45 protein-coding genes and 2 riboswitches (2 of these 47 cut by a window edge) are annotated in these 57,671 nt (G+C 60.7%); of the genes, 28 read left to right on the top strand and 17 right to left on the bottom strand.

The genetic code is table 11. From position 1 onward, the window contains the following. Positions 1-632 carry the 3' portion of a DMT family transporter gene (locus PMI36_RS28795; RefSeq protein ID WP_008066988.1) on the top strand. 262 nt of this gene lie to the left of the window's left edge, so only the last 632 of its 894 coding nucleotides appear in the window; its start codon lies off the left edge, out of view; its stop codon occupies positions 630-632. 7 nt (positions 633-639) lie between these two features. Here the strand turns inward: PMI36_RS28795 and PMI36_RS28800 are convergent, their stop codons facing one another. Continuing rightward, positions 640-2,265: an NADP-dependent glyceraldehyde-3-phosphate dehydrogenase gene (locus tag PMI36_RS28800; RefSeq protein ID WP_008066987.1), complete on the bottom strand. Its 1,626-nt coding sequence runs from the start codon at positions 2,263-2,265 to the stop codon at positions 640-642. A gap of 209 nt (positions 2,266-2,474) precedes the next feature. Between PMI36_RS28800 and PMI36_RS28805 the strand changes: the two genes are divergently transcribed. The 14 genes from PMI36_RS28805 (at position 2,475) to PMI36_RS28870 (ending at position 19,252) form a co-directional block, all read left to right on the top strand. Next, positions 2,475-3,362 (top strand): Dyp-type peroxidase, encoded by an 888-nt coding sequence (locus PMI36_RS28805; RefSeq protein WP_008066986.1) that lies wholly within the window; start codon positions 2,475-2,477, stop codon positions 3,360-3,362. A gap of 187 nt (positions 3,363-3,549) precedes the next feature. After that, a complete protein-coding gene (locus PMI36_RS28810) occupies positions 3,550-4,302 on the top strand; it encodes a GntR family transcriptional regulator (protein ID WP_008066985.1) in 753 nt (250 codons plus the stop codon). Positions 4,303-4,313: 11 nt separating this feature from the next. Beyond that, on the top strand, positions 4,314-6,044 hold the full coding sequence (locus PMI36_RS28815; RefSeq protein ID WP_032830047.1) for a fumarate reductase/succinate dehydrogenase flavoprotein subunit: 1,731 nt from the start codon (positions 4,314-4,316) through the stop codon (positions 6,042-6,044). Positions 6,045-6,069: 25 nt separating this feature from the next. Further along, the gene (locus PMI36_RS28820; protein ID WP_003180418.1) at positions 6,070-6,315 is read left to right on the top strand and encodes a 4Fe-4S dicluster domain-containing protein; all 246 of its coding nucleotides are present in this window, start codon (positions 6,070-6,072) and stop codon (positions 6,313-6,315) included. A gap of 266 nt (positions 6,316-6,581) precedes the next feature. Then, positions 6,582-7,985 (top strand): ABC transporter substrate-binding protein, encoded by a 1,404-nt coding sequence (locus PMI36_RS28825; protein ID WP_008066983.1) that lies wholly within the window; start codon positions 6,582-6,584, stop codon positions 7,983-7,985. A 270-nt stretch (positions 7,986-8,255) separates the two neighbouring features. Then, complete coding sequence (locus tag PMI36_RS28830) at positions 8,256-9,038, top strand: ABC transporter permease (RefSeq protein WP_008066976.1); 783 nt, start codon at positions 8,256-8,258, stop codon at positions 9,036-9,038. Then, positions 9,038-9,886 carry an ABC transporter ATP-binding protein gene (locus tag PMI36_RS28835; RefSeq protein ID WP_008066974.1) on the top strand — a complete coding sequence of 283 codons (849 nt, stop codon included), beginning with the start codon at positions 9,038-9,040 and terminating at the stop codon, positions 9,884-9,886. Before PMI36_RS28830 ends, PMI36_RS28835 begins: the two co-directional genes overlap by 1 nt. Then, positions 9,883-10,845 carry a HEAT repeat domain-containing protein gene (locus tag PMI36_RS28840; protein WP_008066970.1) on the top strand — a complete coding sequence of 321 codons (963 nt, stop codon included), beginning with the start codon at positions 9,883-9,885 and terminating at the stop codon, positions 10,843-10,845. The genes PMI36_RS28835 and PMI36_RS28840 overlap by 4 nt, the downstream gene beginning before the upstream one ends. Further along, positions 10,842-11,117, top strand: coding sequence for a DUF971 domain-containing protein (locus PMI36_RS28845; protein ID WP_008066969.1), 276 nt, complete (start codon positions 10,842-10,844; stop codon positions 11,115-11,117). The genes PMI36_RS28840 and PMI36_RS28845 overlap by 4 nt, the downstream gene beginning before the upstream one ends. Before the next feature lie 160 nt (positions 11,118-11,277). Continuing rightward, the gene (lexA, locus tag PMI36_RS28850; protein WP_008066968.1) at positions 11,278-11,895 is read left to right on the top strand and encodes a transcriptional repressor LexA; all 618 of its coding nucleotides are present in this window, start codon (positions 11,278-11,280) and stop codon (positions 11,893-11,895) included. After that, positions 11,895-12,512: a translesion DNA synthesis-associated protein ImuA gene (imuA, locus tag PMI36_RS28855; RefSeq protein WP_008006531.1), complete on the top strand. Its 618-nt coding sequence runs from the start codon at positions 11,895-11,897 to the stop codon at positions 12,510-12,512. Before lexA ends, imuA begins: the two co-directional genes overlap by 1 nt. A 7-nt stretch (positions 12,513-12,519) precedes the next feature. Continuing rightward, positions 12,520-13,935 carry a Y-family DNA polymerase gene (locus PMI36_RS28860; RefSeq protein WP_008066965.1) on the top strand — a complete coding sequence of 472 codons (1,416 nt, stop codon included), beginning with the start codon at positions 12,520-12,522 and terminating at the stop codon, positions 13,933-13,935. Next, a complete protein-coding gene (locus PMI36_RS28865) occupies positions 13,911-17,009 on the top strand; it encodes an error-prone DNA polymerase (protein WP_202949512.1) in 3,099 nt (1,032 codons plus the stop codon). The genes PMI36_RS28860 and PMI36_RS28865 overlap by 25 nt, the downstream gene beginning before the upstream one ends. 131 nt (positions 17,010-17,140) lie before the next feature. Next, a complete protein-coding gene (locus PMI36_RS28870; RefSeq protein WP_032830038.1) occupies positions 17,141-19,252 on the top strand; it encodes a hybrid sensor histidine kinase/response regulator in 2,112 nt (703 codons plus the stop codon). A gap of 157 nt (positions 19,253-19,409) precedes the next feature. Here PMI36_RS28870 and PMI36_RS28875 read toward each other — a convergent pair whose 3' ends face one another. Then, the gene (locus PMI36_RS28875) at positions 19,410-19,931 is read right to left on the bottom strand and encodes a DUF4142 domain-containing protein (protein ID WP_008066959.1); all 522 of its coding nucleotides are present in this window, start codon (positions 19,929-19,931) and stop codon (positions 19,410-19,412) included. A 218-nt stretch (positions 19,932-20,149) separates the two neighbouring features. Between PMI36_RS28875 and PMI36_RS28880 the strand changes: the two genes are divergently transcribed. Continuing rightward, the gene (locus tag PMI36_RS28880; RefSeq protein WP_008066957.1) at positions 20,150-20,392 is read left to right on the top strand and encodes a YdcH family protein; all 243 of its coding nucleotides are present in this window, start codon (positions 20,150-20,152) and stop codon (positions 20,390-20,392) included. Between the two features lie 108 nt (positions 20,393-20,500). Then, on the top strand, positions 20,501-20,761 hold the full coding sequence (locus PMI36_RS30135; RefSeq protein ID WP_008066955.1) for a hypothetical protein: 261 nt from the start codon (positions 20,501-20,503) through the stop codon (positions 20,759-20,761). Between the two features lie 150 nt (positions 20,762-20,911). On the opposite strand, the gene PMI36_RS28885 is transcribed toward PMI36_RS30135, so the two are convergent. From PMI36_RS28885 to PMI36_RS28910, 6 genes are all read right to left on the bottom strand, one after another. After that, positions 20,912-22,000: an SMP-30/gluconolactonase/LRE family protein gene (locus tag PMI36_RS28885; RefSeq protein WP_008066954.1), complete on the bottom strand. Its 1,089-nt coding sequence runs from the start codon at positions 21,998-22,000 to the stop codon at positions 20,912-20,914. After that, on the bottom strand, positions 21,997-23,139 hold the full coding sequence (locus tag PMI36_RS28890) for an SRPBCC family protein (RefSeq protein WP_008066952.1): 1,143 nt from the start codon (positions 23,137-23,139) through the stop codon (positions 21,997-21,999). Before PMI36_RS28890 ends, PMI36_RS28885 begins: the two co-directional genes overlap by 4 nt. A gap of 110 nt (positions 23,140-23,249) precedes the next feature. Further along, the gene (locus tag PMI36_RS28895; protein ID WP_008066951.1) at positions 23,250-24,113 is read right to left on the bottom strand and encodes a LysR family transcriptional regulator; all 864 of its coding nucleotides are present in this window, start codon (positions 24,111-24,113) and stop codon (positions 23,250-23,252) included. A 175-nt stretch (positions 24,114-24,288) separates the two neighbouring features. Continuing rightward, positions 24,289-26,136: an amidohydrolase gene (locus tag PMI36_RS28900; RefSeq protein WP_032830046.1), complete on the bottom strand. Its 1,848-nt coding sequence runs from the start codon at positions 26,134-26,136 to the stop codon at positions 24,289-24,291. A gap of 304 nt (positions 26,137-26,440) precedes the next feature. Continuing rightward, positions 26,441-26,755 (bottom strand): SCP2 sterol-binding domain-containing protein, encoded by a 315-nt coding sequence (locus PMI36_RS28905; RefSeq protein WP_007898209.1) that lies wholly within the window; start codon positions 26,753-26,755, stop codon positions 26,441-26,443. Positions 26,756-26,819: 64 nt separating this feature from the next. Then, positions 26,820-27,530 carry a histidine phosphatase family protein gene (locus PMI36_RS28910; RefSeq protein ID WP_008066947.1) on the bottom strand — a complete coding sequence of 237 codons (711 nt, stop codon included), beginning with the start codon at positions 27,528-27,530 and terminating at the stop codon, positions 26,820-26,822. Positions 27,531-27,732: 202 nt separating this feature from the next. Between PMI36_RS28910 and sohB the strand changes: the two genes are divergently transcribed. Together sohB and PMI36_RS28920 are read left to right on the top strand one after the other, a co-directional pair. Next, positions 27,733-28,755: a protease SohB gene (sohB, locus tag PMI36_RS28915; RefSeq protein WP_008066945.1), complete on the top strand. Its 1,023-nt coding sequence runs from the start codon at positions 27,733-27,735 to the stop codon at positions 28,753-28,755. A 191-nt stretch (positions 28,756-28,946) separates the two neighbouring features. After that, positions 28,947-32,888, top strand: a complete 3,942-nt coding sequence (locus PMI36_RS28920; RefSeq protein ID WP_008066944.1) for a dermonecrotic toxin domain-containing protein — start codon at positions 28,947-28,949, stop codon at positions 32,886-32,888. A gap of 44 nt (positions 32,889-32,932) precedes the next feature. Here PMI36_RS28920 and PMI36_RS28925 read toward each other — a convergent pair whose 3' ends face one another. Both PMI36_RS28925 and PMI36_RS28930 read right to left on the bottom strand, forming a co-directional pair. Continuing rightward, positions 32,933-33,427 (bottom strand): DUF934 domain-containing protein, encoded by a 495-nt coding sequence (locus PMI36_RS28925; protein WP_008066942.1) that lies wholly within the window; start codon positions 33,425-33,427, stop codon positions 32,933-32,935. Then, positions 33,411-35,069 carry a nitrite/sulfite reductase gene (locus tag PMI36_RS28930; protein ID WP_008066940.1) on the bottom strand — a complete coding sequence of 553 codons (1,659 nt, stop codon included), beginning with the start codon at positions 35,067-35,069 and terminating at the stop codon, positions 33,411-33,413. Before PMI36_RS28930 ends, PMI36_RS28925 begins: the two co-directional genes overlap by 17 nt. Before the next feature lie 521 nt (positions 35,070-35,590). Between PMI36_RS28930 and PMI36_RS28935 the strand changes: the two genes are divergently transcribed. Further along, entirely contained in the window at positions 35,591-36,676 is a 1,086-nt protein-coding gene (locus PMI36_RS28935) for an ABC transporter substrate-binding protein (RefSeq protein WP_008066938.1), read from the top strand. Between the two features lie 6 nt (positions 36,677-36,682). On the opposite strand, the gene PMI36_RS28940 is transcribed toward PMI36_RS28935, so the two are convergent. Both PMI36_RS28940 and metH read right to left on the bottom strand, forming a co-directional pair. Continuing rightward, the gene (locus PMI36_RS28940; RefSeq protein ID WP_008066935.1) at positions 36,683-36,904 is read right to left on the bottom strand and encodes a DUF2970 domain-containing protein; all 222 of its coding nucleotides are present in this window, start codon (positions 36,902-36,904) and stop codon (positions 36,683-36,685) included. Positions 36,905-37,102: 198 nt separating this feature from the next. Continuing rightward, on the bottom strand, positions 37,103-40,813 hold the full coding sequence (gene metH, locus PMI36_RS28945; protein ID WP_008066933.1) for a methionine synthase: 3,711 nt from the start codon (positions 40,811-40,813) through the stop codon (positions 37,103-37,105). 155 nt (positions 40,814-40,968) lie between these two features. Between metH and PMI36_RS28950 the strand changes: the two genes are divergently transcribed. Together PMI36_RS28950 and nfuA are read left to right on the top strand one after the other, a co-directional pair. Further along, entirely contained in the window at positions 40,969-43,254 is a 2,286-nt protein-coding gene (locus tag PMI36_RS28950; protein ID WP_008066931.1) for a fatty acid cis/trans isomerase, read from the top strand. A 213-nt stretch (positions 43,255-43,467) separates the two neighbouring features. Beyond that, positions 43,468-44,052, top strand: coding sequence for a Fe-S biogenesis protein NfuA (gene nfuA, locus PMI36_RS28955; RefSeq protein WP_007941757.1), 585 nt, complete (start codon positions 43,468-43,470; stop codon positions 44,050-44,052). Between the two features lie 174 nt (positions 44,053-44,226). Here nfuA and cobM read toward each other — a convergent pair whose 3' ends face one another. The 4 genes from cobM to PMI36_RS28975 form a co-directional block, all read right to left on the bottom strand. Further along, positions 44,227-44,973, bottom strand: a complete 747-nt coding sequence (gene cobM, locus PMI36_RS28960) for a precorrin-4 C(11)-methyltransferase (protein ID WP_008066929.1) — start codon at positions 44,971-44,973, stop codon at positions 44,227-44,229. Between the two features lie 82 nt (positions 44,974-45,055). Continuing rightward, on the bottom strand, positions 45,056-45,469 hold the full coding sequence (locus PMI36_RS28965; protein ID WP_007898224.1) for a cobalamin biosynthesis protein: 414 nt from the start codon (positions 45,467-45,469) through the stop codon (positions 45,056-45,058). Next, positions 45,466-46,173: a CbtA family protein gene (locus tag PMI36_RS28970; RefSeq protein WP_008066927.1), complete on the bottom strand. Its 708-nt coding sequence runs from the start codon at positions 46,171-46,173 to the stop codon at positions 45,466-45,468. The genes PMI36_RS28965 and PMI36_RS28970 overlap by 4 nt, the downstream gene beginning before the upstream one ends. Positions 46,174-46,184: 11 nt before the next feature. Then, entirely contained in the window at positions 46,185-46,391 is a 207-nt protein-coding gene (locus PMI36_RS28975; RefSeq protein ID WP_008066925.1) for a CbtB domain-containing protein, read from the bottom strand. Positions 46,392-46,512: 121 nt separating this feature from the next. Then, a riboswitch (cobalamin riboswitch) is annotated at positions 46,513-46,740 on the bottom strand. Positions 46,741-46,928: 188 nt separating this feature from the next. Then, positions 46,929-47,142: riboswitch (cobalamin riboswitch) on the top strand. 101 nt (positions 47,143-47,243) lie between these two features. Here PMI36_RS28975 and cobW point away from each other — a divergent pair. The 5 genes from cobW (at position 47,244) to PMI36_RS29000 (ending at position 55,837) form a co-directional block, all read left to right on the top strand. Further along, positions 47,244-48,305: a cobalamin biosynthesis protein CobW gene (gene cobW / locus PMI36_RS28980; protein ID WP_007898232.1), complete on the top strand. Its 1,062-nt coding sequence runs from the start codon at positions 47,244-47,246 to the stop codon at positions 48,303-48,305. A 3-nt stretch (positions 48,306-48,308) separates the two neighbouring features. Then, on the top strand, positions 48,309-52,175 hold the full coding sequence (gene cobN / locus PMI36_RS28985; protein ID WP_008066923.1) for a cobaltochelatase subunit CobN: 3,867 nt from the start codon (positions 48,309-48,311) through the stop codon (positions 52,173-52,175). 161 nt (positions 52,176-52,336) lie between these two features. Next, entirely contained in the window at positions 52,337-53,341 is a 1,005-nt protein-coding gene (locus tag PMI36_RS28990) for an ATP-binding protein (protein WP_008066921.1), read from the top strand. 119 nt (positions 53,342-53,460) lie between these two features. Then, on the top strand, positions 53,461-54,006 hold the full coding sequence (locus tag PMI36_RS28995) for a vWA domain-containing protein (RefSeq protein ID WP_032830036.1): 546 nt from the start codon (positions 53,461-53,463) through the stop codon (positions 54,004-54,006). Between the two features lie 184 nt (positions 54,007-54,190). Then, positions 54,191-55,837 carry a phospholipase D-like domain-containing protein gene (locus tag PMI36_RS29000; protein WP_008066917.1) on the top strand — a complete coding sequence of 549 codons (1,647 nt, stop codon included), beginning with the start codon at positions 54,191-54,193 and terminating at the stop codon, positions 55,835-55,837. 141 nt (positions 55,838-55,978) lie between these two features. Here PMI36_RS29000 and PMI36_RS29005 read toward each other — a convergent pair whose 3' ends face one another. Next, positions 55,979-57,202, bottom strand: coding sequence for an NADH:flavin oxidoreductase/NADH oxidase family protein (locus PMI36_RS29005; protein WP_008066916.1), 1,224 nt, complete (start codon positions 57,200-57,202; stop codon positions 55,979-55,981). Between the two features lie 77 nt (positions 57,203-57,279). On the opposite strand from PMI36_RS29005, the gene PMI36_RS29010 reads away from it, so the two are divergent. Further along, on the top strand, positions 57,280-57,671 hold the 5' portion of the coding sequence (locus tag PMI36_RS29010) for a MerR family transcriptional regulator (protein ID WP_008066914.1). It continues 13 nt past the right edge of the window; only the first 392 of its 405 coding nucleotides appear in the window; its start codon is at positions 57,280-57,282; its stop codon lies beyond the right edge, outside the window.

Genomic DNA, 57,671 nt, shown 5'->3' with positions numbered 1-57,671 from the left:
CCTACTCCCGCGCCTCGATTGCCATTGGCACGGCGGTTTATAACGTTCAACCATTCATGCTGGTGGGGCTGGCCGCGTTGTTCCTGGGGGAGAAGATCACCCTGCAAAAACTGTTCTGGCTGGGCATTTCGTTTCTCGGAATGCTGGCGATTGTCAGCGCACATGGCGGGCAGGGCGAGGGTGGCAACGATTACCTGATGGGGATTGCTCTGGCGCTGGGGGCGGCCTTTCTGTACGCGATTGCCGCGTTGATCATCAAGCGCCTGACCGGTACGCCACCGCATCTGATCGCGTTGATCCAGGTTTGCACTGGCGTGCTGTTGCTCGCGCCCTTCGCGCATTTCTCTGCGATACCGCAAACGCCCGATGCCTGGGCCAGTCTGGTGACCCTGGGCATCGTGCATACCGGTTTGATGTATGTGCTGCTTTACGGCGCGATTCAAAAACTGCCGACAGCGCTGACCGGCGCGTTGTCGTTCATCTATCCGATTGCGGCGATTTTCGTTGACTGGTTCGCCTTCGGCCATCGGCTGGAGCCGCTGCAATGGATCGGTGTCGCCGCGATTCTGTTGGCCGCCGCCGGGATGCAACAGGGTTGGAGCCTGAAGCTTCGGCGGGTGGCGGCGCAGTGAACAGGCCTCAGAAAATGTAGTCAGTGGTCAGGAAGCTCGAGTTGCGTCCGCTGATGATCTCGCTGAGAAGCTCTTTGCTGCTCTCCTGGAACTTGGTCGCCACCAGGGTCCGAATCGAAAACACCCGCAGCGCATCGTGCACCGACAACGTGCCTTCGGCGGAGTTCTTGCGGCCGTTGAACGGATAGGTGTCCGGACCGCGTTGGCACTGGGCGTTGAGGTTGATCCGGCCGACCTGGTTGGCGAACGTGTCCACCAGCCTGCCGACCGCCACCGGGTTGGTGCCGAAGATGCTCAGTTGCTGGCCGAAGTCGGATTCCAGGACGTAATCGATCACGGTGTCCAGATGACGGTAAGGCACGATCGGCACGACCGGGCCGAACTGTTCTTCCTGGTAGACGCGCATCTGCGGTGTCACCGGGTACAACACGGCCGGGTAGAAGAACGATGCGCGGGCTTCACCGCCGTTGGGGTTGACCACGGCTGCGCCTTTGCTGACCGCGTCCGCCACCAGGGTGTGCAGATAATCGACCTTGCCTGATTCCGGCAAAGGCGTCAGGGCCACGCCGCTGTCCCACGGCATGCCGGGTTTGAGGCTGGCGAGTTTGGCGTTGAATTTCTCGATGAACGCCTCGACCACGTCTTCGTGGACGAAGAGGATTTTCAGCGCAGTGCAACGTTGGCCGTTGAACGACAGGGAACCGGTGACGGCTTCGTTCACGGCATTGTCCAGATCGACCTCAGGCAGAACGATGCCAGGGTTCTTCGCATCCAGGCCCAGCGCCGCGCGCAAGCGGTGAGGCCTTGGGTGGAGTTTTTTCAGGTCGCTGGCGGCCTTGTTGGTGCCGATGAACGCAAAGATATCGATCTTGCCGCTGGCCATCAGCGCACTGACGGTCTCGCGGCCGCTGCCGTAGATAACGTTGATGACACCGGCCGGGAAGCTGTCGCGAAAGGCTTCCAGCAACGGGCGAATCAACAGCACCCCAAGCTTGGCCGGTTTGAACACCACGGTGTTGCCCATGATCAGCGCGGGAATCAGCGTGGTGAAGGTTTCGTTCAGCGGGTAATTGTAAGGCCCCATGCACAACGCCACGCCCAACGGCACGCGGCGGATCTGGCCGAGAGTGTCCTGCTCCAGTTCGAAGCGGCTGGACCGGCGGTCGAGTTCCTTAAGGGCATTGATGGTGTCGACGATGTAATCGCAGGTGCGGTCGAACTCTTTTTCCGAGTCCTTGAGGTTTTTACCGATCTCCCACATCAGCAACTTGACCACCGCCTCGCGCTGTTCGCGCATGCGAGCCAGGAAGGTTTCGACGTGCTGGATGCGCTCGGCCACGCGCATGGTCGGCCACAAGCCCTGGCCGCGGTCGTAGGCGCGCACGGCGGCGTCGAGCGCGGTCAGTGCAGTATCGGCATCAAGCAGCGGCGTGCTGCCGAGGATCACCTGTTCATCACCATTCGCACCGCTCAGGTACACCGGGCTGCGGACTTGAGCGAGGGGCCCGGACCAGGTTTTCAGTTCGCCATCGACCAGATACTCGCGCTGCTCGGTCGGGCCGTTGAGGCGGTACTTTTCCGGGACGTTGTCGGCAGTGGGAAACAGGTTGCCAAGGATTTGTGCTGTGGTCATATCGCTACCCCGTCTGGATTGGGTGATGCACTGATGAATCGTTTTAGCAGACCTCGGACTCGCTTGTCATGGCTCATCTTATGATTTTTTTGCTCGGCGTTATGGATCGCGAATCTGTCGGCAGCTGCTACGGGTCGATCTTTTGCCCTGAAAACACACAAGTAACGATCCCCCGGTTAAACTTCACGCTCTTTCTCAAAGGAGTTCATATGAGTTATTACCAGCCGGGCATTCTCGCCACCCCTGTTCCGCCTCAAGCTCGTCATATGTTCTTCGCCCTTGAATCCGCCGAGGCATTGCCGGCTGCGCTGGATAACCTGATGCGCCTGGTGGACGGAAAGTCGGCGGTCGTTGGTTTCGGTGAATCCCTGGTCAAGGCGCTGCACGCGCAGATCGATGGGCTGCGCGCTTTTCCTGCGCTGGTCGGTGTCGGTGTCGACAACCCCTCGACCCAACACGCGCTCTGGTGCTGGCTGCACGGTGTTGACCGTGGCGAACTGCTCAATCGCAGCAACGCGATCGAAGCCGCTCTGGCACCGGCCCTGCGTCTGGTGCAGATGAACGAAACCTTCCGCCACATGACCGGGCACGACTTGACCGGTTACGAAGACGGCACCGAAAACCCTCACGATGAAGCCGCTGTGGCCGCTGCATTGTTGAGCGACGGCGCGGACGGTCTGGTCGGTGGCAGCTTCGCCGCGATCCAGCAGTGGCAGCATGATTTGAAAGGCTTCCACGCGATGCCGCCCCATGAGAAAGACAACATCATGGGCCGTCGCTTGAGCGACAACGAAGAACTCGATGACGCGCCGATCTCTGCCCACGTCAAGCGCACCGCCCAGGAAAGCTTCACACCCGAAGCCTTCGTGGTCCGTCGCTCGATGCCTTGGATCGAAGGCGATCGCGCCGGCCTGATGTTCCTGGCCTTCGGTTTTTCCCTCGACGCGTTCGAATCCCAGTTGCGGCGCATGAGCGGTCTGGAAGACGGCATCACCGACGGTCTGTATCGCATCAGCCGACCGATCACCGGCGGCTACTACTGGTGCCCACCGCTCAAGGACGGTCGCCTTGACCTGCGCGCATTGCGCATCGGCTGAACAGCGCAGAAAGCAAGATCGCAGGCTTCGACAGCTCCTACAGGGGATCGTATACACCTGAGCTGCCGAAGGCTGCGATCTTTCGCTATTGGCAGGCGAATCTAACCTTATGCCCAAACAATATTTCTCAACCCTCGCACGGCCTCTCTAAGATCACGTCATAACTCGTTATAACAAGTGATCTTCCATGACCGATAACGTTCTTCCCCTGAGCAGCATCCCGCTGCACACCCAACTGCGCGATGTGCTGCGCGCCCGGATTCTAGACGGCGAATACCCGCAAGACAGCCAGATGCCCTCCGAAAGCGAGCTCGGCACGTTGTTCAAAGTCAGTCGCATCACCGTGCGCCAGGCCCTCGGCGATCTGCAAAAAGAAGGGCTGATCTTCAAGATTCACGGCAAGGGCACGTTCGTGGCCAAACCGAAAACCTTCCAGAACGTCAGCACCCTGCAAGGCTTGGCCGAGTCCATGACGGGTCGCGGTTACGAGGTGATCAACCGCCTGCACAGCTTCAAATACATTGCCGCCGATAAGCTCGTCGCCGAACGTTTACAGGTGACTGAAGGCGAGACCGTGGCGCAGATCAAACGCGTGCGGCTGATCAATCGCGAGCCGATCTCGCTGGAAATTACGTATCTGCCCAAAGCCATCGGCGAGCGGCTGGAGAAGGCCGACCTGGTGACGCGCGACATTTTCCTGATTCTGGAAAACGATTGCGGCCTGGCACTCGGGCACGCCGATCTGGCCATCGACGCAGTGCTGGCCGACAGCGACCTGACCCAGGCGCTGAACGTCGAACCCGGCTCGCCGATCATGCGCATCGAGCGTCTGACCCATAGCGCCGATGGCCAGCCCCTGGACTTTGAACACCTTTACTACCGCGGCGACGCGTTCCAGTACCGCTTGCGGATCGACCGGCAAAAAGGGGATCAGGTATGAGTCGCAGCTCCATGATTAGAAAGACGCTCGAACAGGAATACGACATCGTCGTGATCGGCGGCGGCACTGCCGGGCCGATGGCGGCGATCAAGGCCAAGGAGCGCAATCGCGATCTGCGCGTGCTATTGATCGACAAAGCCAACGTCAAACGCAGCGGCGCGATCAGCATGGGCATGGACGGATTGAACAACGCGATCATTCCCGGCCACTCGACACCGGAGCAGTACACCAAGGAAATCACCATCGCCAACGACGGCATCGTCAATCAGGCGGCGGTGTATGCCTACGCGACCCACAGTTTCGAAACGATCGAGCAACTGGACCGCTGGGGCGTGAAATTCGAGAAGGACGAGACCGGCGATTACGCGGTCAAGAAAGTCCACCATATGGGCGCCTACGTGCTGCCGATGCCGGAAGGGCATGACATCAAAAAAGTCCTGTACCGCCAGTTGAAACGGGCGCGGGTGAGCATCACCAATCGGCTGGTCTGCACCCGGTTGCTGACGGACGAAGAGGGCGCGGTCAACGGTGTGATGGGCTTCGATTGCCGCACGGCCGACTTCCATGTGATCAAGGCCAAAGCGGTGATTTTATGCTGCGGCGCCGCCGGACGTCTGGGGTTGCCGTCCTCGGGTTATCTGATGGGCACTTACGAAAACCCCACCAATGCCGGCGACGGTTACGCCATGGCTTATCACGCCGGGGCCGAGCTGGCGAATCTGGAATGCTTTCAGATCAACCCGCTGATCAAGGATTACAACGGCCCGGCCTGCGCCTACGTCACCGGCCCGCTGGGGGGCTACACGGCCAACAACAAGGGCGAACGCTTCATCGAGTGCGACTACTGGAGCGGGCAGATGATGTGGGAGTTCCACCAGGAACTCGAAAGCGGCAATGGCCCGGTGTTCCTCAAGCTCGATCACCTGGCCGAGGAAACTATCCAGAACATCGAGGAGATTTTGCACAGCAACGAACGTCCGAGTCGCGGCCAGTTTCACGCCAATCGCGGCACCGATTACCGCACGCAGATGGTCGAGATGCACATCTCCGAAATCGGCTTTTGCAGTGGCCATTCGGCGTCCGGCGTGTGGGTCAACGAGAAGGCCGAGACATCGGTGAAGGGTTTGTACTCGGCGGGTGACATGGCGGCGGTGCCACATAACTACATGCTCGGCGCGTTCACCTATGGCTGGTTTGCCGGCACCAACGCGGCGGACTTTGTTGCCGAGCGCGAGTTTTCGGCGCTGGATGCGGATCAGATCGAAACAGAAAAGGTTCGGGTTTACGCACCGCTGGAGCGCGAACACGGGCTGCCGCCGGCTCAAGTCGAGTACAAGCTGCGGCGTTTTGTGAACGACTACCTGCAACCGCCGAAAGTGACCAGGAAGATGCAAATCGGCCTGCAACGCTTCAGCGATATCCAGCGTGATCTGGATCAGATCAAGGCCCACAACGCCCACGAACTGATGCGCGCCATGGAAGTCAGCATGATCCGCGACTGCGCCGAAATGGCCGCCCGCGCTTCGCTGTTTCGCGCCGAAAGTCGCTGGGGGCTTTACCACTATCGGGTTGACCACCCGCAACGCAACGACAATGAATGGTTCTGTCATTGTCACCTGAAGAAGGGCGATGACGGCGCGATGACCAGTTTCAAGAAAGCCGTCGAGCCTTACATCATCCCGCTGGACGCCGAAGAAATGCAGGCCTACGACCGGCTGCGGGTCGGTGCCTTTGCTGCCTGAGCATCACCCAAGAGAGAAACCGCCAATGGCCTATCAACCCCAGGAAATCTTCTTCCGCTCCAACGCCCCCGTCACGGTCGACGAGGACAAATGCATCGCCCACAAAGGCTGCACCGTGTGTGTCGATGTCTGCCCGATGGACCTGCTGGCGATCAACCCGGCCACGCAAAAGGCCTACATGGCGTTCGACGAATGCTGGTACTGCATGCCGTGTGAGAAGGACTGCCCGACGGGCGCAGTGAAAGTTGAGATCCCGTATCTGCTGCGCTGAGTGTGGGCAGAGCTGGCACCTCCATTGATTGATCGGACGCCATCGCGGGCAAGCCCGGCCCCCACAGGTTTCTTTGGTGTCTGCAAGATTCTGGATTCAGTACAAATCACTGTGGGAGCGGGCTTGCTCGCGAAGAGGCCAGCCCAGACAACCAAAAAGCCATCCGGTAACCCCCGGACGCTCGATTCAAAACACCCCTCGTTTCCCACCACGCCCTGATCGTGGCGGAGACGAACATCCTATAAATGATTCGAGGGGATACACCTATGTTGCGTGCAGCATTTGCCGGTCTGGTACTGGCTTCATTCACCTTCTCGGCTCAAGCGGAAACCATCCGCATCGCCATCGGCACCCAGGACACCACCATCAACTGCGCCGCTGGCGGCCTGCTGATCCGCGAGCTTGGCCTGCTGGACAAATACCTGCCCCACGACGGCCCCTACAAGGACGCCCAATACGAGGTGCAGTGGAAGAACTTCACCAGCGGCGCGCCGCTGACCAATGAGATGGTCGCCGGCAAACTCGACTTCGGCGCCATGGCCGATTTCCCCGGCTCGTTCAATGGCGTGGCGTTCGAAACGGCGGGCAAGCACAGCCTGTTCATCAGCGTGCTGTCGGGCAGTATCAAGGGCAGCGGCAACGGCATCGTCGTGCCGAGCGCTTCGGGTGTGCAGTCGTTGGCCGAACTCAAAGGCAAGACCATTTCCGTGCCGTTCGCATCCACCGCCCATGGCATGTTGTTGCGCGCCGTCGCGGCTCAAGGCTGGGACCCGCTCAAGGATGTGAATATCATCGCCCAGGCGCCGGAAGTCGCCGGTTCCGCGTTGCAGGCCGGCAAGATCGAAGCTCACGCCGATTTTGTGCCGTTCGCCGAACTGTTCACCAGCCGCGGTTTCGCTCGCAAGATTTATGACGGTTCCCAGGCCAATACACCGACCTTCCACGGTGCCTTGGTCGATAAGAGCTATGCGAAAAAGTACCCGGAGATCGTCGTCGCCTATCTGCGCGCGAGCATTGAGGCCAATCAATTGCTGGCGGCGGAACCGGAGAAATACAGCGAGCTGATCGCCAAGGTCACCGGCGTCGATGCCGAGGTCAACTACCTGTTCCACGGCCCGCTGGGCGTACAAACCCGGGACCTGAGCTGGAAGCCGGAATACCGTCAGGCGGTGGGCACAGCCATCGATACCCTCAAATTGTTGAAGAAGGCTGATCGTGGGCTCGATCTGAATACCTTCATCGACGACCAATACATCCGCGCCGCGTTCAAGGCCTCGAAACTGGACTACACCGCGCAACTGGCCAACTACGCACAAACACCTCTGAAGGCGGTGGATGCGCTGGACGGCAAGGCCATTACCGATTTCAGCCACGTGGCGGAAATCTGGGTGCGTGGCGAGCCGAAAGTCCGCCAATACGCTTCGGCGGAATCGGCTTTCACCGCGTTAGCCAGCCTGAAGCAGGAAGGCAAAAACATCCGCGCGGTGTATGCCCAGGCCAGTGACAGCGGGATCAAACTGCTGGCGGATCAGGCGTGGTTTGCCAGCGATGCGAAAGGGCGCCTCAGCGCATTCCTGCTCAAAGGCCAGGCCCAACAATTCGCCACGGCCCAGGGCGGCAAAGTCTTCGACTTCACCGACGCCACTACCCAGGCCGTTGCCGTTCGCTAACCCCCAAACAACTCGGTCAACTGTGGGAGCGGGCTTGCTCGCGAAAGCGGTGGTTCAGTCGACATCGATATTGAATGTTGAACCGCCTTCGCGAGCAAGCCCGCTCCCACAGGGATAGAAGTCGTACGCAAATACTGAGTTCACCACCGATCAACTGTGGGAGCGGGCTTGCTCGCGAAAGCGGTGGGTCGGTCGACATCGATGTTGAATGTTGAATCGCCTTCGCGAGCAAGCCCGCTCCCACAGGGTTTTCGGTTGAGAGGAAGATGTATGTCCCGATCTATAACGCGCTGGATTCCAAGATCAGCCTCATTGCTGCTCTGCCTGCTGTTCTGGCAACTCGCCGCGAGTGGCCACTGGAACCTTGGCCTGGTGACCTTCGCCAACGTCCCGACACCCGTGGCGGTCATTCAAGCCGCCCTCGGTCTAGGCGACTCCGGCAAGCTCGCCCAGCACCTGAGCAGCAGCCTCGGCCGGGTCTTCGCCGGTTACCTCACGGCGCTGATCATCGGCATCGCTTTGGGCCTGGCCATCGGTCGTTCGAAATGGGCCGAAGATTTATTGCTGCCACCTCTGGAAGTCCTGCGCCCGATCCCGGCCGTGGCCTGGATTCCCCTGGCGATCCTGATGTTCCCGTCGTCGGAACTGTCCATGGTTTTCATCACCTTCACCGGCGCGTTGTTCCCGATTCTGCTCAACACCGTGCATGGCGTCGAAGGCGTCGACCCGCGATTGATAGCCTCGGCGAAAAGCCTGGGGGCAGGGCGTCGGGCGATTCTGCTGGAGGTGATTCTGCCGGGCGCCGCGCCGAGCATCATCACCGGCCTCGCCATCGGCATGGGCACCTCGTGGTTCTGCCTGGTGACCGCAGAAATGATCTCCGGCCAGTACGGCATCGGCTACTACACCTGGGAGTCCTACACCATCCAGAACTACGCCGACATCGTGGTCGGCATGTTGCTGATCGGCGTGCTCGGGATGGGCAGCAGTTTGCTGATCAAACGCTTGGGCGGGCTGTTCACGCCCTGGCACCGACCACGAGGAAAAGCTTGATGAGCGTGATGCAAACTCCTGAAGGGCGGATCGACATCCGCCAATTGTCCATCGTCCTCGGTGAAGGCCAGCAGGCGTTCGAAGCCGTGCAAGGCCTCGACTGCCAGATTAAACCAGGGCAATTCGTATGCATTCTCGGGCCGTCCGGTTGCGGCAAATCGACCTTGCTTGGCGCGCTGGCCGGACACCTGCAGCCGCGCAGCGGTACGCTGAGTGTCGACGGTGCGCAGGTCTCGGGGCCATCGCCGCAGCGTGGCATGGTGTTCCAGCACCACACGCTATTCCCTTGGCGCACCGTGCGCGACAACGTGGCTTTCGGCCTGAAAATGCGCGGCATTGGCAAAACCGAACGCCATACAGCGGCTGATGAAATACTGGCCCTGGTGGGCCTCGAAGGCTTTGCCGAGCGTTGGCCGAATCAGCTCTCCGGCGGCATGCAGCAACGGGTGGAAATCGCCCGGGTGCTGATCAATCGTCCGCGCCTGTTGCTGATGGACGAACCCTTCGGCGCCCTCGATGCGCTGACCCGGTTGAACATGCAGGAACTGCTGCTGGACATCTGGACGCGAATTCGCACCACCGTGGTGTTCGTCACCCATGACATCGACGAAGCGCTGTTCCTCGCCGATCGCCTGCTGGTCATGAGTTCGCGTCCGGGCAGAATTATCGAAGACCTGCGCCTGGACTTCCCCCGGCCACGCACCACCGAGCTGGTGACCAGCCATGAATTTTCCCGCTTGAAGCGTCATTGCCTCGAGTTGCTGCGTCACGAAGACGGTCGGCAGTTACCGCGCCTGAACCCTCTAGGACTTCCCCCTGAAAACCCACTGCCGCGATTTGCCCTATGACCTCTCTATTCGATGTAACCGATAACGACGACATCCTTGCCTTGCAGCCGCGCCTGACCGATGACGACCCAGGCGTGCGCCGCATCGCTTTGATCGAGCTGGCTGACCTCGAAGAGCCAGATGGCTTGCTGTGGCTGGTCAATCGACTGGCTGAAGACCCCACCGAAGAAGTGCGCGCCGAAGCGGCGCGATTGCTGGAAGCCTGGGAGGATGAACCGGTGGTCGAAGCGCTATGCCAGGCGCTGACCGACCCATCGCTGGCGGTACAGTCTGCCGCCGCGCAAAGCCTCAGCCTGCTTAAGAGTGAAGCAGCGGGGCGGGTGATTTTGCCGTGGACCGGGCATGCCGACATCAGCGTACGCATCGCGGCTTTCAGGGCCTTGCGCGAGTTGCGTTTCCCCCAGGCGGCTTGCGCGGCATTGTCCGCGTTGGACGATAGGGACGCCAATGTCCGGCGTGAAGCAGTCGGTGTACTCGGCTGGCTCAAGCAGCTCGATGCTTTGCCTGCTTTGGCCCGACTCGCCAGCCACGACCCTGACACCGAAGTCCGCCGCGCCGCCACCGGCGCCCTTGGCCTGGCGTCCGACGCGCAAGTGCTGCCGGCGTTGCGTCAGGCGTTGCAGGACCAAGCCTGGCAAGTGCGCGAAGAAGCCGCCACCACATTGGGCAAGGTCGGACACGTCGACGCTGGTTCTGCCTTGGTCGAAGCCTTGAGCGATGATTACTGGCAAGTCCGCCTGCGCGCCACTCGCAGCCTTGGCCGTTTGCGTTACGCTCCGGCCCTCGAAGTGTTGATCGAAACCCTCGGCCATCGCATCAGCAATTTGCGCAAGGAAGCTGCCCTGGCCCTCGGCGAATTGAACGATAAAGGCGCCATTGCCGCATTGCAGGCGGCGCAAGATGACGGCGACCCGGAAGTGCGCAAAGCCGTGCGCATTGCGTTGAGTCAATTGCAATGAACCCGGTGGCGATTGGTAATTCCCAGGGTAAACAACAGCTGCGATTGAATTGGCCGGATGGGCGCGAGCAACGGTTCGATCACGCCGAGCTACGCCGCCAATGTCCCTGCTCGCAGTGCCGGGCGTTTCGACTGCAAGGTCTGACGGTGAAAGTGGATGAGCGCATCCGCGTGATCGAACTCAACGCCCAGGGCTACGGCCTGCAACTGATCTTCAGCGACGGTCACGAACGCGGCATCTACCCATGGCCCTACCTCTCAGGACTCACCTGAAACCTGTAGGAGCTGACGAGTGAAACGAGGCTGCGATCTTTTGATGTTGTTTTTAAAGAGCAAGATCAAAAGATCGCAGCCTCGTTTCACTCGACAGCTCCTACACAGCTCCTACACAGCTTCTACAAGTCCTTGCTAGGAAAAGCCCAAAAGAGTACAAATGTACTCCATGACGACTTTAACTCCCCGCCGTACCGCCATCCTGACCTTTATCCGCGATCGAATCGCCGAACATGGTCAGCCCCCGAGCCTCGCTGAAATCAGCGAGGCCTTTGGCTTCGCCTCCCGTAGCGTGGCGCGCAAGCACGTGCTGGCGCTGACCGAGGCCGGTTTTATCGAGGTCAATGCGCATCAGGCGCGAGGTATCCGGCTGCTGAATCAACCGCCGCGGCCCGAGCTGCTGGACGTTCCGGTACTCGGTCGAGTGGCGGCCGGTGCGCCGATCGGTGCCGATGCCGAGGTCCACAGCCGTTTGCTGCTTGATCCGTCGATCTTCTCGCGGGTGCCCGATTACATGCTGCGGGTGCAGGGCGATTCGATGATCGAGGACGGCATTCTCGACGGCGATCTGGTGGGCGTGCGGCGCAATCCCGAAGCGCTCAACGGCCAGATCGTCGTGGCGCGGCTCGACGGCGAAGTCACCATCAAGCGTTTCGAGCGGGTCGGCGATTCTGTTCGCCTGTTACCGCGCAATCCGGCTTACAAGCCGATCATTGTTCGAGCCGATCAGGATCTGGCCATCGAAGGCGTGTTCTGCGGTCTGGTGAGGCAAGGGTAATGGGCGCCGTCGTTGCGTTGGATACGCTGTTCAATGGCGGCCAGGTCTGGAAGGGCCGGCCTGCGCCACCGGCCGTCAGCCCGCAACCCACGGGGCATGCGGCGCTGGACGCGGCATTGCCCACTGGCGGCTGGCCGGAAGCGGCACTGACTGAAATCCTGCTGGCCGGGCAGGGCGTGGGTGAGTTGCAACTGGTGTGGCCGGCGCTGGCGCGGCTGTCGGCGGCAGGTGAGCGCATTGTGCTGGTGGCGCCGCCTTACGTGCCGTATCCCCAGGCCTGGCAGAACGCCGGGGTCGATCTGCGGCAACTGTCGATCATCCAGGCCAGCGAGCGCGATGCGCTGTGGGCGGCGGAACAATGCCTGCGTTCGGGCAGTTGCGGGGCGGTGTTGTGCTGGCCGCACAAAGCCGACGATCGAGCGTTGCGACGTTTGCAGGTGGCGGCGGAAACCGGTCAGACCCTGGCGTTCGCCTACCGCTCGCTCAGTGAGGCCATCAACCCGTCGCCGGCGGCCCTGCGCATCGCCATCGACGCCAAACCTGCGCAATTGCGAGTGCTCAAGTGCCGGGGTGGGCTGGCCCGTTCGGCGCCGATTGCCTTTGCCGTCGGGCATTGAGGTTGCCATGCGCTGGGTTTGCATTCTCTTCCCGCAATTGGCGCTGGACGCGGTACTGCGTCAGCGCCCCGACCCCGACGAACCGCTGGCGCTGCTGACCGGCCCGGCCCAGCGCCGGGTGCTGCAAGCGGTCAACGGTTCGGCGCGGGCGCTGGGCTTGCGTCCCGGCCAGTCGATGACCGCCGCTCAGGCCTTGAGCAAAGGGTTTGTCACCGCCGAATACGACGCCGCCGAGATCGAGCACTGGCAGCAATTCCTGGCCGCCTGGGCCTATCGGTTCAGTTCCCAGGTCAGCGTGCATTACCCGCGCGCCGTGGTGTTTGAAATCGAATCCAGCCTGGGCTTGTTCGGGCCTTGGCCGCAGTTCGAGGCGCGGTTGCGGGCGGAACTTGGCGAACTGGGGTTTCGTCACCGGATTGTCGCCGCGCCCAACCCGGTGGCGGCGCGGGTGCTGGCCAACGTTTATGACGGTCTGGTGGTGCCGGACAATGACGCTTTGCAGCATCATCTCGGGCAGTTGCCCGTCGACCGGATCGCCCTGGAGCCAAGCGTTGCCACGGCACTGTCGCGCATGGGGCTGCGAACGTTGAGTCAAGTGCAGGCGCTGCCACGACATAGCCTGGCCCGGCGTTTCGAGGCCCAGGTGCTCAAGCATCTGGACACCCTGTTCGGCTTACGGCACCTGGCGCTGGCGTTTTACCTGCCGCCGGACCGTTTCGATGTACGCATCGAGCTCAATTTCGATGTGCAATCCCATCAGGCATTGCTGTTTCCATTGCGCAGGCTGACCGGCGATCTGGCGGCGTTCCTCTGTGGGCGGGACAGCGGTGTGCAGCGTTTCGACCTGCATCTGGAGCACGCCGGGTTGCCAGACACGCTGATCAAGGTCGGCCTGCTCAGTGCCGAGCGCGATCCGGCGATGCTGTTCGAACTGGCCCGGGGGAGGCTGGAGCAGGTTCAGGTCGAGGCGCCGGTGCGCGGTTTTCGTCTGCGCGCCGAAGACTTGCCGGCCTTTGTGCCCCAGTACCAGGAACTGTTCGATGATCGTCCGCAGCAATCCTTGCCCTGGGAGCAACTGCGCGAACGCTTGCGCGCACGGCTGGGGGATGACGCGGTGCAAGGCTTGCGGTTCCAGGCCGATCACCGGCCGGAATGCGCGTGGCAGACCAGTGTCGACAGCCAGACCTGTGAAGTATTGCCTGCCGTGCAACGTCCGGGCTGGTTGCTGACGGAGCCGCAGGCCGTACACGAAGGTTCGACGCGCATCCTCATGGGGCCGGAACGTATCGAGTCGGGCTGGTGGGACGGCGACGACGTGCGCCGCGATTATTACCTGATCGAAACCCGTTCCGGCCAGCAGGGGTGGGCCTATCGGGCGGTGGGTGAAGACGGTCCGTTGTGGCTGCAAGGCTGGTTCGCATGAGTGTCGATTATGCCGAGCTGCACTGCCTGTCGAACTTCAGTTTCCAGCGCGGTGCTTCCAGTGCGCTCGAGCTTTTTCAACGGGCGAAAAAGCAGGGCTATCGAGCGTTGGCGATCACCGACGAATGCACCCTGGCGGGCATCGTCCGCGCCTGGCAGGCGGCCAAGGCCGTGGAATTGCCGCTGATCATCGGCAGTGAAATACGCATCGAAGATGGCCCGAAACTGGTGCTGCTGGTGGAAAGCCTCGAGGGTTACCAAACCCTGTGCCGCCTGATTACCCGCGCCAGACGCCGTACGCAGAAAGGCCAGTATCAGGTGCTGCGGGAGGATTTCGGCGAGCCGTTGCCGGGGCTGTTGGCGTTGTGGGTGCCGGACGCCGTCGATGACGTTGAGCAGGGTCACTGGCTGAAGCAGACCTTCGCCGAGCGCCTGTGGCTGAGCGTTCAGTTACATCGCGGGCAGGACGACATCCGGCGACTGGCGGCGCTGCTGACCCTGGCGCGGGAACTGCGGATCCCGGCGGTGGCCAGCGGCGATGTGCACATGCACGCCCGTGGCCGTCGCGCCTTGCAGGACACCATGACCGCGATTCGTCATCACTTGCCGGTGGCCGAGGCCGGGTTGCGTCTGCACCCTAACGGCGAACGGCATTTGCGCAGCCTCGACGCCTTGCGCGATCTCTACCCGCAGGCACTGCTCGACGAAACGCTGAGCATCGCCCGGCGCTGCACCTTCGACCTCGGTCAGTTGCGTTATCAATATCCCCGGGAGCTGGTGCCTGAGGGGCGCACGGCCACGTCCTGGCTGCGGGAGTTGGCCGAAAAGGGTGTTCGGTGGCGCTGGGAAAAAGGCCCTAAAGCCGAGGTGTTGGCGCAGATCGACAAGGAACTGCAGCTGATTGCCGAGTTGGGGTACGAAAGTTATTTCCTGACGGTTCACGACATTGTGAATTTCGCCCGCAAGCAACACATTCTGTGTCAGGGGCGCGGTTCTGCCGCCAACTCGGCGGTGTGCTACGTGCTGGGGATCACGGAGATCGACCCGGAGCGGAGCACGTTGCTGTTCGAGCGTTTTCTCTCCAAAGAGCGCAATGAACCGCCGGACATCGACGTCGATTTCGAGCACGAGCGGCGTGAAGAAGTCCTGCAATACGTGTTCCAGCGTTATGGCCGCGCCCGTGCGGCGCTGACGGCGGTGGTCAGCACTTACCATGGTGCCGGCGCAGTCCGCGACGTGGCCAAGGCACTGGGTTTGCCGCCCGATCAGGTCAACGCCCTGGCCGACTGCTGCGGCCACTGGAGTGATCAGGCGCCTCCCGTCGAGCGCCTGCGTGAAGGTGGTTTCGATCCCGACAGCCCGGTGTTGCGCCGGGTGCTGAGCCTGACGGGGCAGTTGATCGGTTTCCCCCGGCACCTGTCCCAGCACCCTGGCGGTTTCGTGATTTCCGAGCAGCCCCTGGACAGCCTGGTGCCGGTGGAAAACGCCGCCATGGCCGAGCGCACCATCATCCAGTGGGACAAGGACGATCTGGATGCGGTCGGGCTGCTCAAGGTCGATATCCTCGCGCTGGGCATGCTCAGTGCGATTCGTCGTTGTTTCGACCTGCTGCGTCGGTACCGTGGCCGCGACCTGAGTCTGGCGACGGTGCCGGCCGAAGATCCGCAAACCTACGAGATGATTGGCCACGCGGACACCATCGGGGTGTTCCAGATCGAATCCCGGGCACAGATGTCGATGTTGCCGAGGCTCAAGCCCAAGAATTTCTACGATCTGGTGATCGAGGTGGCGATCGTTCGTCCGGGGCCGATTCAGGGCGGGATGGTGCATCCCTATCTGCGGCGGCGTAAGGGCGAAGAAGAGGTGATCTACCCGTCGAAAGAACTTGAAACAGTGCTGAAACGTACGTTGGGCGTGCCGCTGTTCCAGGAACAGGTGATGCAGATCGCGATTGTCGCCGCCGACTACAGCCCCGGCGAGGCCGATCAATTGCGCCGCTCCATGGCCGCCTGGAAACGCCACGGCGGACTGGAACCGCACAAGGAGCGTTTGGCGGACGGAATGAAGAAAAACGGCTACACGGCGGAGTTCGCCGCGCAGATCTTCGAGCAGATCAAAGGCTTTGGTAATTACGGCTTTCCCGAATCCCACGCCGCCAGTTTCGCCTTGCTGACCTATGCCAGTTGCTGGTTGAAATGCCACGAGCCGGCAGCCTTCGCCTGTGCGCTGATCAACAGCTGGCCCATGGGTTTCTACAGCCCGGACCAGATTCTTCAGGACGCCCGCCGGCATCATTTGCAGATTCGCCCGGTGGAAGTGCGGGCCAGTGACTGGGATTGCAGCCTGGAACCGATCATCGGCGCGCAGCCGGCCATTCGCATGGGATTGCGGATGATCAAAGGCTTTCGCGAGGACGATGCCAGGCGCATTGAAGTTGCACGGTCGAAAGGGGCGTTTGCCGACATCGCCGACCTTGGCGAACGGGCGCGACTCGATGCCCGTGCCCAGGAGCAACTGGCCGATGCCGGTGCATTGCGCGGGCTGGCCGGTGACCGGCATCGGGCGCGCTGGGAAGTGGCGGGGGTGCAGAAGCAGCTCGGCTTGTTTGCCGGTTTGCCGAGCCAGGAAGAGCCGACGGTGTCTCTGCCCAAACCCACCGTGGGCGAGGACCTGCAAGCCGATTACAACAGTGTCGGCACCACCCTCGGCCCGCATCCGCTGGCATTGCTACGGGGTGAATTGAAAGCCCGGCGTTGCCGCAGTTCGAAAGAACTTATGGATGTCGAGCACGGCCGACCGGTCAGCGTCGCCGGGTTGGTGACCGGTCGGCAACGCCCGGGCACCGCCAGCGGCGTGACCTTCGTGACGCTTGAAGACGAGTTCGGCAACGTCAACGTGGTGGTCTGGCGCGACCTGGCCGAACGGCAACGGCAGGTACTGGTCGGCTCGCAATTGCTCAAGGTCGATGGACGCTGGGAAAAGGAAGGCGAGGTGCGGCATCTGATTGCCGGGCGCTTGAGCGACCTGAGTTCATTGCTCGACGGTATCCATGTGCGCAGCCGGGATTTCCGCTGAACCGGCGACATTCAGCTATACCTCAATGAAACCATTGGCGTCGGCGGTGCTCGAAACAAACGGGCACGCACCGTCTCCTCACGCCGTTGCACTGCCTGAAAACATGTCATCCACAGGACATAGGCCAGTCGATGCAGTTTCTTGACAATAGCCACGGATGTACCGGCTGGAGCGGCGAAATGGCCGGACGCATTCGCGCGTTCGACTGGAGCCTGACCGAGCTCGGGAGCATCGATACCTGGCCCGGGAGCCTGTGCAGCGCGGTGCAATTATTGCTCGCCTCACCCCTGCCGATGGTGATGCTGTGGGGCCGGCCCGGTTACATGATCTATAACGATGCCTACTCGAGATTTGCCGGTGGGCGCCATCCTTACCTGCTGGGTTCCCCGGTGGAGTTGGGCTGGCCAGAGGTCGCCGAATTCAATCGGCATGTGGTGGACACCTGTCTTGCGGGCGGCACCTTGTCCTATCACAACAAAGCTTTGGTGCTGTTGCGTGATGGCGTACCCGAAGACGTCTGGATGGATCTTTACTACAGCCCCGTCGCCGATGATGACGGGCACCCCGCCGGGGTCATGGCAATGGTGGTCGACACCACTGATCATGTGATTTCCGAGCGCCGCCGCCAGGAAGCCGAAAGCGCTTATCGCGCCGACAACGAAAGAGTTCGCCTGGCTCTTAATGCCGGGGCTTTGCTCGGCTCGTTCGTCTGGGACATCAAGGCTAATGTGCTGTCTGCCGACGAACGCTTCGCCCGCACGTTTTCCTATCCGCCCGATCAGGACCTGGCCAATCTGCCACCGCTCATCGCCGAAATGCAGATTCATCCCGACGACCGCAGCTGGGTTCAGGAGCGGCTCAATCAGTCGGTGGAAAGCGGCATACCCTATAACGCCGAATACCGGGTTCTGCGGCCCGATGGCAGTTACCTGTGGGTGCTGGCCAGCGGGTGTTGCGAGTTCGATGAAAAAGGCGAGGCGTTCCGCTTTCCCGGGGTGTTGATCGACATCCACGAACGCAAGACCGCCGAAGAATCCTTGCTCAAATTCACCCGCAACCTGGAGCAACGAGTCGCCGACGAAGTCGAAGCGCGGCTGGCGGCCGAAGAGCAGTTGCGCCAGTCACAGAAACTCGAAGCCATCGGTGGTCTCACCGGCGGCGTGGCCCATGACTTCAACAACCTGTTGCAGGTGATCGCCGGCAACCTGCATTTGCTGGCGCGTCACGAGCCGGACAACGCCAACGTGCAACGCCGGGTCAGTGCGTCGATTGCCGCGGTCGAGCGCGGTGCCAAATTGTCGTCGCAATTGCTCGCATTCGCCCGCCGCCAGCCTTTATCGCCGGCGGTTTGCGATCCACGGCAGATCTTCGAAGGCTTGGGGGAATTGTTGCAGCGGGCGCTGGGGGAAACTATCCAGATCAAGGTGACGGCGCCTGACGATCCATGGCATCTCTACGTGGACCGCAATCAACTGGAAAACGCCATTCTCAACCTTGCGATCAACGCTCGAGACGCCATGAACGGCGAGGGGACCATTGCCCTGAGCGCCGAGAACATTGTCCTCGACCGCAAATTTTGCGCAGGCAAGGGCATCGTCGCCGGCGACTATGTTTGCGTCGCGGTGGCTGACACGGGTGTCGGCATGTCGCCTCAAGTGCTCGCACAGGCCTTTGAACCGTTTTTCACCACCAAGGCCGACGGCCAGGGCACCGGCCTGGGTTTGAGCATGGTGTTCGGTTTCGTCAAACAGAGCGACGGGCATATCGAGATTTCCAGCGTCGTCGGGCAGGGCACTCGGGTGCAGCTGTATTTCCCGCGCAGCTTGCGCCCGTTGCCCGGTGAAACAACGCGCCATGATCCGCAGCACCGTGGCGGGCACGAAACCATTCTGGTGGTCGAGGACAACGAAGCGGTGCGTGGCTCGGCGGTGGATTTGTTGCGTGAAGAGGGCTATCAGGTTCTGACCGCGGCCAACGGTGACCTGGCCATGCAGATGTTGCTCGATGGCGTGACAGTGGATCTGATCTTCACCGATGTGGTTATGCCCGGTCTGATCAAAAGCGCGGACCTGGCCGCCTGGGCCAAGGTGCAGAATCCACCGGTGGCGGTGCTGTTTACCTCCGGCCACACCCGGGACATTATTTCGCGCAATCATCAACTCAGCCCCGACACTTATCTGCTGAGCAAACCTTATGGCCCTGAAGCGCTGTTGAACATGATCCGCAGCGTGCTGGGTGGTTGAGTCTGGATTTTCATTGATTGCGCAATCCATGTGGGAGCGGGCTTGCTCGCGAAAGCGGTGTGACAGGCAACATCAATGTTGACTGTGCCGTCGCCTTCGCGAGCAAGCCCGCTCCCACAGGTTCCGCGCCTTGACTGACTGTCATCAGCGCGTGGGGTTATTTGTCGGGATGAGCCGCCTGGAGTTTTTTCGCCATATCCAGGTGTTTTTCCAGCGCCGGCAGCATTTTTTGTGCAAAGGCCTTGAGGTCAGTGGCGCCTTTGGTCTTGTCGTCCGTCACCGTATTGGCTTCTTTCTTGAACCGTTCAATGGCTTCTTCATGAGCCTTCACCTGATTGTTGGCATAGGCCGTGTCGAAGGATTCATCGCGCAGGTCGAGAATTTTTTCCTTGGCCTGTTTAACCATCGTCGTCGTGTCCGGCACTTCGATGTCATGCTTTTTCGCCAGCGCCGCCAGTTCTTCATTGGCTTTGGAATGATCGGTGACCATCATGTTGGCGAACGCCTTGACGTCGGCCGATGAGCTTTTTTCCAGGGCCAGTTTGCTGGTCTCGACTTCCGCGATGCCGCCCGCGACCGCGTCATCGACGAAGTCGTTGGAATCGGCGGCAAAAGCTGTGCCCATGCTGGTGCTCAAGGCAACGGCCAGGGCTAGGTGACGCAGATTGAAGCCGTCCATTGATCATTCTCCACACAGGTTTCTATGGGCGATCCGGGTGATCGTTATTCAATGGAGGCGGGCGCTCGGGTAAAGGTTTTATCGCGTTTGCGACAGGACGACGAACGGACACCGCTGGTCTGATAGACGGTCGACAGAACCGGGTAAGCAAGGCCATTCTGATAGCTGGTGAGCGCAATCGATCGCGTTCGCTACCGATTAACAAACGGAGGTGTTCCATGCCGGTGACTCATGACCTTTATCAGGACTTGCGCTGCACGAAGGAAGAGATCCAGCAAAAACGCACCAAGGATCCGTTACTGGATTCACTGCTCAACAAGTACTCCCAGGCGGACGCCGAAGTGTTGAAGGCCGAGTCCGCACAATCGGATGCGCCCAGCGATGATGCACTGAAGAAGCTCAAGGAGAAGCGCTTGCAGGTCAAGGACAAGATCGTCCAACAACTCCAGGCACGGTCCTGAGGCGCTACGTCGAGTCACCGACGACCGGTGACTGAAAAATTGGAACGGGGATAAATACCGGCACCTCGAACGATCAGAGCCGACTTTGCGGCCCATGCGAGGTGCCCCATGTCCCATTCAGCCTTTCCCCATAAAGAAAAGTACCCCAGCGAAGAGCAGGGCGGTTACGACCCGATCCCGACTTATCCCGAACCCCTGAGCCCGGGACGCACCACCGTCAACCCCGAGGATGAACCGGGCATTGATGAATTGCCGGACAATGAGGACATAACGCCTCTGGAGCAGGATGACGTCACTGACATCGACCCGGAGCGAGTGCGCGAAGAGACAGACAATTCGGTACGCGATGATGAGATAGAAACGCGTTGAGTCCACGAGGGTTGATCACAAACCTCGCGGCAACCCCAATCAACTGTGGGAGCGGGCTTGCTCGCGAATGAGGCCACGCCAGTCGACATCAATGTTGAATGTCAGTCCGCCTTCGCGAGCAAGCCCGCTCCCACAGTTCGATCACCGTTACTACTGCAACGCCGTACTCAAAGGCAACCGCGCCATGTGCCGTGCTTTCAGCGATCCCAGATACAACCAGTCCCCGTACTCGCGCACGGTGGTGATGGGGGAGTAGTTGCCGCTGCTGGCGTCCTGCAGATTGGCAATCACTTTACCGTCGAGGTCCAGGCCGAGGGCGAAGGCGCGTTTCTCCACCGGTTTGGGCAGGACCGTCATCGCGCGCACGATCATTTTGCGTATCAGAGGGTAGGGCGCCGTGGCGTCGAGCAGCGCATTGCGCGGGGCATACAGCGCCACCCAGAAACGATCGCGACCATTGAATGCCAGGTTGTCCGGCAGCCCCGGCAAATTGTCGATGAACAGATCGTGGGTCCCGGCTTTCGGCCCGGTCAGCCAATAGCGGCTGATGCGATAGGCGCCAGTTTCGTTGACCAGCACAAACGCATCATCAGGCCCCAGGGTCACTCCGTTGGCGAACTCCAGTTTGTCCAGCAGAACCGTCGTTTTGCCGGTCTGGAAGTCATAACGCAGCAATCGGCCGTCCCCGCCGTGCTCGATGATTGCCTCGCCATCCTTGCCGTAACCCCAACGGCTGGATGCATCGCTGAAATAGGCGTAATGCCCGGGCTTGTCGATGGCCACGTCATCGGTAAAACCGAAGGGCACGTTGTTGGCCGTGGTGCTCAATGCAATCAACCGGCCTTGAGCATCGAGCGATAGCAAACCCTTGACCCCGTCGGCGATCACCAGCAAACCATTGGGATGGCGCGCCAGGCCCAATGGCCTGCCACCGGTATCGGCCAGCACCCTGGTGGTATTGCCGTCGAGGCTGGTGCTAATCAACCGGCCGTCATGCAGGCCGGTGATGAGGATGTTGTCTTCCAGAAGCAATGCTTCCGGGCCGTCGATGTCAGCGGCACCGACACGTTCCACGCCTTTGAGGCGCTGATTGTCTGTGTAGATGCCATCGATGAGGGAGGGCGCTGGTGACGGTGTCCAGGCGATCGGCTGGACCTTGGTGGGTAATAACAACAGGAAGCCGCCAATCACGATGATTAGCAGCAACAGTAAATGCCGAAACCTGAAGGCTCTTTTCACGCGGTGACTCCTGTCGAGGCCAGATGTTTTTGCGCCATCTCGCGTAACGCCAGCATCGATTGCGCCGATTCATGCTCAATGCGCCGTTTGAGCAACAATCGATTGGCGATGCGCATCAGTACACCGCTAAAACAATATTCCAGGGTGCGGACAAAACGCGTGCCGTCGCCAAAAGCCTCGCACTCGTAAGTCACCACCAGCGACAGTCCATGATCGCCCCGGGCCCGAGCGCTCCAGCGGCGACCGGGCAGGTATTCGCTGACCTCCCAACGCAAATGCCCCTCGCGTCCGCCGGCCCGAATGTCTTCCTCGAACCGCGCCCCGGCATACAACGGGCCGCTCTGGCCGTCGACTTTGAGGGAGGACGGATGCCACTCCGGCCAACGTGTCGCCGTGCTGGCGTAGGCGAGCACGGCGAGCGGATCTCCTGCGATGTCGACCACGTGCTGCAGGCGGGTGGGCGTTCTCGTCAGGTGTGGAGGCGCTTGTTCCGGTTCCCAGTACAGAGTGCCGAACAGGTAGTCCATCAGGGGGAACACGATATTGAAATTGCGCTCCTGCATCAGCTCACGGCGATGGTGCAGTTCGTGCAGACGGCGCATCTGGCGGATCCACGGCAGCCGTGTCAGCGGGTTGCCGGGCGGTAGATGTTCGCAGGCGTGGAACACTTCATAAGTCAGGTAACCGAGGACCATGCAGCCGCCGAACAACCCCGCGACGTTGGCATTGAGCTGAGCCAACAGCCACCACGCGGGCGCGGTGATAACGAGGGTGTGCAACACAATCAGCCAGGCTGGAAACAGAATCACCCGCCAGTCCCGGGCGCTGTCGTAGGTCATGTGGCCTGGGGTGAAAAAGCTGTGATGGTCACCGGCGTGACGGGCGTAGAACATTCGCGCCAGACGCTTTTTGTGGTGCCCCAGATGCCGATGCACGACGTAGACGCCGAAGTTGAAGAACAACAGGGTCAGCGGCACCGCCAGCCATTCCAAGGGATGTACCTGATGCACGGTGCTCCAGAACGCGCCGATGGCCAGCAACCCGAACAGCAACACGAAGGCGCCATGCAGCCAAGGGTTGTAGAGCGGATGAATGTCGGCACGGTAGCGCGTGCGGAATGCTTCGGTGGTCTGCCTCACTGAGTGCACCTGTGGTTATTGTTATAACCAGCAGATTAGCCGATCCCGCCGCCGAGGCTGGCTGAACCTTGAGGGCACAAGCGCCATGCTCAGGTGCAAGGCGCCTGGCGTCAGGTCAAGGGGTTCCAGCGCTGGGACCAGTCGTCGTCCGTCTTGATCACTTCGCGCAGCAAATCGAAGGCTCGTTGCAAGGTCGCCGAGTCGCGGTCCCGGGAGTAAACCAGGTAGGTCGGATAGCTGAACTCCGGAGCCTTGGGCACTGGCTCCAGCACGCCGCTTTCCAGGTAGCTCTGGACCACGCGGGTACGGAAATAGCCGCTGCCGCCGTTTTCCAGGATGTATTGCAAAGCCAGCGGTCCGAGGTTGAAGCTCAGGGCTGCCTTGGCCTTTTCCGGCAGTGCGGCATCGTGCTGACGACGGAAGTCCGGGCCCCAGTCGATATACACGTAAGGCTCGGGCTGGCCGGCCAGGCGTACCAGGATGAGTTTTTCTTCCAGCACCTGCTCGACTTGCAGGCGTGGCCAGTACTCGGGCTGATAGACCAGCGCCGCATCCAGCACCCCCAGCTCCAGTTGCCGCAGCAGGTTTTCGCCGTCGCGGATTTCCATGCGCAGGGCATGGCTGGGAATCTTCTCGCGCAACTCGCCGGCCCAGCTGAGCATTAAAGGGTTGCACAGACTGACCTCGCCACCGATGTGCAGCACGTCGCGGTAGCCCTCGGGCAGCGGCAAGTCACGACGTGCCGCTTCCCAGGTTTGCACCAGTTGATTGGCGTACACCACGAAGGCCTCACCGTTCGGCGTCAGGCGCGCCCCGGCGCGGTTGCGCACGAACAGCGTGCTGCCGAGCTGACTTTCGAGCTTTTGCACGCGGGCGGTGATCGCGGTCTGGGTGACGTGCAGCTTTTCAGCCGCCGCGGCCAGGCTGCCGTGGCGGACGATTTCCAGAAAGGTGCGGGCGAGGTCGATGTCCATGGGCAGGCCGATGCGGGAGGTGCGGGCATTGTAAGAGCAGGCGCTGCCAGCGGATAGAAATCAAGATCAAAAGATCGCAGCCTTCGGCAGCTCACACATTGGAATCGCGCACGCCGTGAAATATCGGGCGAACACAAATCCTGGAGCTGCCGCAGGCTGCGATCTTTTCTCTTTTTCAAAACGCAAAACACGAACAGCCAAACGCCCCCCAGAACCCTTGGAAGTCACTGACTGGCGCCGACGACAACCGCGCCCGCTCATGGCTGTGGGCATGTACCGCGCAAGCGCCCACGCATTGATGAACCTGAGCCGTCAGTGGCGCCAGTGGTTTCCAATGCCCCGGTACGTTCACCACCGGTGACCACTCAGGCACTACCGGGATAGGCGCAGGCCCCAGTTTTTCGAACTCGACGCTGCCGTAGACGATCTTGCCGTCGACAATGGTCAGCACCGACTCGATCCATTTGATGGCTTCGTCTTCGATGTGGAAGTAGTCCGCCGACAGCGCAATCAGGTCCGCCAGTTGCCCGACTTTGATCTGGCCTTTCTTGCCTTGTTCGGAGGAAAACCAGGCGCTGCCGTGGGTGAACAGTTCCAGCGCCGTATCACGGCTCAAACCTTGCGGGTACAGCGCCAGCCCGCCGACGGTGCGGCCACTGACCAGCCAGTACAGGGAAGTCCAGGGGTTGTAGCTGGAGACTCGCGTGGCATCGGTGCCGGCGCCCACCGGCACACCCTCGGCCAGCATGCGTGCGATCGGTGGTGTCGCTTCGGCAGCCTTCGCGCCGTAACGGTCGACAAAGTACTCGCCCTGGAACGCCATGCGGTCCTGGATGGCGATGCCGCCACCGAGCGCTTTGACCCGCTCAATGTTCCGTGGGCTGATGGTTTCGGCGTGATCGAAGAACCATGGCAAACCGTCGAACGGAATATCCCGGTTGACCTTCTCGAACACGTCGAGCATGCGGCTGATGGATTCATTGTAGGTGGCATGCAGACGGAAGGGCCAACGCTGTTCCACCAGATGCCGCACCACCGGCTCCAGCTCCTGCTCCATGGTCTGCGGCAGGTCGGGGCGAGGTTCGAGGAAGTCTTCGAAATCGGCTGCCGAGAACACCAGCATTTCCCCGGCGCCGTTGTGCCGCAGGAAGTCATCGCCCTGACCGTAATGGGAGGTGCTGGTCCAGTTTTTGAAATCGGTCAGCTCTTCCTTGGGTTTTTGGGTGAACAGGTTGTAGGCAATGCGCACCGTGAGCTGTTGGTCTTTGGCCAGTTGCTGGATAACTTGATAATCGTCCGGGTAATTCTGATAACCGCCGCCGGCATCGATGGCGCTGGTGACGCCCAGCCGATTGAGTTCACGCATGAACTGGCGGGTCGAGTTGACTTGATACTCCAGCGGTAATTTCGGTCCCTTGGCCAGGGTCGAGTAGAGGATCATTGCGTTGGGTCGGGCGATCAGCATGCCGGTGGGGTCGCCATTGGCATCGCGCTGGATTTCGCCGCCCGGCGGGTTCGGCGTGTCGCGGGTATAGCCGACCACTTTCAACGCCGCGCGATTGAGCAGGGCGCGATCATAAAGATGCAGAACGAACACTGGGGTGTCTGGCGCGGCCTTGTTCAGTTCTTCAATCGTCGGCAGGCGCTTCTCGGCGAACTGGAACTCGTTCCAGCCACCGACCACCCGCACCCATTGCGGCGTCGGTGTGCGATCGGCTTGATCCTTGAGCATGCGCAAGGCATCGGCCAGAGATGGCACGCCTTCCCAGCGCAGCTCAAGGTTGTAGTTCAGGCCGCCACGGATCAAGTGCAGGTGAGAGTCGTTGAGACCGGGAATCACCGTGCGGCCATGCAGGTCGATGATTTGGCTGCCGGGGCCTTGCAGGGCCATTGCCTGGGCGTCGCTGCCGACCACCACGAAGCGCCCGTCCTTGATCGCGACGGCACTGGCCTGGGGTTTCTTGCGGTCAACGGTGTGCAGGCGTCCGTTGTACAAAATCAGGTCGGCTGGGGTATCGGGCATGGCTTTACTCCCTGCGAATAGTGGGCTGACCCAGGCACCGACGGCGCCTGCCGAGAGGCCTTGCAGTACACGGCGACGACTGAAGTCGTTGTGCTCGTCAGGTGGGCTCATGGCAGCGCTCTCCACAAAGTTCTTCACAAAGAAGCGGGGATCAACAGCCGATGTCTGACGCATGCGGCCAGAAGGAATATAGTCGGCAAATCCACAGATAGCCGTTTGCGAGGGCGAAAAACGACGAATCCCGCCACAAGGGGCGGGATTCGTTTGCAGCCAGACGTGCTCCCGAAAGACGGGAGCGGCGCGCTTAGGCCGGGAACAGCTCGGACAGTTTCATGGCCAGCATCATGTCGCCTTCAGCGCGCAGTTTGCCGCCCATGAACGCTTGCATGCCGTCGGTCGAACCGTCGACGATGCCTTCCAGGGTTTCGCCGTCCATTACCAGAGTGACCTGGGCGTCCGGGTTCTCGCCTTCTTGCAGTTCGCAGGTGCTGTCTTTGACGATCAGCGAGAAGTGCTTGGTGTCGTCGATGCGGAAACCGAATACCAGGTCCAGACCGGCAGCAGCGGCTGGGTTGAACTTGGCTTTCATTGCTTGTACGGCATCAGCTACGGAGGTCATGGTTCGATCCTTTCTTGGGTAATAAGAGCTGGGTGATTACAGCCAGGGTCACAATAATCCGGACTCAGCGAAACGTGATGAGTTCCGGGGCCTTCAACAGTTGCAGGTGTGCATGACTGTTGAAGGAAGCCAGGGCCACCTCGCGCCCGCGAAACTTAAGCAGGTTGAGCGAGGTGTTGACGATTTGCCAGTTCAGTTCAAAGGCCTGCTTTGCGGGCATTTGCGTAATGAGGTGGAGCAGGGCAGTGATAGTGCCGCCGGAGGTGAACACAGCGATTTTCTGGGTATTGTCGGCTTGTTCGAGCAATCGATGCAGACCGCTCTGTACGCGTTCGACGAAGCCCAGCCAGCTTTCCAGTCCCGGTGTGTCGTAGGTGCCGGCGAGCCAGCGCTCGATGATCAAGGCAAAGATGCGTTGGAATTCAGCACGGTTTTGTGCGGCATTGCGCAGGATATCCAGCGCATGAGGCTCGTCCTCCAGCATGGCCGGCAGCAGGGCGCGGATCACTGCGTCGGCATCGAATTCATTGAAAGCGGAATCGATTTCCAGGGTAGGCACCGGCATACCGACGGCCGCAAACTGTTCCAGCGCACTGTTGGCGGTGTGTTGTTGGCGGCGCAGGTCGCCCGACAGGCAGCGATCGAAGCTGACACCAAGTTCGGCCAGGTGCTGACCGAGGAGTTCTGCCTGGCGAATACCGGTCGGCGACAGGACGTCATAGTCGTCTGCACCAAAGGAGGCCTGGCCATGTCGAATCAAGTAGATGCTGCCCACGTCCGCGTCATCCCGGTACGTTGAAGGTTTGGCGAGGTTATGAGGATGGCGGTGAGCTGTCAATGAAAAAACATACGCTTGTTTGAAATGCCCGTTACAGGCCTGTTGCCAGAGGTTTCACGGCTGGCCGTCGGGCCGGCGGATGGGTATGCTGGAGGTATCCCGCGCGTGTTTACCCCGCGCATTGATTGAAGGAGTCCCTGTGGAGCTTTTGTTCGAGTACGCCATTTTTCTGGCCAAGACCGTGACTCTGGTGATCGCCATTCTGGTGGTCCTGGCCAGTTTTGCGGCGTTGCGCAGCAAAGGTCGGCGCAAATCGGCCGGTCAGCTGCAGGTCAGCAAACTCAATGATTTCTACAAAGGGCTGCGCGAACGCCTGGAGCAAACCTTGCTCGACAAGGATCAGCTCAAGGCCTTGCGCAAGTCCCAGGCTAAAACCGATAAAAAGCAAAAGAAGAAACCCGAGGTCAAACCACGGGTGTTCGTGCTGGATTTTGATGGTGACATCAGGGCGTCGGCCACTGAGAGCCTGCGTCACGAAATCACCGCGCTGCTGACCCTCGCCACGCCCAAGGATGAAGTGGTGCTGCGCCTGGAAAGCGGCGGCGGCATGGTCCACAGCTATGGCCTGGCGTCTTCGCAACTGGCGCGGATTCGTGAAGCCGGCGTGCCGTTGACCGTGTGCATCGACAAGGTCGCGGCCAGCGGCGGCTACATGATGGCGTGCATCGGCGAGAAGATTATCAGTGCGCCATTCGCGATCCTCGGCTCGATCGGTGTTGTGGCGCAGTTGCCCAACGTCAATCGCCTGCTGAAAAAACACGACATCGACTTCGAAGTACTGACGGCTGGCGAGTACAAGCGCACCCTGACAGTGTTTGGCGAAAACACCGAGAAGGGCCGGGAGAAATTCCAGGAAGACCTGGACATCACCCATCAGCTGTTCAAGAACTTCGTTTCCCGCTATCGCCCGCAATTGGCCATCGACGAAGTGGCCACCGGTGAAATCTGGCTGGGCATTGCGGCGCTCGACAAGCAACTGGTGGATGAACTCAAGACCAGCGATGAATACCTTGCCGAACGCGCCAAGCAGTCTGAGCTCTACCACTTGCATTACGCCGAACGCAAAAGCCTGCAGGAGCGCATCGGCATCGCGGCCAGCGGTTCGGTCGATCGCGTATTGCTGGGCTGGTGGAGTCGCTTGACTCAGCAACGCTTCTGGTAAGCCTCTGGCAGGCGTCTCCGGAAAAAATCAAACCGCGGATTTCCGCGGTTTTTTTTCGTCCGGCGTTTGAGACTGTTCACTTTCCTGCGGACTCTGCGAAACGTCCTAACTGGCCTGCCGATCATTCCGACTTACGCTTGAGTTGGGGCTGGATATTCTGGTGGCTCCCAATAGTTTGCAATGGAATGCACATGAATGATCACGCCCATGGCGACGCCCCAACGCGCAATGTCCTGATGCGTAACGAACTGAAAGCTGCGGTGGAGACCGCACTTGCGCAAACTCCCGCTCAGTTTGGTGAGCGCTTGATCAAGGAGAAGTGGGGAGCCGACATTGATCCGCAGACAGCCCTGCTGGTAACGCTCGACTATAACTACCATGGGCATCCTCCTGAGAACGGCGTCCACCAGGGGCGGGTGGGAAGTTCTCGCACCCTGATCCAGGCGCTGCTTGGCAATTATCAGACGGTGGGCGACGGGCGCTTCGGCGAAACCGCGTTTGGGCTGTACACACCGCCCGACATCGGGCCGTCGGTGCGCATTGTCGAGAAAGTCGATGAGTTTGCCTATGTGGGCAATGGCAACCACGACACCTATGAAGGCATTTACCGCGCCACGGTTCCGCAATCCTATGGCCCGCACACGCAAATCAATCTGCGGCCTGCCGATTTCAAACAGTGGGTCTGGGGGTTGTTTTTTTCCCGTCGATACCAGACTTATCTTGATCAGGCCTGGCCGTCGGACGCGGTCATTGCCGCTCCCGGTCCTTATGCCCTGAGGACATCAGTCAAGGCGGCTTTTGTCATGGCGGCCCGGCTGCAATATCAAGAACGGTGCCTGTCCCGAGAGGGGCTGGAACTCGCCATGCAAGCCGCCGGGTTGCCCGCCGCGCAGAGCTGGGAAACGCTGACAATCGAGCAACTGCAAGCGCCTACAAGGATGCCTTCGAGCGTCGAGGCGAGTCGGCTGAAACTGTACCGTTATACGGCAACCGATATCTGGTGTTTTCGAGCGCGATCAGGCGCCAGGGTGCTGCTGTACATTCCCGGCAATTCTTCACCGTTGCATGAATTCAACGATAGCCGGCAGTTGCGTCAATGGATCGTGGCTCAGGGCAGGGAGGCCGATACGAAACAGGCACTGGCGGCTCACTTTTGCGAAGAGGATCGCGAGGACGGCACCTTTCATGCGGGGGTACTGACCGCACTGGAGGGCATGGCGGTTTATCCCAGGATGCACAGGCTGACGAAGAATGCCGGGTTCTTCAACGATGATGGCCATTGGGATCCGGACGACTACATCAATTTTGATCGCTCACCCAGCGCATCCGACCCTTTTGCGCAGTTGGTGAGTTCCATGAAGCAGGCCGCCCAGGACAGCGTCAAGACCATCCGCGACGATGCCCAGGTCAACCGTGACAATCTGAGCGCTTTCGTCGAGCCGATCGTGCAATGGGTCAACCGGTTCGGGCCACTGGCGTTGTTTGTGCCCGGAGGTGAGGGATTGTTGGTGCTGGCCGGGCTTATTGACGCCGGTTACGGCCTGGATGAGGCCATCGAGGGGAAAACGGCCAGTGAGCGTTCTGAAGGCGTGACGCGAACCGTGTTCGGCTTGCTCAATGCTCTGCCGCTGGCCGGGGCTGCCGCTTCGTTAAAAGGCGAAGGCGCCGAGGCCACCGCGCTGGCCAGGGCCGAGCACGGGGCCGAGGAGCCCGCTGTGCGGCTCGATGGTATGCCGGTGGACGCTCCACCCGTTCATGTCGCCCCTCTGGAGTCGGCCGCACAGATGCCGACCCGTCTGAGCCTGCTGCGAGGGATCGGCGCTCCGGTGGACGCCTTCAGCGACGAAGTGCTGGCGCAAATCGGCAAGGTCAGCGCCGTTGATGACGATCTGCTGCGAATGATGCAGGCCGGTCGTCAACCCACGCCTGTGTTGGCCGACACTATCAGCCGCTTCAAAATCGATCAGGACGTCGTGGAGGTCATCGACAAAGCGCAGGCTGACGGGAACGAGGCATTGCAGGCCCGGCGAGTGGAGTTATTCAACGCTCGCTATCAGGCGCTCCAGCACTCGGAGCATGAATGGGTCCGATTGTTTCAACAACAATATCCCGGCCTGCCGAAAAGTGCGGTGGAGCAGATGCTTGATCGCTGTGGCATAGCGTTCACAGAGACGCCGGATGCGATCGAGATCAAGGGGGTATTCAGGCAACTGGATGGCAAGGCCCGCCAGTATCAGCAGCATGTGAGGCTGACCCGTGCTTACGAAGGCCTTTATCTGCGATCCGTGGCCCATTCCGATTCGGACACGCTGGCCTTGCATTCGCTGAAAAACTTGCCCGGATGGCCAAAAGGCCTGCGAATCGAGGTGCTAGACGGCTCGTTGCAAGGTCGGGTGCTGGATCGTTGCGGTTCGCTTGATGCGGCTGATTGTCGTCGCTTGATCAAAATCGGCGACCACTATCAATACGTTGATGTGGTCGCCCAGGCCATCGCGCGCACGGACTTTTACGGGGCCGTCATCGGTGTGTTGTCCGCGGATGAGCGGGCGGCGCTGCAATTGCAGTCGCTGAACCCGGCCAACGAACTGAAGCTCAACCTTCGCGACCGGACGCTATCGCGCGCCGAGTTCGGCCTGGGCCTGGGCAGAATGGACGGAGGATTGCCTTTTGAAATGCAGGGCTTGAGGGGCGGCGGCTTTCCGACGACCCTCCAGGCTGCGGCGTTGAGCCACGAGACGATGAGACTGCAAGTCAGGGACCTCTATCCCGACTTCGGCAACGCGCAGGCCGATGAATGGCTGCAACATGCCGGAGCAAGCGCTCAGTCACGCCTCGATGGTCTGAAGCAACAGTCTGAGCAATTGAGTACGGATTTGACCAGTTGGATCGACCGGTCCCTGCAGGATGTCGATGACATGGGCATCGACTTTCTGGCCGCTGGCGACGAGGACGCTGTGGGCATGACTCATGCGCAAATCGCGGCGCATAACGTCGCGTTGGTGCAGCACGCGATGGAACTCGAGCGCGAGACCCGGATAGAACTGGCTGACGAGCTGATCTCAATCTGGCAAAAGTGTCCGCCGCAGGCCAACCGCCTTTATTCCGGCGAAGCGTTAGCGGGATACAAACTGGATCTGGAGTTCGAGGACTACCACCGCTTGCCGATCATGAACATCAAGTTCAACGAGGTGATCGAGTTGTCGATGCGCGGATTTCACCTGACAGAGCGTGAGAGCTTGAACGGGTTCCTGGAGTCTTTCCCCAATCTGCGGGTATTGAATCTGGAGAAAGTCGATCTGCGGCTATCTGACGCCATGGGGGCGCTGGAGAGTGTTTTGCCGCCTGCAATCCCGCGAATGAGCCATCTCACAACGCTGAATCTGAAAGACACGTTTCTCAAATTCAGGGAGAACACGGCGTCGCAACTGAGTGACTTGATTAACTTGCAATCACTGGACCTGAGTGAAAACCCCCTGAGTGTTTCGCCTGTGTTGTTAGGGATGGACAACCTGCGCGAGGTGAATTTGAGGAAAGCAGGGATCAGTACGTGCCCGATCGGGATTAGGGGCGAGCCCTACCTGACGTCGCTGGACCTGCGTGACAACCGGATCACCCGGGTTCCGTCGGCGGTGTTGAGCCAGGCCATGGTTCGGGGGCGAGTGCAGCTTTGGGGCAATCCGTTAACGGACGAAGACACATTGCGGCGCCTGATCAGCCATCGACAGCGCACAGGGATCAACCTGTGGTTGAGCGCGCCGGGTCCCGGTTATGGCAATCCAGAGGCGTGGTTACAAGAGGGGGATGAAGCGCTGCAGCAAGCCAGGCGAACAATCTGGCAGCAACTGGCGGTCAAGCCGTCAGGCAGTCGTTTCCTGAGGCTCATCGATGGGCTCAGCCTGACGGCGGACTTTCAGGTCGAGTATATGGCGTTGCAAGCGAGGGTCTGGCAACTGTTGAGCGAGGCGCAGGCATCGGACGAGTTGTGGAGCTGGCTGAACCGGGTGGTCGAGGCCACAGAGGTCGATGCTGAAAATCCGCTGGGGATTTTCATGTCGCTGGAGGATCGGGCCAGGCTCTACCGCGATTGGGTAGCGATGGGGCGGCCCTTTCCGGTGATCACCGAGCAGGCCTAGAAGAGGATGGCCTTGAACCCCGCAAAGGGTTCAAGGCCAGGACATCAACGGCGACGGAACAGCGGCAGCGGTTCGTCGGTGGCGGCCTGATAGGTCACAGAGAAGTCCTTGAGGCTTTCAAGGGCTTCGTACGGGTCTTTGTCGGCGCGAATCGCAAACGCGTCAAAGCCGCAGCGGTGCAGGTAGAACAACTGGTCGCGCAGCACATCGCCAATCGCCCGCAGTTCGCCTTTGAAACCGTAACGGTCACGCAGCAAGCGAGCATTGGAGTAGTTACGGCCGTCAGTGAAGGCCGGGAAATTCAAGGCGATGACCTGGAAATTATCCACGTCTTCACCGATTTCTTCGGCTTCTTCATCGGCATCCAGCCATACACCCAGGCCGCCATCGCGAGCCTTGAGCATACGGCTGTGTTCGCGCCACAGTTGCAGCGGGACGATCAGGTCGTCGCAGTTGCTGATCTCGTCGATGTTGAAATCTTTCGGCAGCAAGTGCCAGGTTTCGTCGACGACTTCGTTGTTCTTAATTATTCGCTGCATAGACGCGCTCCTTGAAGAGGTCGATGCCGATACGCTGATAGGTGTCGATGAAGCGTTCGTCTTCGGTACGTTGTTCGATGTACACGTCGATCAGCTTCTCGATCACGTCAGGCATGGCTTCCTGTGCGAAGGACGGGCCGAGGATCTTGCCCAGGCTTGCATCGCGACTGGCGCTGCCACCCAGGGACACCTGGTAGAACTCTTCGCCTTTCTTGTCGACCCCGAGAATGCCGATGTGGCCGACGTGGTGGTGACCACAGGCGTTCATGCACCCAGAGATGTTCAGGTCCAGTTCGCCAATGTCGAACAGGTAGTCCAGGTCGTCGAAACGGCGCTGGATCGACTCGGCGATCGGGATCGATTTGGCGTTGGCCAGCGAGCAGAAATCACCGCCCGGGCAGCAGATGATGTCGGTCAGCAAGCCAATGTTCGGTGTGGCGAAACCTTGCTCGCGCAACTCGCTCCACAGGGCGAACAATTGGCTCTGCTCGACATCGGCCAGGATAATGTTCTGCTCGTGGGAAGTGCGCAGCTGACCGAAGCTGTAACGATCGGCGAGGTCGGCAACGGCATCGAGCTGCTTGTCGGTGATGTCGCCCGGCGCAACGCCAGTCGGCTTCAGGGACAGGGTCACGGCTACGTAACCCGGTTTCTTGTGGGTCAGGGTGTTGCGGGTGCGCCAGCGGGCGAAGCCTGGGTGCTGTTTGTCGAGCTCGGTCAGTTCGGCCGTCTGGTTGTCCAGAGCCTGGTATTGCGGATCGACAAAGTGTTTGGCCACGCGATGCACTTCGGCCTCGGTCAGCGTGGTCTGGCCACCACGAAGGTGTTCCATTTCCGCATCGACTTTCTGCGCGAACACTTCAGGTGTCAGGGCCTTGACCAGAATCTTGATCCGCGCCTTGTATTTGTTGTCGCGACGGCCGTAGCGGTTGTAAACCCGCAGGATGGCGTCGAGATAGCTCAGCAAGTCCTGCCACGGCAGGAACTCGTTGATGAACGCGCCCACCACCGGCGTACGGCCCAGGCCGCCACCGACCAGCACACGGAAACCCAGTTCGCCCGCGGCGTTATGCACTGGCTCAAGGCCAATGTCATGGACTTCAATGGCCGCACGGTCAGACGTCGAACCGTTGATGGCGATTTTGAATTTACGCGGCAGGTAGGCGAATTCCGGGTGGAACGTGGTCCACTGGCGGACGATTTCGCACCATGGACGCGGGTCGATCAATTCGTCGGCCGCGACACCGGCGAACTGGTCGGTGGTGACGTTGCGCAGGCAGTTGCCGCTGGTCTGGATCGCATGCATCTGCACGGTCGCCAGTTCAGCCAGGATGTCCGGGATATCTTCCAGGGCAGGCCAGTTGAACTGCACGTTCTGCCGGGTACTGATGTGGGCGTAGCCCTTGTCGTAGTCACGGGCAATCCTGGCCATCATTCGCGTTTGGCGCGAAGTCAGTTGGCCATAAGGCACCGCCACCCGCAGCATCGGCGCGAAGCGCTGGATATAAAGGCCATTTTGCAGGCGCAGGGGGCGGAATTCTTCTTCGCTCAGCTCGCCTGCCAGATAGCGTCGGGTCTGATCACGGAACTGCTTGACGCGGTCCTCGATGATCCGCTGATCGTACTCGTCGTATACGTACATATAAGTCCTGTTCTCAGGCTTGGGCCGGTTGGATATAGCTGCGTTTTCGCTAGCTTTCATCCGATACAGCCTCGGCAATTCTGCGCGCACGGCCGCGCACTCCCAACGGAGCCGACGCAAGATACCAGTTTGCAGTTATGCGCAAAAGTGATGTTTGAGTATATGCAAAGAACCAAAAAGACTAATGAAACTCATGGTGGTAAAACCCACATTTGTGGTGCGGGCAATCATCGTCTTAACTGTGCTCGAGTCTTTATGCAATCACCGATAAAACCGACAAGAGGCGATGCAATGAGCAACCCAACCAAAGCAGGGAAAAGCGATAGCACGGTCGATGCCTGGGCGATTTTGTTCCTGATCATCCTGGTCGTGGGCACAGCGGTGTTCTGGGTCAGCCATCAATAAACGACCCCGTCCGGGCCCGGCGCCGACGATTGTCGGACAGAAGCCGGAATAAGCGCCGTTCCAAGGGAGTTCGCTGGCTATAATGCGCAGCGGATTTTCGGGGGCTCGGACGATTAATGTTGAAGTTCTTCTATGGTGTAGTGCTGATACTTGGCACGGTCCTGGGACCCTGTGCTCAGGCGGCGTCCGTATTGTTCCTCAATCCGGGAACCACCCAAGAGGTCTTCTGGGTCAGTTATTCGCAGTTCATGCAAGCCGCGGCCAAGAGCCTGGGCATGGATTTGCGCATCCAGTATTCCGAGCGAAACGCTGAAACCACACTCAAGCAAGCCCGCGAAGCCCTGCAAGGGCCGAATCGACCGGATTATCTGGTGTTCGTCAACGAACTGTATGTTGCGCCCGAAATCCTGCGCCTGGCTCAAGGCAGCGGTGTGAAGCTGTTTTTGGTCAACAACGGCCTGACCGCAGACCAGATGCGCTTGCTCGGCACCCAGCCGGAGAAGTATCCCGACTGGTTGGGCAGCCTGGTGCCCAACAATGAGGAGGGTGGCTACTTGATGCTCAAGGAGCTGATTCGCCTGCATCGCCCGGTCGCGCCCGGTCAGGTCATTGATCTCGTGGCCTTCTCCGGCCTGAAGATCACGCCAGCCGCGCAACAGCGTGAGAAGGGCATGATGCGGGCATTGGCCGAACACCCTGAAGTGCGGTTACGCCAGTTGGTCTATGGCGGCTGGACCCGCGAGCGCGCCTATGAACAGGCCAGGTTATTGTTCAAGCGTTACCCGCAAACGTCGCTGGTCTGGTCGGCCAACGATGAAATGGCCTTTGGTGCCATGCAGGCCTACGCCGAAACGGGCGGCCAACCCGGCAAGGACGCGCTGTTCAGCGCCGTCAATAATTCACCGACTGCGTTACAGGCGCTGTTGGAAGGGCGGTTGAGTGTGCTGTTGGGCGGGCACTTCACTCTGGGTGGTTGGGCCTTGGTGCAACTGCATGACTACGACCTGGGGGTGGATGTCAGTCAGTACGGCGGGCGCGACCGGCAGATTCCGTTGTTGCAGCTGATCAGTCACGCACAAGCTAAGCGGTTGCTGGCGTTGAGTGCGACTCAGGATTATGGGGTGGATTTCCAGAAGCTCTCGGCCAAGGGGCGGCCGACTTCGTATCGCTACCCGTTCAGCTTGCAAGCCCTGATGTACTGAGCCGGTTCAGATACCCGCCAGGTACACCACCAGTTTGACGATGCCAAATAGCGTCAACGCGAACACTGCCGTGAACAGAATCCCCAAAATCACGAAATGACTCGGCTTGCCGTGGGTGAAATCCCGGGCCCGGTTCTTCCCGCTCTGCACCCCGAACGCCGCCGCCATCACGCTGTGCAGCATCTGCCAGAAGGTCGGTGGCTTGTTGTTGTCGACTGGATCGTCCATAAATCCCCCGTCACGCATGTGTGAAAGGTAAGCATAGACAATCCACGGCATGCACAAAATCAAATGTGGGAGCGGGCTTGCTCGCGAAAGCGTCATAACAGTCGATATCAATATTGACTGTCAGTCCGCTTTCGCGAGCAAGCCCGCTCCCACAGGGAGTCGTTGTTGGCCGCACTATTGTGGCCAACAGACCTGGGGTTAGTTGTCGTAACCCAGGTTAGGCGCCAGCCAACGCTCGGTCACGCTCAACTCCTGACCCTTGCGCGAGGTGTAGCTCTGCACCTGATCCTTGTCGATCTTGCCCACGGCGAAATACTGCGCCTGCGGGTGAGCGAAGTACCAGCCGCTGACCGCTGCCGCCGGGAACATGGCGTAGTGCTCGGTGAGGAACACGCCGCTGCGGCCGGCCTTGAGTTCTTCCGCTTCCGGGTCCAGCAGCTTGAACAGCGTGGCTTTCTCGGTGTGATCCGGGCACGCCGGGTAGCCTGGAGCAGGGCGGATGCCGGTGTATTGCTCTTTGATTAGCGCCTCGTTGTCCAGCGTCTCGTCCTTGGCGTAGCCCCAGTAGTCTTTACGCACCTGTTGGTGCAACCACTCGGCACAGGCCTCGGCCAGACGGTCGGCCAACGCCTTGACCATGATCGAGTTGTAGTCGTCGCCCGCATCCTGATAGGCCTTGGCCACTTCTTCGGCGCCGATCCCGGCGGTGGTGATGAAGCCCCCCACGTAATCGGTTACGCCGCTGTCCTTGGGCGCAACGAAGTCAGCCAGGGAGAAGTTCGGTTTGCCATCAGTCTTGATGATCTGCTGGCGCAAGTGATGCAGCTTGGCCAATGGCTTGCCGTCGTCGCCGTAGACTTCGATGTCATCGTCGCGCACCTGATTGGCCGGCCAGAAACCGAACACCGCACGGGCGCTGATGAGTTTTTCGTCGATCAGCTTGGCGAGCATTTCCTGGGCATCGGCGTACAGCGCGGTGGCGGCTTCACCGACTACTTCGTCCTTGAGGATGCGCGGGAATTTACCGGCCAGGTCCCAGGAGATGAAGAACGGTGTCCAGTCGATGTACTCGGCCAGCACCTTCAGGTCGATGTTATCCAGCACCTTGGCGCCGGTGAACGTCGGTTTGACCGGTTCATAGCTGCCCCAGTCGAACTGCGGCTTCTTGGCGATGGCCACCGGGTAGCTCAGGCGCTCGGTACGGGCGCTGCGGTTGGCGGTGCGCTCGCGAACGTCGATGTATTCCAGGCGAGTCTTCTCGACAAAACCGGCTTTCAGTTCCTTGGACAGCAACTGCGTCGCCACGCCCACGGCGCGGGAGGCATCGGTGACGTAGATCACCGCGTCGTTGCTGTACTTGGGCTCGATCTTCACCGCCGTGTGCGCCTTGGACGTGGTCGCGCCACCGATCATCAACGGCAGATGGAAGTCCTGACGCTGCATCTCGCGGGCCACGTGAACCATCTCGTCCAGCGAAGGCGTGATCAAACCGGACAGGCCGATGATGTCGCATTTCTGTTCTTTGGCGACTTGCAGGATCTTCTCTGCCGGCACCATCACGCCAAGGTCGACGATGTCATAGCCGTTACAGCCCAGCACCACGCCGACGATGTTCTTGCCGATGTCGTGCACGTCGCCCTTGACCGTGGCCATCAGGATCTTGCCCTTGGCTTCCGGCTTGTCGCCTTTTTCCAGCTCGATGAACGGGATCAAGTGGGCCACGGCCTGCTTCATCACGCGGGCGGACTTCACCACCTGCGGCAGGAACATTTTGCCGGCGCCGAACAAGTCGCCGACGATGTTCATGCCGGACATCAGCGGGCCTTCGATCACTTCGATCGGGCGCGCAAAGGACTGACGCGACTCTTCGGTGTCTTCGACGATGTGGGTAGTAATGCCTTTGACCAGTGCATGTTCCAGACGCTTGTTGACGTCCCAGTTGCGCCACTCTTCGGTCTCGGCTTCCTTGACGCTGCCGTCGCCCTTGTACTTGTCGGCGATGGCGAGGAGGGCGTCGGTGCCTTCCGGGGTGCGGTTGAGGATCACGTCTTCGACGGCGTCGCGCAGCTCGGCCGGAATCTGGTCGTAGATCTCCAGTTGGCCGGCGTTGACGATACCCATGGTCAGGCCGTTGCGGATCGCATACAGCAGGAACACCGAGTGAATTGCCTCACGCACCGGGTTGTTGCCACGGAACGAGAACGACACGTTCGACACGCCGCCGGAGGTCAGGGCGTACGGCAGTTCGTCGCGGATGTAGGCGCAGGCGTTGATGAAGTCCACAGCGTAGTTGTTGTGTTCTTCGATGCCGGTGGCCACAGCGAAGATGTTCGGGTCGAAGATGATGTCTTCCGGCGGGAAGCCGACTTCGTTGACCAGAATGTCGTAGGAGCGTTTGCAGATTTCTTTCTTGCGCGCTTCGGTGTCGGCCTGGCCGGCTTCGTCAAAGGCCATCACCACCACCGCGGCGCCGTAGCGCTTGCACAGTTTGGCGTGATGAATGAACTGCTCGACGCCTTCTTTCATGCTGATCGAGTTGACGATGCCCTTGCCCTGGATGCACTTGAGGCCGGCTTCGATCACTTCCCACTTGGAGGAGTCGATCATGATCGGCACGCGGGAGATGTCCGGTTCACCGGCAATCAGATTGAGGAAGGTCACCATGGCCTTCTTCGAATCGAGCATCCCTTCGTCCATGTTGATGTCGATCACCTGGGCGCCGGCTTCGACCTGTTGCAGGGCGACTTCCAGGGCTTCGGTGTAGTTGTCCTCACGGATCAGACGGGCGAACTTGGCGGAACCGGTGATGTTGGTGCGCTCGCCGACGTTGACGAACAACGAGCTGCGTTCAATGGTGAACGGTTCCAGGCCCGACAGGCGGCAGGCCTTGGGAATGTCCGGAATCTCGCGCGGGGCATAACCGGCCACCGCTTTGGCGATGGCTTCGATGTGGCCCGGCGTGGTGCCGCAGCAGCCGCCGACGATGTTCAGGAAGCCGCTTTGGGCGAATTCTTCGATGACCTTGGCGGTTTGGGCCGGCAGCTCGTCGTACTCGCCGAATTCGTTCGGCAGGCCGGCGTTCGGGTGCGCGGAAACGTGGGTGTTGGCCTTGTTCGATAGTTCTTCCAGGTACGGACGCAACTCGCTGGCCCCGAGGGCGCAGTTCAGGCCGACCGAAATCGGTTTGGCGTGGGCCACGGAGTTCCAGAACGCTTCGGTGGTCTGGCCGGAGAGGGTGCGGCCAGAGGCATCGGTGATGGTGCCGGAGATCATGATCGGCAACTCGACGCCCAGTTCTTCGAACACGCCTTGCACGGCGAAAATCGCCGCTTTGGCGTTGAGGGTATCGAAGATGGTTTCGATCAGGATCAGGTCGGCGCCGCCTTCGATCAGGCCTTTGGTGGCTTCGGTGTAGTTCTCCACCAGCTCATCGAAGGTCACGTTGCGGTAGCCAGGGTTGTTGACGTCGGGCGACAGTGAGCAGGTGCGGCTGGTCGGGCCGAGTACGCCAGCGACGAAACGCGGCTTGTCCGGGGTCTCGAGAGTTTTCGCATCGGCAATCTTGCGGGCCAGGCGAGCGCCTTCTACGTTCAATTCGTAGGCGAGTTCTTCCATGCCGTAATCGGCCATGGAAATCCGGGTGGCGTTGAAGGTGTTGGTTTCCAGAATGTCGGCGCCGGCGTCCAGATAGGCCTTCTCGATGCCGCCAATCACGTCAGGACGTGTCAGCACCAACAAGTCGTTGTTGCCTTTGACATCGCTCGGCCAGTCGGCGAAGCGTTTGCCACGGTAATCCTGCTCCTCGAGCTTGTAGCTCTGGATCATCGTACCCATGCCGCCATCGAGAATCAGGATGCGCTCTTTGAGGGCGTGCTTGAGAGCTTGAAGGCGAACGCTGCGATCGGACATTTGGACTACTCGGTAAGGCCATGACGAAGGGGCGGGATAATAACAAACCTGTGCGCTTTTGGAGCATGTACGGGTTTTGCATGAATATCGTTCATGTTGGTGCGCAGGCCAGACCGGTAGAATCGCGGCGTTTTCTCATGATCAGGACCAGGGATATGTCGTATCGCGTCGTCACCAGCCTATTGATGCTGTTTTTAAGCGGGGGCGCCGCTGCGCAAGGTCCGGATATTTCCTACGTCCGGGACATTCAACCGATCTTCACCGAAAAGTGCGTGGCCTGCCATGCCTGCTACGACTCCGCCTGTCAGCTTAATCTGGGCAGTGGTGAAGGGGCGGCCCGAGGTGCAACCAAGGCGCCCGTTTATGATGGCGAACGCAGACAGGCCGCAGCGCCGACCCGACTGTTTTATGACGCCTCTGGCAAACGCGCCTGGCAGCAAAAAGGCTTTTATTCGGTGCTCGACGCCCAAGGCAGCCAGGCGGCGCTGATGGCGCGCATGCTTGATCTGGGCCACAAAACGCCGTTGCAACCTAACGCCAAATTGCCGGAAGACATCGTCCTGGGTCTAAACCGGGAGAACATGTGCGCCATGCCGGCTGAGTTCGACGGCTATGCCAGCTCCCACCCGAAAGAAGGCATGCCGCTGGCGGTCACTGGCCTGACCGATCAGCAATACCAGACCTTGCAACGCTGGCTGGCCTCCGGTGCGCCAATCGATGAGCAGGGCCTGGTGCCCAGCGCCAAGGAAGCCTTGCAGGTGGTGCAGTGGGAAAACCTGCTCAACGCGCCGGGCGCCCGGGAGAGTCTGGTCGGGCGCTGGCTGTTCGAGCACTGGTTCCTGGCGCATCTCTATTTCAAGGACGGCGAGCCGGGGCATTTCTTTCAGTGGGTACGCTCGCGCACGCCGACGGGGCAGCCGATTGATTTGATCAACACCCGCCGGCCGAATGACGATCCGGGCACTCAGGTCTATTACCGTCTATGGCCGGTGCAAGGCGTGATCGTGCACAAGACCCACATCACCTACCCGCTGAGCGCGGCGAGGATGGCGCGGATCAAAAGCCTGTTCTACAGCGGCAACTGGCAGGTCAACGCGCTGCCGGGTTATGGGCCGGAACGACGGGCCAATCCGTTCACGACCTTTGAGGCCATCCCGGCTCAGGCGCGTTACCAGTTCATGCTCGATAACGCCGAATACTTTGTGCGCACCTTTATTCGTGGCCCGGTCTGCCGCGGCCAGATCGCCACCGACGTGATTCGCGACAACTTCTGGGCGCTGTTCCAGGCCCCGGAGCATGACCTCTATATCACCGACCCGAATTATCGCGGTCAGGCCACGCCATTGCTGGCGATGCCGGGACAGAACGATGACGTCGGCAGTGTCCTGAGCCTGTGGCACGACTACCGCGACAAGCGCAACGAGTACGAAGCCTTGCGCCGGGACAGCTACGCCGACCTGCCGGCACCGAGCTGGTCGACCCTGTGGGCCGGCAATGACAACGCGCTGCTGAGCATCTTCCGGCATTTCGACAGCGCCTCGGTGAACAAAGGCCTGATCGGTGACGTTCCGCAAACCATCTGGCTGTTCGATTACCCGTTGCTGGAGCGCACGTATTACCAGTTGGCAGTCAACTTCGATGTATTTGGCAACGTATCCCATCAGGCCCAGACCCGGCTGTACTTCGACCTGATTCGCAATGGTGCCGAGCAGAACTTTTTGCGTCTGATGCCGGCCGATTCACGGGACGGCTACCTCGACGATTGGTACCAGAACGGCGGACAGCTCAAGATGTGGCTGGATTACGAGTACATCGACAACGACAAACCCACGGCACTGACGCTGAGCGAGAAGGACCCGAAACGCGATTTCGCCCTGCAATTGCTGGCCCGGTACGGCGAACTCAATGCCAACCCCGACCCGATCAACCGCTGCGACGGTGCCTACTGCTCGCGGCCGAACATCGATCTGGCATTGCAGAACGCCGAACAGGCCTTGAGCCGCCTGACTTCACGTCCGTCTGCGGGGCTGAAGGTCATCGATCAATTGCCAGAAGCCACGATGCTGCGCATCGAGACTCAAAGCGGCAAGCGCGGGGTCTATAGCCTGCTGCGCAACCGGGCCCACAGCAACGTGGCGTTCCTGCTGGGGGAGTCGCGGCGCTATCAGCCGGGGCTCGATACGTTGACAATTTATCCGGGTGTACTCAGCAGCTACCCGAACTTCATGTTCAACATTCCAGCCGGCCAAGTACCCGCTTTCGTTGATGCGATGGAAACCGCGAAGGACGCTGCCAGTTTCGAGAAAATCGTCGAACGCTGGGGCATTCGCCGCAGCCATCCGCAGTTCTGGCAATATTTCCATGATCTGAGTCGCTATATCCACGACACCGACCCGGTGGAAGAGGGCGTGCTGGACATGAACCGCTACGAGAATCTTTGATGCACGGAATTTAGAGGTGTCTGCGAACCAGTGTGGGAGCGGGCTTGCTCGCGAAAGCGGTGTGTCAGGCAACATCAATGTTGACGGTGCCGCCGCCTTCGCGAGCAAGCCCGCTCCCACATTGGATCAGCTGTGCTTTCCCGACAAAAATACTAGGACTTTGTCCGGCGCGATGATTGGCGTAAACTGCGTCCAAGCCTGCGAGGAGTTTCCATGACCGCTATTACCATTACCGACGCCGCCCACGATTATCTGGCTGATCTGCTTTCCAAGCAGAACACCCCGGGTATCGGCATCCGCGTCTTTATCACCCAGCCTGGCACCCAGTACGCCGAAACCTGCATTGCCTATTGCAAGCCGGGCGAAGAAAAACCTGAAGACACCGCGTTGGGGCTCAAAAGCTTCACCGCGTACATCGATCACTTCAGCGAAGCCTTCCTGGACGATGCGGTAGTCGACTACGCCACCGACCGCATGGGCGGCCAACTGACCATCAAGGCGCCAAACGCCAAAGTACCGATGGTCAACGCCGACAGCCCGGTCAACGAGCGCATCAACTACTACCTGCAAACTGAAATCAACCCGGGGCTGGCCAGCCACGGCGGTCAGGTCAGCCTGATCGATGTGGTCGAAGACGGCATTGCCGTGCTGAAATTCGGCGGCGGTTGCCAGGGCTGCGGCCAGGCAGATGTCACCTTGAAGGAAGGCATCGAGCGCACCTTGCTCGAGCGTATTCCCGAGCTCAAGGGCGTTCGCGACGTGACCGACCACACGCAGAAAGAAAACGCCTACTACTAAGTAAGGTGTTCGCTGCAAACATAAAAAACGGCGCCCCGTGAGCGCCGTTTTTTATGGGTGAAATTCACTGACGCCTTCGCGAGCAAGCCCGCTCCCACATTAGATCTTCACTGGACACAGTATTTGTGTTCGAAGCAGATCCACTGTGGGAGCGGGCTTGCTCGCGAATAGGGCCTATGGGCGATACAAATGCGCATGCCCCGCGCGGTACAACGACGATTCACTGAAGTGATCGCTACCCAACACCCTGCCCACCAGGATCAGCGCCGTGCGGCGAAATCCCTTGGCTTGAACCTTCCCGGCAATGTCCGCCAGCGTCCCCACCACCCAATCCTGATCCGGCCAGGTCGCCCGATGAATCACCGCGATCGGACAGTCGGCGCCGTAGTGCGGCAGCAATTCAGTAAGGATCTTCTCCAGATGATTGACCCCGAGGTGGATCGCCATGGTCGCCCCATGCTGCGCCAGACTGCCCAGCTCTTCACCGGCCGGCATCGCGGTCTTGTCGGCGTAGCGGGTCAGAATCACGCTTTGTGACACGTCCGGCAAGGTCAGTTCAGCACCCAAAAGCGCCGCGCAGGCGGCGGTGGCGGTGACGCCGGGAATGATTTCGAAAGGGATGTCGAGTTCACGCAAATAGCGAATCTGCTCGCCAATCGCGCCGTACAGGCTCGGATCACCGGAATGCACCCGGGCCACGTCCTGGCCGTTGGCATGGGCGGTCTTGATCAGCTCGATGATCTGTTCCAGATGCAATTCGGCGCTGTTGACCACCTGTTCGGCGCGGTGGCCGTCCAGTACAGCGGCCGGGACCAGGGAGCCTGCATAGATGATGACCGGGCAGCTACGAATCAGCCGCTGGCCTTTGACGGTGATCAGTTCCGGGTCGCCGGGGCCTGCGCCAATGAAGTAGACGGTCATCGTCGTTTCCTGTCAAAAAAAGGGCATGGGCACGCTTCAGATGAAAATTGCTCATGATCGAAGGCGGGGATTATCGGGGATTTTACGCGGCGCTGGCCAATGCCAGGGTGGCCTGGGCGTATTTTTGTCGTGGAATCAGCAACTTTGCCGGTGCCTGAGCCAATTGTTCGGCCAGTGCCAGCGCGGCACTTTCCGCTACGCCGTAACAGCCGGTGCGTTCGAACGCGATGTCCGAGTGGTGGCTGAGTTGCGGTTCATAACCGGCCAACTGTTCGCTGCTGAAATACATCAACGGCAAGGCCAGCTGTTCGGCCAGTTCGATCAGGGCGGGTTCTTCGCGCTTCAGGTCGATACTGGCCAGGGCCTTGATCTCACGAAGCTCGATTTGATGGGCCTGTAACGCCTGATCAAGCAGCGCCCGCAGCGTGCTGACGGGGCAGCCGCGCTGGCAGCCCAGGCCGACCACCAGGGTCGGCGCTGCGCTGACGTCAGTCATGCGGAGTATTGGCCATCGCTTTTGCGGCGGAACAACCAGGCGCTGATCAGGCCCAGGGCCAGCCAGAACACCATGTTGGTCAGCTGCGAAGCGATTTTGAACTGCGCTTCCAGGGCTTCTGGAGCCAGCATGGAGTGCACTTCCGGTTGTGGCGCGCCAATCACATGAGGCACGGCCAGGATCGCCACGCCGAGGATCTTCATCAGCCAGTGGCGGCTGAATGCGATCAGCGCGATGCCGACTGCTGTGGACGCGGCGGTGCCAATCCACCAGATCTGCCGTTGCGCCAGATCCGCCGCGGCAGTGCCCGGCAGCTCAGGTGGCAGGCCTAGGGTGGGCGCCAGCACGAACGTCGCGTAACCCGCCAGGCCCCAAAGCAGGCCCTGAGAGGTACGGCGTGGAGCGCGCAAGGTGTAGAGGCCTGCGAGCATCAGGGCGAAACCCACCGCTACCACCAGATTGCCGCCGGTGGTCGACAGCACGCGCTGCCAGCCGTCTTCAGGCTCCCAGGCTTCGGCATCATGGGTGTGAGCGGTGACAGCTCCCGCGGCGTGCTCGTGGATTTCAACCGCGGCCGGCTCGGATTTTTCGTAGGTCTCGGCCTGCAGAATCAGCGGAGCCACCCAGAAGCTTTGCAGCAGGGTCAGCAGCAGGGCGGCCAGCAGCCCGGTGAAACCTGCGGTTTGCGCAATACGCTTGATCATGTCAGCAGGTCTCAATGGCACGGGAATGCGGCGCTGTGACGGGTATCGTGCGCGGCGTTGTGCACCGCTTCGATGTGCGAGAAACCGGCGAAATACACAAGGCTGGCGCCAAGAATCGACGCACAAAAAGCGGCGGTCAGGCGTTGGCTCAGGGTAGTGGTGGTGCTGATCGTGCTCTTTTTATCGGTGTTGCTGCCGGTGCTGCTGATGATCGACATGGCGCTTCCCTCTGGTCTGTCAGCGGGTGAATAGAGCGCATGAAAACCTCCGTACGCCGGGGCACGCAGAGATTTCGAACAGCGCCCGCCCACCGCGGGTTTGTTATTCAGTGAACGTAAAAGTCACTTTGTGTTGCGGGCCGGTCTCCGGGCTCGCGAGGGGCAGGGCTTGTGCCCAAACCTGCAAGCATCACCTTCCCATGCCGTATAACGGGCACAGTGGATCTGACGCTTCACTCGCTTACCGTTGCGGGGGCAGCACCGGACTGACATGGCTTTAGAGTAAAGCACATGATTCACCGGTTTCCCGTTTCACCCTGTGAAGGGCACCCGTAACAAGGCGTGTAGGAGAGCATGGGCGGGGGTTGGGCGTCAATTGGCATGGGTTCTCACTTGGATACCGAGTCGCTCCTTTCGCGAGCAAGCCCGCTCCCACAGGGGGAACGCATTTCAAATGTGGGAGCGGGCTTGCTCGCGAAGGCGTCGTCTCAGGCGCCACAGAACTCAGGTGGACATTGACCCGCCCCCACACGATGCGTAGCCTTGCGCTTTCGAGGTTCTTCGGCATTTGCCGAAGCTAAGAAGGGAACGCGGTCGATGCCGCGGCTGCCCCCGCAACTGTGAACGGTGATGTTCGCTGCCACGCCACTGCAAACCCTGATCCATCAGGTTCGCGGGAAGGCGCAGCAAACGCCAGTCGTACGATTGGCACACCGTCAGCCAGGAGACCTGCCTCGACACAGATTCTCACTACAACCGGGCGGGGTGATCCGGTGGCGGAACTCTTGCGCGCGTGCACCTGCCGCTGCGATTGTCGTCCCGTATGCCCGCCACCTTGCCAAAGGGCATCCGATGAAAACACTGGCCAAACTCCCCGTCACCATCGTTACCGGCTTCCTCGGCTCGGGCAAAACCACCTTGCTGCGCCACATGCTCGACAACGCCCAGGGCCGTCGCATCGCAGTGATCGTCAACGAGTTCGGCGAACTGGGCATCGACGGCGAAATCCTCAAGCAGTGCTCGATCGGTTGCACCGAAGAAGAAGCCAACGGTCGCGTCTACGAACTGGCCAACGGCTGCCTGTGCTGCACGGTTCAGGAAGAATTCTTCCCGGTGATGCGCGAACTGGTCGCGCGGCGCGGCGACCTCGACCACATCCTCATCGAAACGTCGGGCCTGGCCCTGCCAAAGCCTTTGGTTCAAGCCTTCCAATGGCCAGAAATCCGCAGCGCCTGCACGGTTGACGCGGTGATCACCGTGGTCGACAGCCCGGCCGTCGCTGCTGGCACCTTCGCGGCGTTCCCGGATCAGGTCGATGCCCAGCGCAAACTCGACCCGAACCTGGACCACGAATCGCCGCTGCACGAGCTGTTCGCCGACCAACTGGCCAGCGCCGACCTGGTGATCCTCAACAAGGCCGACCTGATCAGCGCTGAAGACCTGGCCCGCGTGCGCCTGGAAGTCGCCGAAGAACTGCCGCCAGCGGTGAAAGTCATCGAAGCCAGCAGCGGTCGTCTGCCACTGGACGTGCTGATCGGCCTCGGTGCCGGTTCTGAAGAACACATCGACAGCCGCCACAGCCATCACGATCATCACCATGAAGGTGAAGACGACCATGACCACGACGCGTTCGATTCCATCTCGATCGAGCTGCCACAAGCCGACGAAAGCCTGCTGATGGATGCACTGACTCAGTTGGTGGTCCAGCACGGCATCCTTCGAGTCAAAGGTTTTGCGGCGGTGCCGAACAAGCCGATGCGCCTGCTGATCCAGGGCGTGGGCACGCGTTTCGACAAGCACTTCGACCGCCAGTGGGGCGCTGAAGAAGCCCGCACCACGCGTCTGGTGTTGATCGGTCAGGATCTGGACGCCGCTGCGCTCGAAGCGCAATTGCGCGCTGCGCTCAGCGTTTAAACCATGCACCTGCTCAGGACCCAGCCCGGCGGTTTCGTGTCGGATGACAACATTGCCGACCTTGGACAAACTCCCGCCGAGCTGGTGATCCTGTGCAGCGGCGATTCCAGCCTGGCGTTGCTTGCCGAAGCGGCGCAGCAGTTGCCCGACGATTACCCGAGCGTACGCCTGGCTAACCCGATGCAGGTGCAGAATCACGCCTCGGTCGATCTCTACGTCGACGAAGTGCTGCGCCACGCCAAAGTGATTCTGATCTCGCTGCACGGCGGCCTCGCCTATTGGCGTTATGGCATTGAGCGTCTGGTGGAGTTGTCCGAGCGCGGCGTGCAGCTGATTCTGGTGCCGGGGGATGATCGCCCGGACCCGGAACTCAGTGACCTGAGCACCGTAACCGCGCAAGACCGCGATCGGCTCTGGCACTTCCTGCGTCAGGGCGGCATGGCCAACGCACTCGACCTGTTTCGCTGCCTCGCCAATCGCTGGCTGGATCGCGACTACTCATGGTCCGAGCCGCAAACCCTGCCACGCACCGCGATCTACCACCCGCAAAAAAGCCCCGCTGAGTTGAGCGATTGGCAAGCCGACTGGCAAGCTGATCAGCCGGTGGCGGCGGTGCTGTTTTACCGCTCGCATTTGCAGGCGGCGAACACTGGTTTCATCGATATTTTCTGCCAGCGTTTGCAGGCGGCGGGGTTGAACCCGTTGCCGATCGCGCTGGCCAGTTTGAAAGAACCCGGCTGCCTGACGGTGGTCGAGGACTTGCTGAATGAAGTCGAGGCGGGGGTGATTCTCAACACCACCGGTTTCGCCCAATCCAGCCCCGAAGCGCCGCATCTGCGGCCGTTTCGCCGCAACATTCCAGTGATTCAAGCGATCTGCGCCCAGGACAATGAACCCGGTTGGCGCGCCAGCGAACAAGGCCTCGGTCCCCGCGACCTGGCGATGCACATCGCACTGCCGGAGCTGGACGGGCGGATCATCAGCCGGCCGATCAGCTTCAAGGACCTGGCCTGGCGCAGCGAGCGCAGTCAGTCCGACGTGGTTTGCTACCGGCCGCAACCTGAGCGCATGGACTTTGTCGCTGAACTGGCGCGGCGCTGGATCGATCTGGCGCGAGTGCCCAACGGCGAAAAACGCATCGCCCTGATCCTCGCCAACTACCCGACTCGCGATGGGCGTATCGGCAACGGCGTTGGCCTTGATACTCCGGCTGCGGCATTGAACATCCTCCGTGCCCTGCACGCCGAAGGTTATCCGCTGCCGGCCGAGTTGCCCGACAGCGGCACCGCGTTGATCCAGCAATTGCTCGGCGGCGTCAGCAATGACCTCGACACCCTCGACCAGCGTCCCTGTCATCAAAGCCTCCCGCTGGACGACTACAACCTGATGTTCAACGCGCTGCCCGACGCCAACCGTCAGGCGGTACTGGAGCGTTGGGGCTCGGCCGAAAACGATCCGATGTTCCGTGGCGGGCGAATGATGATCGCCGGCTTGCGTTTCGGCCTGACCTTCGTCGGCATTCAACCGGCCCGGGGTTATCAGGTTGACCCGAGCGCGGTCTATCACGACCCGGACCTGGTGCCGCCCCACGGCTATCTGGCGTTCTACTTCTGGTTGCGCAACACCTACGGCGCTCACGGCGTGATCCATGTGGGCAAGCACGGCAACCTCGAATGGCTGCCGGGCAAGGGCGTCGGGCTGTCGGAAAACTGCTGGCCGGATGCGTTGCTCGGGCCGCTGCCGAACATCTATCCGTTCATCGTCAACGACCCGGGCGAGGGCGCCCAGGCCAAACGCCGCACCCAAGCGGTGATCATCGATCACCTGATGCCACCGCTGACCCGCGCCGAAACCTATGGCCCGCTGCGCAATCTTGAGCTGCTGGCCGACGAGTATTACGAAGCGCAATTGCTCGATCCGCGCCGCGCCCGGGAACTGCAGCGCGATATTCTGCAACTGGTGCGCGACACGCACATCGACCGTGAACTGCAACTGGACGAGAAGCTCGACAGCGATGCCGATGCGGCGATCTGGTTGCCGCGTCTGGACACGTACCTGTGCGACTTGAAGGAGTCGCAGATCCGCGATGGCCTGCACGTGTTTGGCGAGTCGCCAGTGGGGCGGTTGCGCATCGACACCTTATTGGCCTTGCTGCGTATTCCTCGCGGCGATGGACGAGGGGCGCAATCGAGCTTGCTGCGGGCATTGGCCAAGGCGTTCGTGCTGGGCTTCGATCCGCTGGATTGTGTTTTGGCCGAGCCCTGGAGCGGACCTCGACCGGAGGCATTGCTGTCGGTCAGCGATGAACTGTGGCGTACGGCGGGGGATACCCGTGAACGTCTGGAGCTGTTCGCCGCTCAACTGATTTCACACACGTTAGACCAGCCTCAAGCCCAACCCGGCCCCTGTGGGAGCGGGCTTGCTCGCGAAAACGGAGTGCCAGTCGACATTGATTTGCCTGACACACCGCTTTCGCGAGCAAGCCCGCTCCCACAGGACGCAGATTGGTCGGAAGTAAACGCCATCATCGACAGCCTGCGCGAAGTCGTTGCCCCACGTCTGGACGCCTGCGGCCCAGCGGAAATGCGCGGCCTGCTGGACGCCCTCAACGGTCGATTCGTCCCGGCCGGGCCGAGCGGCGCACCCAGTCGCGGCCGTCTGGACGTGCTGCCCACCGGGCGTAACTTCTATTCGGTGGATGTGCGCAACCTGCCAACCACCACCGCGTGGCGCATCGGTTTTCAGTCCGCGAACCTGATTCTTGAGCGTCACTTGCAGGACCACGGCGATCACCTGCGTCAGCTCGGCCTGTCGGTCTGGGGCACCGCGACCATGCGCACCGGCGGCGATGACATCGCCCAGGCCATGGCGCTGATGGGCGTGCGACCGGTGTGGGCGACGGGCAGTCAGCGGGTCGACGATTTCGAAATTCTGCCGTTGAGCCTGCTGGACCGCCCACGGGTGGATGTGACCTTGCGCGTCTCCGGATTTTTCCGCGATGCCTTCGCCAACCTGATCCGGCTGTTTGACGCCGCCGTGCAAGCGGTCGCCGCGCTGGATGAACCGGACGATCTCAACCCGTTGGCGGCCAAGGTCCGCGCCGAGAGAGAAGCGTTGCTGGAATCCGGTCTGGATGAAGACGCGGCGCGGCGGCAGGCCGGCTGGCGCATCTTCGGGGCCAAACCGGGTGCTTACGGAGCAGGCGTGCAGGGCGCCATCGATGGTCGTCTGTGGCAAAGCCGCGACGACCTCGCCGAGGTTTACCTGAACTGGGGCGGCTACGCTTACGGCGGCTCCGATGAAGGCACCGCCGCCCGAGAACAATTCGCCCAGCGTTTGAGCCAGGTGCAGGCGGTGCTGCAAAACCAGGACAACCGCGAGCACGACTTGCTCGATTCCAACGACTATTACCAGTTCCAGGGTGGCATGCTGGCGGCCGTCGAAAGCCTCAGCGGTGAAGCGGCGGCCAGTTATCACGGCGACCACAGTCAGCCGGACTTGCCGAAGATTCGCACGTTGAAGGAAGAGCTGAGCCGGGTGATCCGTTCCCGTGCGGCCAATCCGAAATGGATCGACGGGGTCAAGCGTCATGGCTATAAAGGCGCGTTCGAACTGGCGGCGACGGTCGATAACCTGTTTGCGTTCGACGCCACCACGCAGTTGATCGACGATCACCAATATGCGTTGCTGGCGGATGCCTATTTGCTCGATCCTGCGACCCGGGAATTTGTCCGCGAGCACAATCCCCATGCCTTGCGTGACATGACCGAGCGCATGCTCGAGGCGCAGCAGCGGGGGATGTGGAAAGAGCCGGGCGAGTACCGCGAGGCGCTGGAGAATTTGTTGCTGGATATAGAAGAAGACAGTTAACGCGCTTAAACCTGTGGGAGCGGGCTTGCTCGCGAATGCGGTGGGTCATTCAATATTGATGTTGGCTGACACACCGCCTTCGCGAGCAAGCCCGCTCCCACAGGGATAAAGGTGCCTGTAGCATTTGTTGATGGATCACCGACCATGACCGAGATTTAATAATGACAGACACCCCCCATTTCCCGCTCTCCGCCGTGGTCGGCGCCGATGACTTGAAGCTCGCGCTGTACCTGACCGCCATCGATCCGAAAATCGGTGGCGTACTGATCGAAGGCCCGCGCGGCATGGCCAAATCCACCCTGGCCCGGGGTTTGGCGGACCTGTTGGCCAGCGGTCAATTCGTCACCTTGCCCCTGGGCGCCACCGAAGAACGGTTGGTCGGCACCCTCGATCTGGACGCGGCCCTGAGCGAGGGGCGCGCACAGTTTTCCCCCGGCGTACTGGCCAAGGCCGACGGCGGCGTGTTGTATGTCGATGAAGTCAATCTGCTGCCCGATCACCTCGTGGACCTGCTGCTCGACGTGGCCGCCAGCGGCACCAACCTGATCGAGCGCGACGGGATTTCCCATCGGCATTCGGCGAAGTTTGTGCTGATCGGCACCATGAACCCGGAAGAGGGCGAGCTGCGTCCGCAATTGCTCGACCGCTTTGGCTTGAACGTCGCCCTCAGTGGGCACACCGCACCCGCCGAGCGCGGTCAGATCATCCGTCGTCGACTGGATTTCGACAGCGACCCGCAAGGGTTCTGCGCCGAATGGGAAAGCCAGCAACACGCACTGCGCGAGCGTTGCCAAAAGGCGCGCTCGGCACTGGCGGGCATTCCCCTCGACGATGCCGCGCTGGCGCAGATCACCGAGCGTTGTTTCGCTGCCGGCGTCGATGGCCTGCGAGCCGATCTGGTCTGGCTACGTGCAGCCCGGGCTCATGCGGCCTGGCGTGGAGCGCCTGCCATTGGCGAAGAAGATATCGACGCGGTCGCCGAGTTTGCCTTGCGCCATCGTCGTCGCGAACACTTGCCACCGACGCCGCAACAATCACCCGCAGCACAGCCCTCCAATCAGAACGCCAACCCGAGCGAAGGTCAGGGCCAGTGGGGCGAAATGCCCGCCCAGGCGCTGCCGGTCGGCGCTCGACGTGAAGTGCCGAGCTGGCCAAAAAAGCCCTAGGCATTCGCCCTCGATCAGACGCGGGGGCGAATGCCAGACCCCGCGCAGGACGGCTGGATCACGGTAAACAGGGCAAGCGTCACGCAGCCCTGAGCGGATCGATCAATTGGCCCGGCACCTTGCTCAATGGTCGACCGCGTCAACGCGACGATGTGCTGTTTCATCTGCGCACCCGCAGCCCTCATGAATTATGGCTGGTGATTGTCGATGCCTCGGCCTCGACCCGGCGTCATCAAGCGTTGAGCGATGCCAAGGGCTTGTTGGCGCAACTGTTCGACGATGCCTATCGACAGCGTGCGCGCCTGGCGTTGCTGACCGCCAGTGGTCATGTGCCGAAGTGGCAAGTGCAAGGGCTGAAAGCCTCCGCTTGCTTGCGCGACTGGCTCGACGGGCTCGGGGCCGGCGGCGGTACGCCGATGCTGGCGGCGCTGGGCGAGGCGGGGCGCTGGCTAGCGGCACGGCAAAAACGTTTTCCGGCAGAGCAACAACGGCTGCTGTTGGTGACGGATGGGCGGGTGAAGGAATGGTCAACGTTGCCGGCGCTGGATTGCCCGGGGCTGCTGATCGACATCGAGCGCGGGCCGATTCATCTTGGCCGGGCCAAGGTGTTGGCGGCGCAGTTGCAGGTTGATTATCGACATATCGATGAGCTGATTTCAGGTTGAGTTTGGTGTTGATAGTGCTGGCCCCTTCGCGAGCAAGCCCGCTCCCACATTTAGTCTGTGGCGTTCACAAATCCCATGTGGGAGCGGGCTTGCTCGCGAAGGCATCACCTCGGAATCGGATAATTGCGGTTAATCCGCATCGCTGCCCTATGCTCTGTAAGCAGGCCAATCACAGGAGTGACCCATGCGCGTTCTAGCCCGCAACGATCAGGACGATTTCCGCGTCAAAGCCTACGCTGGCACCAACGGCGTGTTGCTGGCGATTGATCTGGCCGAACCCCGCCGCAAAGGTCTGCTGGGTTTCGCCATCGAAAAACAGCAAGGCAACAAACCCTGGCTGTTTCTGTTCAACAGCCTGACCTTCCCCGGCAAGGCTCATACGTTCCCCCAGTTTCACGCCACTCCCAGCGATACCGCGCCGTTGCAGAAATTTCGCTGGGCCGATTACGCGGTCAATCCGGGTGTGACGATCCATTATCGGGTTCACCTGGCCTACGGCACTGCCGATGCGCCGCAGCTGGGTGAGTTTCTGGAAGTGACGCTCACCACCGACAATGGCCTTCCAGCGGGCCAGAATGTCATCTTCAACCGGGCGGTGGCTGCGAGTCAGGCCTTCCAGCGCAAATTCGCCGACCTCGATGCGCAGCTCAGCGCCAACAAGAAACTGCCCATCGAAGAATGGCCCGACGCTCCACGGCAATGGCTGGAAAATGGTCTGCTCGCACGCTTGCTGGGGTTCATCGAACGGGCCGAGGATGGCCGGTGGGCGCTGGACATCGCGATCTATGAATACCAGTTGCAGGTGATCGTCGATGCGGTGAACGCCGCTTTCGAGCGCGGCGTAAAGGTTCGGGTCCTGTACCACGCCCAACCCGACGAAGACACCACGGCGATGAACGAAGCCAGCCTGGAAAAAATCCCGGCGGCGAACAAGCGCGGGCGGGTCACTCACAACATCTTCCACAACAAGTTCATGGTCCTGAGCCGGCTCGACGCAGCGGGGCAGCATCAGCCTGAAGCGGTGCTCTGTGGCAGCACCAACTTCACGCCCAACGGTGTTTATCGTCAGGCCAACGTCGTGCATGTGCTGGACGACGCCCGGATCGGCGCCAGTTATCTGCAAACCTTCGAGCAGGTCTGGGCCGACCCGACGGATGTCGGCGCCACCCGGGAATGGCTCACGGAAAACAATCCGATGCAGCCGGAGCAGGCGCTGTTCGCCGGCTTCTCACCGCGCTCGGGCCAGGGTGACTTGCGTGAGTTCGTCGACATCATCAACGCCGCCAAAAAAGACCTGCTGTTTGTCACCGCGTTTGCTTTGCCGGACGAAGTGCTCAACGCGTTGCTCGGCCTGCCCCACGACGATATTTTGCGTTACGGCCTGCAAAACACCGTCAGCAGCATCACCGGTTTCCACGCCGACCGCACCGCTCAATTTGCCGCCACCGCGCTGCTCAATACCGGCCTGGAAGGCTGGCTCAAGGAAAACATGAAAGGCCAGAAGGGCAGACTGCTGGTGCATACCAAAGCCATCGTCGTCGACTTCACCACCGACGCACCGACCATCATCAGCGGCAGCCACAACCTGAGTGAGGCGGCCAGTAACGGCAATGATGAGAACTTCCTGATCATCCGTGGCAACACCGACCTGGCCGATCGTTACGGGCTGGAACTGCTGCGCTTTTACGAGCATTACCGGTTCCGCTACTTCGCAAAAAAACTGCAACTCAAACAGGTCCGGCCATTGGCGCCGGATGACAGCTGGACCGATGATTATTACCGCGAGGGCGATCTGCGCATGTTGTCGCGGTTGCGCTTTGCCGGACGATAAACACACCGGCGGGCTAATGCTGGTCACAGAACCTGTGGGAGCGGGCTTGCTCGCGAAAGCGGTGTGTCAGACGACATTAGTGGTGACTGTGCCGCCGTCTTCGCGAGCAAGCCCGCTCCCACAGGGATTGTGTCTAACTGACTATTTACCCATCGCCTGGCGGTACTGACGGGTACGCCGAGCGATGTACAACTGATCGAGGATCAATGCCCATACCGCCGAGACTTGCGGTCTAGGCTTGCGCCCGCGGCTCAATCGATGGAGCTGAAACTTCACCACGGCCATATTCGCCAGCGCCGCCAGAGGTTTGCGTTTCCAGCGAATCGGTGGCAACTGCGGGTGACTGTTCTGGCCTTCACGCCAGCGTTTGACCAGGTTCGGTTCGATGGCCATTGCCGTGCCGATGCCGGCCATGGCGATGCCGCTGTCGAGCACTTGTTCGACGATCGCCAGTCGCCGTATACCGCCAGTCACCATCACCGGCATGCTCGCCACACTGGCCAGTTCGCCGGCCATTTCCAGAAAGTACGCTTCTCGCGCCAGAGTCCGACCGTCGCGCGCCTCGCCTTGCATGGCCGGGGCTTCGTAGCTACCGCCAGAGAGCTCCAGCAGATCGATTTGCTGGTCGTTGAGCCACTGGATCACTTGCCGGGCATCGTCGGCGTCGAAACCACCGCGCTGGAAGTCCGCGGAGTTGAGCTTCACCGCCACGCAAAACTGCGGCGATACGGACTTGCGAACCGCGCTGAGCACTTCCAGCAGCAGGCGCGCGCGATTTTCCAGAGAACCGCCCCAGCGGTCGGTGCGTCGATTGGTCAATGGCGAGAGAAACTGGCTGATCAGATACCCGTGCGCGGCATGAATCTGCACCCCGGTGAAACCGGCCTTTTCCGCCAGGGCGGCGCTGGTGGCGAAGCGTTGAATGACCTCTGCGATGTCGTTCTCGCTCATGGGTTTGGGTTCGGCAAACATCTTCGAAAACCCGCCCAGATCCAGCGCGACCGCCGAAGGTGCCCAGGCTTGCTGGCCGAGGTTGGCCATGGTCTGGCGCCCGGGATGATTGAGTTGCACCCAGAACTGCGCGCCACCGGCCCGGCCGATGGTTGCCCACTGACGAAAACGTTCGAGGTCTCGCTCGTCTTCCAGCACCACGCCACCGGGGCCGGTCATGGCGCGGCGGTCGATCATCACGTTGCCGCTCAGCAACAACCCGGCTTCGCCGTTGGCCCAGGCTTGATACAGCCGAAACAACTCGCCGGAAGGTGCCTGCCCGGTATCGGCGAGGTTCTCTTCCATCGCGGCTTTGGCGATACGATTGCCGATGGTCTGGCCGTTGGGCAAATTCAACGCTTGGAAGGGCGACATGCTTGACTCCTCATCAGTGAAGCGTAGAGGCTAAGCTTAAAGTTAACTTTAATGTCAAGCGTGCAAACGAGGCCGTGATGAAGATTGGTGAATTGGCGCAACAGAGCGGGTTGAACGCCTCGCGCATTCGTTTTTACGAGGCCCAGGGCCTGATCCGTCAGGTCGAGCGGCAGGCCAACGGCTATCGGCGTTACCCGCCGCAAGTGTTGCAAACGCTGAAAATCATCCAGTGCGCCCAGCAGGCCGGTTTCACTCTCGAAGAGCTGAAGTTGCTGCTACCGGATGCCACGACGGGTGAGGTCAATCACGACGAACTGGTGGCGAGCCTTGGGCGCAAGGTCGAACAGATCGAAGCGATGCAACTGCACCTGGCCCAGAGCAAGGCGCAGTTGCTGGAGGTGATCGAGAGCATCCAGGCGCGACCCGAGGGCATGGGGTGCGGTGCGAATGCCGAGCGGGTGCTGGCGTC

The organism is Pseudomonas sp. GM79 (assembly GCF_000282495.1).
Classification (GTDB): Bacteria; Pseudomonadota; Gammaproteobacteria; order Pseudomonadales; family Pseudomonadaceae; genus Aquipseudomonas.
Note: the sequence above shows the minus strand (reverse complement) of the source record. Positions and strands in the feature narration are given on the sequence as shown.

Coding starts and splice junctions, on each gene's coding strand:
- PMI36_RS28800 (WP_008066987.1), bottom strand. CDS start 2,265: ATGACCACAGCACAAATCCTTGGCAACCTGTTTCCCACTGCCGACAAC.
- PMI36_RS28805 (WP_008066986.1), top strand. CDS start 2,475: ATGAGTTATTACCAGCCGGGCATTCTCGCCACCCCTGTTCCGCCTCAA.
- PMI36_RS28810 (WP_008066985.1), top strand. CDS start 3,550: ATGACCGATAACGTTCTTCCCCTGAGCAGCATCCCGCTGCACACCCAA.
- PMI36_RS28815 (WP_032830047.1), top strand. CDS start 4,314: ATGATTAGAAAGACGCTCGAACAGGAATACGACATCGTCGTGATCGGC.
- PMI36_RS28820 (WP_003180418.1), top strand. CDS start 6,070: ATGGCCTATCAACCCCAGGAAATCTTCTTCCGCTCCAACGCCCCCGTC.
- PMI36_RS28825 (WP_008066983.1), top strand. CDS start 6,582: ATGTTGCGTGCAGCATTTGCCGGTCTGGTACTGGCTTCATTCACCTTC.
- PMI36_RS28830 (WP_008066976.1), top strand. CDS start 8,256: ATGTCCCGATCTATAACGCGCTGGATTCCAAGATCAGCCTCATTGCTG.
- PMI36_RS28835 (WP_008066974.1), top strand. CDS start 9,038: ATGAGCGTGATGCAAACTCCTGAAGGGCGGATCGACATCCGCCAATTG.
- PMI36_RS28840 (WP_008066970.1), top strand. CDS start 9,883: ATGACCTCTCTATTCGATGTAACCGATAACGACGACATCCTTGCCTTG.
- PMI36_RS28845 (WP_008066969.1), top strand. CDS start 10,842: ATGAACCCGGTGGCGATTGGTAATTCCCAGGGTAAACAACAGCTGCGA.
- lexA (WP_008066968.1), top strand. CDS start 11,278: ATGTACTCCATGACGACTTTAACTCCCCGCCGTACCGCCATCCTGACC.
- imuA (WP_008006531.1), top strand. CDS start 11,895: ATGGGCGCCGTCGTTGCGTTGGATACGCTGTTCAATGGCGGCCAGGTC.
- PMI36_RS28860 (WP_008066965.1), top strand. CDS start 12,520: ATGCGCTGGGTTTGCATTCTCTTCCCGCAATTGGCGCTGGACGCGGTA.
- PMI36_RS28870 (WP_032830038.1), top strand. CDS start 17,141: ATGCAGTTTCTTGACAATAGCCACGGATGTACCGGCTGGAGCGGCGAA.
- PMI36_RS28875 (WP_008066959.1), bottom strand. CDS start 19,931: ATGGACGGCTTCAATCTGCGTCACCTAGCCCTGGCCGTTGCCTTGAGC.
- PMI36_RS28880 (WP_008066957.1), top strand. CDS start 20,150: ATGCCGGTGACTCATGACCTTTATCAGGACTTGCGCTGCACGAAGGAA.
- PMI36_RS30135 (WP_008066955.1), top strand. CDS start 20,501: ATGTCCCATTCAGCCTTTCCCCATAAAGAAAAGTACCCCAGCGAAGAG.
- PMI36_RS28895 (WP_008066951.1), bottom strand. CDS start 24,113: ATGGACATCGACCTCGCCCGCACCTTTCTGGAAATCGTCCGCCACGGC.
- PMI36_RS28900 (WP_032830046.1), bottom strand. CDS start 26,136: ATGCCCGATACCCCAGCCGACCTGATTTTGTACAACGGACGCCTGCAC.
- PMI36_RS28905 (WP_007898209.1), bottom strand. CDS start 26,755: ATGACCTCCGTAGCTGATGCCGTACAAGCAATGAAAGCCAAGTTCAAC.
- PMI36_RS28920 (WP_008066944.1), top strand. CDS start 28,947: ATGAATGATCACGCCCATGGCGACGCCCCAACGCGCAATGTCCTGATG.
- PMI36_RS28925 (WP_008066942.1), bottom strand. CDS start 33,427: ATGCAGCGAATAATTAAGAACAACGAAGTCGTCGACGAAACCTGGCAC.
- PMI36_RS28930 (WP_008066940.1), bottom strand. CDS start 35,069: ATGTACGTATACGACGAGTACGATCAGCGGATCATCGAGGACCGCGTC.
- PMI36_RS28935 (WP_008066938.1), top strand. CDS start 35,591: ATGTTGAAGTTCTTCTATGGTGTAGTGCTGATACTTGGCACGGTCCTG.
- PMI36_RS28940 (WP_008066935.1), bottom strand. CDS start 36,904: ATGGACGATCCAGTCGACAACAACAAGCCACCGACCTTCTGGCAGATG.
- metH (WP_008066933.1), bottom strand. CDS start 40,813: ATGTCCGATCGCAGCGTTCGCCTTCAAGCTCTCAAGCACGCCCTCAAA.
- PMI36_RS28950 (WP_008066931.1), top strand. CDS start 40,969: ATGTCGTATCGCGTCGTCACCAGCCTATTGATGCTGTTTTTAAGCGGG.
- nfuA (WP_007941757.1), top strand. CDS start 43,468: ATGACCGCTATTACCATTACCGACGCCGCCCACGATTATCTGGCTGAT.
- cobM (WP_008066929.1), bottom strand. CDS start 44,973: ATGACCGTCTACTTCATTGGCGCAGGCCCCGGCGACCCGGAACTGATC.
- PMI36_RS28965 (WP_007898224.1), bottom strand. CDS start 45,469: ATGACTGACGTCAGCGCAGCGCCGACCCTGGTGGTCGGCCTGGGCTGC.
- PMI36_RS28970 (WP_008066927.1), bottom strand. CDS start 46,173: ATGATCAAGCGTATTGCGCAAACCGCAGGTTTCACCGGGCTGCTGGCC.
- PMI36_RS28975 (WP_008066925.1), bottom strand. CDS start 46,391: ATGTCGATCATCAGCAGCACCGGCAGCAACACCGATAAAAAGAGCACG.
- cobW (WP_007898232.1), top strand. CDS start 47,244: ATGAAAACACTGGCCAAACTCCCCGTCACCATCGTTACCGGCTTCCTC.
- cobN (WP_008066923.1), top strand. CDS start 48,309: ATGCACCTGCTCAGGACCCAGCCCGGCGGTTTCGTGTCGGATGACAAC.
- PMI36_RS28990 (WP_008066921.1), top strand. CDS start 52,337: ATGACAGACACCCCCCATTTCCCGCTCTCCGCCGTGGTCGGCGCCGAT.
- PMI36_RS29000 (WP_008066917.1), top strand. CDS start 54,191: ATGCGCGTTCTAGCCCGCAACGATCAGGACGATTTCCGCGTCAAAGCC.
- PMI36_RS29005 (WP_008066916.1), bottom strand. CDS start 57,202: ATGTCGCCCTTCCAAGCGTTGAATTTGCCCAACGGCCAGACCATCGGC.